At 71.5% G+C, this 57,671-nt stretch carries 41 protein-coding genes, 1 other RNA gene and 3 pseudogenes (1 of these 45 running past the window's edge); 13 read left to right on the plus strand and 32 right to left on the minus strand.

The window, feature by feature from the left end; all coding sequences use genetic code 11:
• A partial coding sequence (locus ACY34J_RS18490) for a nitrilase-related carbon-nitrogen hydrolase (protein ID WP_462727572.1) occupies positions 1-258 on the minus strand: 258 nt, incomplete at its 3' end.
• Between the two features lie 436 nt (positions 259-694).
• On the opposite strand from ACY34J_RS18490, the gene ACY34J_RS18495 reads away from it, so the two are divergent.
• The 4 genes from ACY34J_RS18495 (at position 695) to ACY34J_RS18510 (ending at position 3,235) form a co-directional block, all read left to right on the plus strand.
• Complete coding sequence (locus ACY34J_RS18495) at positions 695-1,909, plus strand: helix-turn-helix domain-containing protein (RefSeq protein ID WP_462727573.1); 1,215 nt, start codon at positions 695-697, stop codon at positions 1,907-1,909.
• A gap of 62 nt (positions 1,910-1,971) precedes the next feature.
• The gene (locus tag ACY34J_RS18500; protein WP_462727574.1) at positions 1,972-2,220 is read left to right on the plus strand and encodes a hypothetical protein; all 249 of its coding nucleotides are present in this window, start codon (positions 1,972-1,974) and stop codon (positions 2,218-2,220) included.
• A 265-nt stretch (positions 2,221-2,485) separates the two neighbouring features.
• Entirely contained in the window at positions 2,486-2,980 is a 495-nt protein-coding gene (locus ACY34J_RS18505; RefSeq protein WP_462727575.1) for a glycine-rich domain-containing protein, read from the plus strand.
• A gap of 9 nt (positions 2,981-2,989) precedes the next feature.
• Positions 2,990-3,235, plus strand: a complete 246-nt coding sequence (locus ACY34J_RS18510) for a hypothetical protein (RefSeq protein WP_462727576.1) — start codon at positions 2,990-2,992, stop codon at positions 3,233-3,235.
• Between the two features lie 277 nt (positions 3,236-3,512).
• Here the strand turns inward: ACY34J_RS18510 and ACY34J_RS18515 are convergent, their stop codons facing one another.
• The 7 genes and pseudogenes from ACY34J_RS18515 to ACY34J_RS18545 all read right to left on the minus strand — a co-directional run bounded on the left by ACY34J_RS18515 (position 3,513) and on the right by ACY34J_RS18545 (position 11,569).
• Positions 3,513-4,115 (minus strand): GNAT family N-acetyltransferase, encoded by a 603-nt coding sequence (locus ACY34J_RS18515; RefSeq protein WP_462727577.1) that lies wholly within the window; start codon positions 4,113-4,115, stop codon positions 3,513-3,515.
• A gap of 151 nt (positions 4,116-4,266) precedes the next feature.
• Entirely contained in the window at positions 4,267-6,573 is a 2,307-nt protein-coding gene (locus ACY34J_RS18520) for a xanthine dehydrogenase family protein molybdopterin-binding subunit (RefSeq protein WP_462727578.1), read from the minus strand.
• 100 nt (positions 6,574-6,673) lie between these two features.
• Positions 6,674-8,737 carry a (2Fe-2S)-binding protein gene (locus ACY34J_RS18525; protein WP_462727579.1) on the minus strand — a complete coding sequence of 688 codons (2,064 nt, stop codon included), beginning with the start codon at positions 8,735-8,737 and terminating at the stop codon, positions 6,674-6,676.
• Positions 8,734-9,630 carry an FAD binding domain-containing protein gene (locus ACY34J_RS18530; RefSeq protein ID WP_462727580.1) on the minus strand — a complete coding sequence of 299 codons (897 nt, stop codon included), beginning with the start codon at positions 9,628-9,630 and terminating at the stop codon, positions 8,734-8,736. Before ACY34J_RS18530 ends, ACY34J_RS18525 begins: the two co-directional genes overlap by 4 nt.
• A gap of 270 nt (positions 9,631-9,900) precedes the next feature.
• Positions 9,901-10,596, minus strand: a pseudogene (locus tag ACY34J_RS18535) (family 20 glycosylhydrolase); the annotation flags it as partial.
• A gap of 49 nt (positions 10,597-10,645) precedes the next feature.
• Positions 10,646-10,927 carry a DUF3039 domain-containing protein gene (locus ACY34J_RS18540; RefSeq protein ID WP_462727581.1) on the minus strand — a complete coding sequence of 94 codons (282 nt, stop codon included), beginning with the start codon at positions 10,925-10,927 and terminating at the stop codon, positions 10,646-10,648.
• 63 nt (positions 10,928-10,990) lie between these two features.
• Entirely contained in the window at positions 10,991-11,569 is a 579-nt protein-coding gene (locus ACY34J_RS18545; protein ID WP_462727582.1) for a YqgE/AlgH family protein, read from the minus strand.
• A gap of 250 nt (positions 11,570-11,819) precedes the next feature.
• On the opposite strand from ACY34J_RS18545, the gene murA reads away from it, so the two are divergent.
• Positions 11,820-13,157 carry a UDP-N-acetylglucosamine 1-carboxyvinyltransferase gene (gene murA, locus ACY34J_RS18550; protein WP_462727583.1) on the plus strand — a complete coding sequence of 446 codons (1,338 nt, stop codon included), beginning with the start codon at positions 11,820-11,822 and terminating at the stop codon, positions 13,155-13,157.
• Between the two features lie 103 nt (positions 13,158-13,260).
• Here murA and ACY34J_RS18555 read toward each other — a convergent pair whose 3' ends face one another.
• The 7 genes from ACY34J_RS18555 to ACY34J_RS18585 all read right to left on the minus strand — a co-directional run bounded on the left by ACY34J_RS18555 (position 13,261) and on the right by ACY34J_RS18585 (position 22,954).
• Positions 13,261-13,542 (minus strand): HU family DNA-binding protein, encoded by a 282-nt coding sequence (locus ACY34J_RS18555; RefSeq protein WP_462727584.1) that lies wholly within the window; start codon positions 13,540-13,542, stop codon positions 13,261-13,263.
• A gap of 353 nt (positions 13,543-13,895) precedes the next feature.
• The gene (locus ACY34J_RS18560) at positions 13,896-15,329 is read right to left on the minus strand and encodes a malic enzyme-like NAD(P)-binding protein (RefSeq protein ID WP_462727585.1); all 1,434 of its coding nucleotides are present in this window, start codon (positions 15,327-15,329) and stop codon (positions 13,896-13,898) included.
• A 460-nt stretch (positions 15,330-15,789) separates the two neighbouring features.
• Entirely contained in the window at positions 15,790-18,171 is a 2,382-nt protein-coding gene (locus ACY34J_RS18565; RefSeq protein ID WP_462727586.1) for a HelD family protein, read from the minus strand.
• Between the two features lie 221 nt (positions 18,172-18,392).
• Entirely contained in the window at positions 18,393-19,172 is a 780-nt protein-coding gene (locus tag ACY34J_RS18570; RefSeq protein WP_462727587.1) for a zf-HC2 domain-containing protein, read from the minus strand.
• Positions 19,169-19,759 carry a sigma-70 family RNA polymerase sigma factor gene (locus ACY34J_RS18575; RefSeq protein ID WP_462727588.1) on the minus strand — a complete coding sequence of 197 codons (591 nt, stop codon included), beginning with the start codon at positions 19,757-19,759 and terminating at the stop codon, positions 19,169-19,171. Before ACY34J_RS18575 ends, ACY34J_RS18570 begins: the two co-directional genes overlap by 4 nt.
• Before the next feature lie 331 nt (positions 19,760-20,090).
• Positions 20,091-21,299, minus strand: coding sequence for a uroporphyrinogen-III synthase (locus ACY34J_RS18580; protein ID WP_462727589.1), 1,209 nt, complete (start codon positions 21,297-21,299; stop codon positions 20,091-20,093).
• Positions 21,300-21,568: 269 nt separating this feature from the next.
• Entirely contained in the window at positions 21,569-22,954 is a 1,386-nt protein-coding gene (locus ACY34J_RS18585) for a nitrate/nitrite transporter (RefSeq protein ID WP_462727590.1), read from the minus strand.
• Between the two features lie 358 nt (positions 22,955-23,312).
• Between ACY34J_RS18585 and ACY34J_RS18590 the strand changes: the two genes are divergently transcribed.
• Positions 23,313-24,638, plus strand: coding sequence for an MFS transporter (locus tag ACY34J_RS18590; protein ID WP_462727591.1), 1,326 nt, complete (start codon positions 23,313-23,315; stop codon positions 24,636-24,638).
• A 146-nt stretch (positions 24,639-24,784) separates the two neighbouring features.
• Here the strand turns inward: ACY34J_RS18590 and ssrA are convergent.
• From ssrA to ftsE, 5 genes are all read right to left on the minus strand, one after another.
• Positions 24,785-25,164, minus strand: a transfer-messenger RNA (tmRNA) gene (gene ssrA, locus ACY34J_RS18595).
• 127 nt (positions 25,165-25,291) lie between these two features.
• Positions 25,292-25,771, minus strand: a complete 480-nt coding sequence (smpB, locus tag ACY34J_RS18600; RefSeq protein ID WP_462727592.1) for an SsrA-binding protein SmpB — start codon at positions 25,769-25,771, stop codon at positions 25,292-25,294.
• 18 nt (positions 25,772-25,789) lie between these two features.
• A complete protein-coding gene (locus ACY34J_RS18605; RefSeq protein ID WP_462727593.1) occupies positions 25,790-26,986 on the minus strand; it encodes a S41 family peptidase in 1,197 nt (398 codons plus the stop codon).
• A gap of 68 nt (positions 26,987-27,054) precedes the next feature.
• Positions 27,055-27,972 carry a permease-like cell division protein FtsX gene (gene ftsX, locus ACY34J_RS18610; RefSeq protein ID WP_462727594.1) on the minus strand — a complete coding sequence of 306 codons (918 nt, stop codon included), beginning with the start codon at positions 27,970-27,972 and terminating at the stop codon, positions 27,055-27,057.
• A gap of 44 nt (positions 27,973-28,016) precedes the next feature.
• Positions 28,017-28,706, minus strand: a complete 690-nt coding sequence (gene ftsE, locus ACY34J_RS18615; RefSeq protein ID WP_462727595.1) for a cell division ATP-binding protein FtsE — start codon at positions 28,704-28,706, stop codon at positions 28,017-28,019.
• 283 nt (positions 28,707-28,989) lie between these two features.
• On the opposite strand from ftsE, the gene ACY34J_RS18620 reads away from it, so the two are divergent.
• Positions 28,990-29,190 (plus strand): hypothetical protein, encoded by a 201-nt coding sequence (locus tag ACY34J_RS18620; RefSeq protein ID WP_462727596.1) that lies wholly within the window; start codon positions 28,990-28,992, stop codon positions 29,188-29,190.
• Between the two features lie 159 nt (positions 29,191-29,349).
• Here the strand turns inward: ACY34J_RS18620 and ACY34J_RS18625 are convergent, their stop codons facing one another.
• Both ACY34J_RS18625 and prfB read right to left on the minus strand, forming a co-directional pair.
• On the minus strand, positions 29,350-30,003 hold the full coding sequence (locus ACY34J_RS18625) for a hypothetical protein (protein WP_462727597.1): 654 nt from the start codon (positions 30,001-30,003) through the stop codon (positions 29,350-29,352).
• Between the two features lie 305 nt (positions 30,004-30,308).
• Positions 30,309-31,415 carry a peptide chain release factor 2 gene (gene prfB / locus ACY34J_RS18630; protein ID WP_462727598.1) on the minus strand — a complete coding sequence of 369 codons (1,107 nt, stop codon included), beginning with the start codon at positions 31,413-31,415 and terminating at the stop codon, positions 30,309-30,311.
• A 162-nt stretch (positions 31,416-31,577) separates the two neighbouring features.
• Here prfB and ACY34J_RS18635 point away from each other — a divergent pair, with 162 nt between their 5' ends.
• Positions 31,578-31,775, plus strand: a complete 198-nt coding sequence (locus tag ACY34J_RS18635) for a hypothetical protein (protein ID WP_462727599.1) — start codon at positions 31,578-31,580, stop codon at positions 31,773-31,775.
• Positions 31,776-31,909: 134 nt separating this feature from the next.
• Here ACY34J_RS18635 and ACY34J_RS18640 read toward each other — a convergent pair whose 3' ends face one another.
• Complete coding sequence (locus tag ACY34J_RS18640) at positions 31,910-33,196, minus strand: serine/threonine-protein kinase (protein ID WP_462727600.1); 1,287 nt, start codon at positions 33,194-33,196, stop codon at positions 31,910-31,912.
• Positions 33,197-33,394: 198 nt separating this feature from the next.
• Entirely contained in the window at positions 33,395-35,089 is a 1,695-nt protein-coding gene (locus tag ACY34J_RS18645) for a serine/threonine-protein kinase (protein ID WP_462727601.1), read from the minus strand.
• A 533-nt stretch (positions 35,090-35,622) separates the two neighbouring features.
• Between ACY34J_RS18645 and ACY34J_RS18650 the strand changes: the two genes are divergently transcribed.
• From ACY34J_RS18650 to ACY34J_RS18665, 4 genes are all read left to right on the plus strand, one after another.
• Entirely contained in the window at positions 35,623-39,585 is a 3,963-nt protein-coding gene (locus ACY34J_RS18650) for an FHA domain-containing protein (protein WP_462727629.1), read from the plus strand.
• 347 nt (positions 39,586-39,932) lie between these two features.
• Positions 39,933-41,294 (plus strand): ABC transporter substrate-binding protein, encoded by a 1,362-nt coding sequence (locus ACY34J_RS18655; RefSeq protein ID WP_462727602.1) that lies wholly within the window; start codon positions 39,933-39,935, stop codon positions 41,292-41,294.
• A gap of 15 nt (positions 41,295-41,309) precedes the next feature.
• Positions 41,310-42,689, plus strand: coding sequence for a carbohydrate ABC transporter permease (locus ACY34J_RS18660; RefSeq protein ID WP_462727603.1), 1,380 nt, complete (start codon positions 41,310-41,312; stop codon positions 42,687-42,689).
• A complete protein-coding gene (locus ACY34J_RS18665; protein WP_462727604.1) occupies positions 42,686-43,597 on the plus strand; it encodes a carbohydrate ABC transporter permease in 912 nt (303 codons plus the stop codon). The genes ACY34J_RS18660 and ACY34J_RS18665 overlap by 4 nt, the downstream gene beginning before the upstream one ends.
• A 99-nt stretch (positions 43,598-43,696) precedes the next feature.
• Here the strand turns inward: ACY34J_RS18665 and ACY34J_RS18670 are convergent, their stop codons facing one another.
• Entirely contained in the window at positions 43,697-45,280 is a 1,584-nt protein-coding gene (locus tag ACY34J_RS18670) for a glycosyltransferase family 39 protein (RefSeq protein ID WP_462727605.1), read from the minus strand.
• Between the two features lie 275 nt (positions 45,281-45,555).
• Between ACY34J_RS18670 and ACY34J_RS18675 the strand changes: the two genes are divergently transcribed.
• Positions 45,556-47,214 carry a glycosyltransferase family 2 protein gene (locus ACY34J_RS18675; RefSeq protein WP_462727606.1) on the plus strand — a complete coding sequence of 553 codons (1,659 nt, stop codon included), beginning with the start codon at positions 45,556-45,558 and terminating at the stop codon, positions 47,212-47,214.
• A 92-nt stretch (positions 47,215-47,306) separates the two neighbouring features.
• Here the strand turns inward: ACY34J_RS18675 and ACY34J_RS18680 are convergent.
• The 7 genes and pseudogenes from ACY34J_RS18680 to ACY34J_RS18710 all read right to left on the minus strand — a co-directional run.
• A pseudogene (locus ACY34J_RS18680) lies at positions 47,307-47,756 on the minus strand (DUF6415 family natural product biosynthesis protein); the annotation flags it as partial.
• A pseudogene (locus ACY34J_RS18685) lies at positions 47,713-48,877 on the minus strand (helix-turn-helix domain-containing protein). The pseudogenes ACY34J_RS18680 and ACY34J_RS18685, both read right to left, overlap by 44 nt.
• Positions 48,878-49,157: 280 nt before the next feature.
• Positions 49,158-50,324 (minus strand): glycosyltransferase, encoded by a 1,167-nt coding sequence (locus tag ACY34J_RS18690; RefSeq protein ID WP_462727607.1) that lies wholly within the window; start codon positions 50,322-50,324, stop codon positions 49,158-49,160.
• A complete protein-coding gene (locus ACY34J_RS18695; RefSeq protein WP_462727608.1) occupies positions 50,321-53,149 on the minus strand; it encodes a bifunctional glycosyltransferase/CDP-glycerol:glycerophosphate glycerophosphotransferase in 2,829 nt (942 codons plus the stop codon). Before ACY34J_RS18695 ends, ACY34J_RS18690 begins: the two co-directional genes overlap by 4 nt.
• The gene (locus ACY34J_RS18700; protein ID WP_462727609.1) at positions 53,139-54,335 is read right to left on the minus strand and encodes a glycosyltransferase 87 family protein; all 1,197 of its coding nucleotides are present in this window, start codon (positions 54,333-54,335) and stop codon (positions 53,139-53,141) included. The genes ACY34J_RS18695 and ACY34J_RS18700 overlap by 11 nt, the downstream gene beginning before the upstream one ends.
• Positions 54,332-55,939, minus strand: a complete 1,608-nt coding sequence (locus tag ACY34J_RS18705) for a hypothetical protein (RefSeq protein WP_462727610.1) — start codon at positions 55,937-55,939, stop codon at positions 54,332-54,334. Before ACY34J_RS18705 ends, ACY34J_RS18700 begins: the two co-directional genes overlap by 4 nt.
• Positions 55,940-56,186: 247 nt before the next feature.
• Positions 56,187-57,671, minus strand: partial view of an NAD-glutamate dehydrogenase gene (locus tag ACY34J_RS18710; protein WP_462727611.1) — the end only. Its footprint extends 3,477 nt past the window's final position; the window shows 1,485 of its 4,962 coding nt (coding positions 3,478-4,962); its start codon lies off the right edge, out of view — the gene reads right to left on this strand; it ends in the stop codon at positions 56,187-56,189.

Genomic DNA, 57,671 nt, shown 5'->3' on the forward strand with positions numbered 1-57,671 from the left:
CGCATCGCTTTCCACGGGGGCGCCCACAAGCGCCAAGGACCGTGCCTCGGCGCAGGCTTCAACGATAGGCGTCAGGCGCGGATCCTCGACCGTGATCGCTGGGGCATCGAGCTCGTATCCCGTCAGGGAGAGTTCGGGGAAGACCACCACCCGGGCGTCCGCAGAGCGAACCATCCCCGCGTGCGTCGCCGCGTTCGCCGCAACGTCATAAGGCACGCACGGCGGCTGGGCAGCTGCGATAACAAGCGGCTCACGCATGCGGACCCCCGGCTGTATGGCCGGAGCCTTCGAGAGGTGGCGGCGTCCACTGCAGCCCAGCTCTGTCCAGGCTGACCGTGATCCATTCTCGTCCGGCTGGACCGGCCACATTCCAGGTCCAGTGGAAGGGGCTCTTGCGCTTGCGCCAGGGAGGCCAACGAGGCGGTCGCCTGACACCCGCGATGTTGTGCACAAGATCGGCAAGCCACGCGATGCAGGCCACGTAGTCGTCATCGGGCCAGGTACTCAGAGGCTTACGGCGCCTGGCCATGTATCGAATCTCGACGACAGCCCAATACGTCAGATAGGCGGCTGCCGCGTGATCGTCGACGTGTCGCTTCGTGTCACCCACCGTGCCCCCTCCTGCCTGCATACACAGACGCCGCACCATAGCTCTGTGTCCTCTCCCGGCACAGGTGCCGGTACCTTCGACGGTATGGCGACCGAGCATCTGGGCGAACGAGTTGCGCGCCTTCGGCGACTGGCTGACCTCACTCAGGAGGGGCTGGCGGAGCGCTCCAACGTGTCCGTGGACGTGGTCCGCAAGCTGGAGCAGAAGCGGAAGCACAGCGCGCGGCTGCCCACCCTGCACGCGCTGGCCAAGGGGCTGGGAGTCGAGCTGACCAGCCTCCTCGGCGACCCGCCCGGCGTGCCGTCCAACGGGGAGGCGGAGCCACCGCAGTTGGTCGCTGTGCGCCGAGCCATCATGCCTCCGCTGTTCGCTCCGCCCCCCGAGCCAGGAGGGCCTGAACACCTGTCGATGGCACTGCTGCGAGCCGAGATTGCCGAAGGATGGACGCTCTATCACGACGCCGAGTTCGGCCGTCTCATGGAAACGCTCCCCGGCATCATCGCCGACGCTCGCTTTGCGGCTGCGGTCGGTAACGCTGACCAGCGTTCGGCAGGCCAGGCCGCACTGGGCAAGGCCCTTCAGCTTGGCGGGCATCTCGCGATCCGTTTAGGCAAGACGGACCTCGCCCTGTCGAGCCTTGAGCGCGCGATGGTGGCTGCCGGACATTCATCGAACCCGCTTCTAGCTCCGATGATCAGCAACTCCGTCGCCTGGGCGTACCAGCGGCAGAACCGCCTGGACGACGCGCAGAACCTCGCTGTCTACGCGGCCGACGGTGTGGAGCGCGAGCACGTCGGCTCCCCGGAGGGCGTACGGGTCTGGGGCGGCCTGCTGATGTCGGCGGCGACCAGCTACGCCCGCAGCGGCGACTACGACCAGGCCAGCGACATGATGCTCACGGCTGAACAGGCCACCGAGCGGCTGGCCAAGATGCCTCCACCTGCGGACGGCAAGATGCTGAGCATCTTCAACAAGTCCTCCGTGCGTATCGAGAGGGTACGTCTGGCGGTGCAGCACGCTCGCCCCGAGGAGGCGCTGTCCCTGGCTCGCGGAATGCGGCTGTCGAGCGACACACCCGCGTCGTGGCGGACGTGGCTGCTCCTCGATGTGGCACGGGCCTACACCGATGTCGGGAACGCCGAGGGAGCTGTGAAGGCCCTTGAGAGGCTGCGACGGGTGGCACCGTCGTGGATGCGGCACCATACCTTGGCCGTGGCCATCGTGACGGACCTGTGGTCCGGTCCTTCACACCCTCCCGGGCTGCGCAAGCTGGCCGAGTTCCTGGGCGTCGCCAACTAAGCGGTCAGAACTAGGACGTTACGTCCCTGTAGTTGCTCGCTCGCCCGCGGAAGCCTTATCTCATGGTCACCGACAGCGTGCGGAAGATGACGATCGGCGAAGAACCCAAGGCAGGTGAGCTGGCGAAGGACACCCGTACCGGCCGGGTCGGCATCGTCATGGCTGCGGAGGGCGGCAGGTTACAGCTCCGGCCACTGGGCGGCGGGCGCGAATGGGACGTGGAGCCAAGCGAAGTACGACGCCTCACGGCACGCGAGGAGTTGAGCGTTCGGCTCCAAGCTCGCAACCATGCCCACAGGTGGGGCAAGTGATCCGCGTTCCTGCCGGTTCGCCGAGGTCCTGATCATCGTGGCAGTCAGTGCTGCCTGCGGACTCGTGATCGGCCTCTCAGTCGTGGGTGATCCCACGTAAACCCGCCCTGGTGATGCCGGCCGATGACTCACCTGATCGTCGGCTGTGGATCCCGCGTCCCGTCACCAGGGCCGGCTTCCAAGCCCCCGCTCCGGCCACATCCGAGCCCTCGACAGGTGGCGCGGCCGGAGCGGGGCAACCTCACTCACAGAATGGAGATCAGGCATGAGTATCCCCGGAACGGACCCGTCTCCGATCCCCGACGCCAACCCGCGCACGTTACTCACAGAGGAGCAGTTCGCTAGCGTTCGCGGCACTGTCCTCGACGGCAACCCGGGCATGTCAGAGGACGTGGCTGGCCGCATCGTGGAGGAGGGCATCAAGTTCGTTGTGACCTGTGCGACGTTCCCCGGCGTGGCCCTGGCGCCCTCGCGAATCGTGGACGAGGGCTGGCACGCCCTGCTGCTTCACTCGAAGCTGTACTCCGACCTGTGCGCTCGCTTCGGCGAGTTCGTCCACCACTACCCGGGGTACGCCCCGACCAATTACGACCCGCCTATCCTCGACCGCACACGCGCCATGGTCGGCGAACTTGGTTACACGGCGGATGAGGAGCTGTGGGGACCGCCGGAGAAGGGCCTGCTCGTATCGGTCGCGGCCAAGTGCCAACATGCCCCGCAGTGCACGATCCGGCCCATGCCGAAGCCAGAGTGGCCCTAGCCTGACAGCATGACCGAAGACGAAGCACGGCACGTCGAGCACATGCTTCGGCTGTGCGGCATGCCCGGGGTCGCCGCTCCGGTGGATCCAGTCGGCTCCTCCGGAGAGTGGCGGATCTATGACCGGGCGGAACCGGACAACCGCAGGGACATCACGGCTGAGTCCAGGCAGGCTCTGTACGCCGCCGCCCGGTCGGGCGGCCCCTCGCGCCCAGAGTCCAGGGCGATCCGAGGGTTCATCGTTCCAGGTAGCTGAGTGCCTGCATGCGCAGACACATGCCCCGCCCATACCCACGCCACGGTGGCGCCGGTTGGGCGGGGCCGCTGGCTGCTCAAAGCTGGTGGCGGTGGCCGTGCGCAGACAGGCTCGGCGCCTGTCCCGGGCACCGCACGGTGCCCTGTCCATCCCACCTGGTACGCGCAATAGGTGACAGCGGGGGCGACCCACAGGGGTGCAGTACTGGGGGTCGAGGCCGTCGCGGGCTTCGAGCGGCCGCGTCGGCTGCGCCGGGGCGCGGGCCGACGGGCGGCCCTCAGTCGAGGTAGAGGCGGGACAGCACGCGATCTCTGGCCCTCGGCCATTCCGGGGCGAGGACGGCGTAGATCATCGTGTCGCGCCAGGTCCCGTCGAGCCGTCTGACATGGCGGCGCAGCCGGCCCTCGAGCAGGCCGCCCACATGGGACACGGCGTCATGGGACCGCTGGTCCAAGTGATCGATCTGCCATTGGACGCGGCCGTACCCGAGAACCTCGAACGCCTGGCGCATCATCAGCAGGTGCATCTCCACCTCGGCAAAGGTGTCCCACAGTCGGCGCGCGAGCCAGTACCAGCCGATGCCCACACGCTCGTCCATGGGAGAAATGTCCACGTAGGCGATCCAGCCCACCGCCTGGTTCGCTCCAGGGTCGACCACGGCGAACAGCACGGCCTCACTGGCCGCCTGCTGGGCCAGCCGCTGCTCCACGATCATGCGCATCCCGTACTCGGAGCCGGGGGTGAGCGCGGGCAGCCATTTCCATACCTCGTCGTCGGCCCCTCCGGTGCGCTGCAGGTCCGGGACGTGCACGAGGGCGAGCGGCTCCAGCCGGATGGATTGCCCCTGTATGACCACAGGGGAGGGGACACGTGCCGCCATATCGACACGCTAACGGCCGTCTGCGTCCGTGTCCCGGCTTCGCGTGCATCGGTGCCCGCCCTGGTACAAGCACAGACGCGGGCCGCGGGGGTACATCCCACCCGCGTTCCTGCTTACGTAACGGCTCCGAACTGCCGCAACGCCGCCGCGGCTACCGTGGGATCGCCACCGCCGCCTGGGGCCGGATGGGGAGGCGGTTCACCGGGCGGCCCGTCGCCGCGCGGACCGCCGCCGCGACCGCCGCCGGTGAGGTCACGACCGGCACGGCGCTTGCGGCCTTCGCCCCGAAGGGCGCGACCACGTCGCGCTCCTCGACCAGCTTCACAATCCGGATGTCGGGCGCGTCCAGCGCCGTCGGCAGCGCGTAGCCGGTGAGGTCCGGCCGCCGGATCACGCCGCGCGACGTCCGCAGGTTCTCCGTGAGCGCCGCGCCCACCCCCTGCGTCACGCCCGCCTCGATCCGGGCCGCGAGCTGCCGCGGGTTGAGCACCCGGCCGACGTCCTGGGCCACCGCCATCTCCACGACCCGCACCGAGCCCAGCTCGATGTCGACATCGACAACGGCCCGGATCGCACAGAACGCCAGCCCCACGAACGCGTCGCCCTGACCCGACTCGTCCAGCGGCTCGGTCGGGTGCGGTCGGCACTGCGCGGTCGCCCACAGCTCCTTGCCGTCCAGCGTCTCGTCCACCGTCGTGCTGAGCACCCCGTCGTACGAGGTGATCTTCCCGTCCGCGATCGTCAGCAGCTCGGTGGACATGCCGAACTTGTGCGCCAGCGGCTGCAATAGCTGCGTACGGACCATCTTGGCAGCCCGCTCCACCGCTCCGCCCGAGACCCAGGTGTGGCGGCCGTGGCAGGCCGGCCCGGCCGGGGGCTGGTCGGTGTCGACGGAGGCGACATGCACCTCCTCCACCCCCAGCGTCTCCTGCACGATCTGCCGGGCGAGGGTGGCGAAGCCCTGACCGGTCTCGACGGCGGCGCAGATGACCGTCGCCACCCCACCGTTGACCCTGACCGTGGCCGTGGAGACCTCGTCGGCGCCCTCCGCGCCCAGCATGTGCACCATGCCCAGGGCGTAGCCCACGCCGCGCCGCACCGCCCCGGGCTCGCCCGCGCCCTCGGGGCCGCCGGGCAGCAGCCACTCCTCCTCGGGGTCGTCCTTGGGCAGCGGGGGCAGCGGCGCGTCCCGCACCGCCTGCAGCAGCTCGGCGACCGGCGCCGGGCAGGTGACGGTCTGGCCGGTCGGCAGCAGATCGCCGGTCGCCATCACATTGCGCATCCGCAGTTCGACCGGGTCCAGCCCCAGCTTCGCGGCGAGCTTGTCCATCTGGCCCTCGTACGCGGCGCACACCTGCATCGCGCCCTCACCGCGGACGTGGCCGGACGGCGGGTTGTTGGTGCGTACGGCCCAGCCTTCGACGAAGACGTGCGGGACGACGTACGGGCCCGCGGCGAACGCCACCGCGGCGGCGAGGGAGTCCGAGGAGGCGTCGGCGTACGCGCCCGCGTCCATCAGGATCTGCGCCTCGACCTTGACCAGGCGGCCCTCGGCGTCGGCGTGGTGGCGGTAGCGCAGCAGGGTCGGGTGGCGGTGGGCGTGGCCGAGGAAGGACTCCTCGCGGGTCGCGGCGAGCTTCACCGGGCAGCCGGTCTTCAGGGCGAGCAGGCCGAGCGGCAGCTGGATGCCCGGGTCCTCGCGGTCGCCCAGCGCGCCCGGCACGCCGGTGACGACGACCTTGACGCGCTCGGGGTCGAGGCCGAAGCAGGCGGCGGCGAGGTCGCGGTCGGCGTGCGGGTCGGTGGAGGCGGTGTAGATCTCGACGCCGCCGTCGGGCCGGGGCACGGCGAGCCCGGCCTCCGCGCCGATGGGCGCCGGGTCCTGGCGGCCGACCCGGTACAGGCCCTCGACCACGACCTCGCCGACCATGTCCGGGTCGCCGAAGGAGAGCGGGATGTGGCGGATGAGGTTGCCGTCGGGGTGCAGCGGCTCGGCGTGGAAGGCCTTCTCCGGATCGGTGACGGGCTCGAGGATCTCGTACTCGACGGCGATGGCGGCGGCCGCGAGGCGCGCGGTGTCGGGGTGGTCGGCGGCGACGGCGGCGATCGGCTCGCCGTGGTGCCGGACCAGGTCTTTGACGAAGACCGGGCGGTCGGCGACCTTCCGGCCGTGGCAGGCGTCGCCGGGTACGTCCTCGTGTGTGATGACGGCCCGTACGCCCTGCATCTCGGCGGCGGCCGAGGTGTCGATGGAGACGATGCGGGCGTGCGGGTGCGGGGAGCGCAGCACGGCGGCCCACAGCAGGCCCTCGGCCCACAGGTCGGAGGCGTACGGGAAGGTCCCCTCGGTCTTGGCGAGCGCGTCGGCCGGCGGCAGGGACGCCCCGAGTCCGTGGGGGGCCGACTCGACGGGGGTGCCCGCGGCCGGTGTTGCGGTGGCCGCGTCCGGACCAGTCATCGCGCTGCCTTTCCGCTACCGCTGAGGGTGTGGGGGGTACGGGGCCGGCGCCCGGCGGCGGCCGGGCGGCCGGGGGCTTGCCGGGGGGCGACTGCGGGGGTCACACGTGGCCTCCCGTCGAGGGGTCGCCGTACGGGCCCGCCTGGTGTGGAATCCGCGGGGCGGGGTCGGGAGCGGGGTGCGGCGCCTCCGGCTCGGCGGCTTCGGCCGCCTCAGGGACCTCGGCCGCCTCCGCACGGCGCGCCACGACCTCGCGGACGGCCTCGAGGACCCCGCGATAGCCCGAGCACCGGCACAGATTGCCGCAGATCGCCTGCCGGGTCTCGAGCTCGGTCGGCGCGTGGTTGCCTTCGAGCAGGTCGTGCACGGTCATGGCCAGTCCGGGCACACAGAAGCCGCACTGGACCGCGCCGCTGGCCGCCAGGGCCTGTTGTACGTCGGACGGTGCGCCATCGGCCGCCAGCCCCTCGACCGTTCGGACCTCGCTGCCGGCCGTGGTGGCCGCCGGGACCAGGCAGGAAGCGACGAGCCGCCCGTCGACCTGGACGGAGCACGCCCCGCACACGCCCTGCGAGCAGCCGTCCTTGGCCCCGGCGAGGCCGAGGCGCTCGCGCAGCACGTAGAGCAGGGACTCGCCGATCCAGGCGTCGGTGACGGGGCGGTCGGTGCCGTTGACGGTCAGGACGTACGAGGCACCGGGGTGTTCGATGTGCGCGCCCGGTTCGGGCTCGTCGGCCGGGCCGGCCGCGGCCGCCTCCTCCGGTGCCGCGGGCTGGGGTACGGCGCCGGTGCCGACTTCGGGGTGCCCGAAGGCACCGTCGCGCACACCGCCGTCGCCTGCCGCCGCGTCCGCGCTCTCGGCAGCCGGCTCCTGGTCGTGGCCGGGGCCCGCCGAGGCGGTGTTGCCGCTATGGATCGCGGCTGCGGGTTCCTGACCGCCGGAGACCGCTGCGGCGCCGCCGGCGGAGTCGGCAGCGTCGTGGTCGGCGCCGGTGTACGCCGAAGGCACGCCGGCCGCCGGGCCGGACTGCCAGTGGCCCTGAACGGTCTCCTCCGGCTCGGCGTGAGAATTCGCGGTCGCGGCGTCGCCGGGGACGTGCCCCAGCCCGGTCGCAGCGTCGCCGGGGACGTGCCCCAGCCCCGTCGCGCGGCCAGCCGGAGCGGACCACTCGCCGCTGCTGTCGTCCGGCGCGTTGCCGTACGGGGCAGCGTCCGCGCCGTCGGGAGCCGGCCGCTGCACGCCGCGGCCCAGGGGGCGCCGGACGGCGGTCCCCTCGGCGCCCTCGCGGCGCTGCGCACCATCGCTGAAGCCGCCCTGGCCGCCTGCGGTCTGAGGTCCGCCGGTGGCCGGCCAGTGGCCGGATGTCTCGGGATGCGCCGGGGCGGTCTGCTCCGGCGCTGCGGGTGTGGACCAGTGGTCCGTGGACCCGGGCTGTTCGGCCCACCCGCCGTCGGCCCCGGCACCGCCTGCCGTGGCGGCGGCGCCGGGCGTGTGCTCGTCGGCCGGAGGGAACGTCCACTGGCCGGTCAGCCCGGTGCTGTCGGTTCCTTGGGCCGAGCCCCACTGCTCGCCACTGACGGCGGCGCCAGGCTCCGTCCACGCGCCGGTCTGGTCGCCCTCCGCGGGCGCAGCGGTGCTTCCGTGCGCCCCCGAGCCGCCGTACGCGCCGCCGCCGTACCCGCCGGGGCCGCCGTACTGAGTGGCCGGCCCATTGCCGACCACGTACTCGCCGGACTCCTCCAGGGCGTCGTCCGCCGTCGTCGGGATCGTCCACTGCCCCTGGGCGGCCTGCTCGCTCCAGCCGCTGCCGTCGGCGGGCATGCCGTCCTGGCCGCCCGCCTGCCACTGGCCGCCGGGGGTGTATGCCGCGCCCTGCGCGGAAGCCGTACCCGCATCGGCGAACGGCATGGTCCACTGGCCCCCGTGCCCCGGGTCGGCGGGGGCCTGCGGGCTCGTGGGCGTGATGGCAGGCGGTACGTATCCCTGGCCGGGCGCGGCCAACGGGTCCGCCCCGGCCGGCATCGCGGACGGCGCGAGGAACCCGTCGGGCAGTTGCACGAACGCCGTGGCGTCGGCGTCGTACTCACCGCCCTGCGGCAGCTGCTGCCAGCCGCCCGCCGGCTCGGGCTGCTGCGGCCTTTGCGGCGGCTGTTCGGAAGTCATGCGAGCGCCCTCCCCAGTGCTCGGCGGGCCAGTGCCGCTACCGTACGCCGCAGATGCAGTACGGCGGGTGGCAGGGCGGGGACTTCTCCGCCGTCCTGCGGGGGCTCCGGGTCGGGGATGCAGGCGGCGGCGACGTACTCGCCGAACGCGGCCAGCGCTTCCGGTGCCAGCGCGCGCTCGCCGTCCCAGTCGATGAGTCCGGCCACCCAGCGCTCGGCCTCCAGCGGCCGCAGCGGCATCGGGGCGATCGCGCCGACCGCGCAACGCACCCCGCGCCGCGCCGGATCCAGGACGACGGCGACCGAGGCGACGGCCCGGCCCGGGCCCGTACGCCCGGTGGCCTTGAGGAACGTCTGCGGTGCGTGCAGCAGCGGAACCCGTACGAATGCGACGAGTTCGCCGGGTCGCAGCATCTCCATCCCGGCGAGCAGATGGCTGACCGGGATCTCCCGGCGCGCGCCCCCCGGGCCCGCGATGACCAGCGTGGCCTCGAGCGCGGCGAGCACGGGCAGCGAGTCGCCGGTCGGGGCGGCGCTGACGATGTTGCCGCCAAGGGTGCCCGCGTTGCGGATCTGGGGTGGGCCTGCGGCGCGCGCGGCCGCGGCGAGCGCCGGGATGAGCGCCGCGAAGTCGGGGCGCCCCATACGGGCGTGGGTGAGGCCGGCACCGAGGAGGGCGTGCCCGTCCTGGTACTGCCAGCCGCGGATCTCGCTGATGCGGCCGAGGCCGACCAGCCCGGCGGGCCGCAGCAGGCCGGAGTTGACGGCGGCCATCAGGTCGGTGCCCCCCGCGACGGGCACGGCTGCGGGCATGGCGGCCAACGCCGCGACAGCCTCGTCCAGCGAGGCCGGCAACGTCACCGTCTGCGCCCCCTGCGGTGCGTGCGTGGTCAACCCAGCTGCCCCTTCCCGGTGTCCCGCCTGTGCGCCGTACGGTACGTGCTCACAGCCTGGACGTGGCAACTCTGGCACATCTTCCCGGCCCGCCGACGCGAGGGTCCGCCAAGGATGCTTCTGTCCCTGACCTGGGCCATGGTCCGCTTTCTCCGGCTGTCACCCCTGAGTACGGATTGCCACTCTCCAGGGAGCATGTACGACTTATGCCTCGTGTAGGGATCCACGCTTCCAGGCACGGGCGCACGCGGGCGCGCCTTCGCCGGCGGCTCACACGATCGGGGGCGGCCCCTCGATCGGGCGTCCGAGTACGCCGGGGCGGCGCTGCCAGGGGCGGGGACCCGCGGGCGGGCGGAAGTCGACGCCGAGGGCGTCAAGTCGTGCGCAGTGGACGGCCATCCGGGACTCGAAGGCGGCGAAGTCGCGCTCGGCCGGGGGCGGGAGGTGGGACCAGGCGACCTCGGCGAACGCGGCGAGCCGCGGGAAGGTCTGGTAGTCGACGCGCTGGGCGTTCTCCAGCACCTCGGTCCAGACGTTGGCCTGGGTGCCCAGTACCCGGTCGGCCTGACGGGGCGTCAGCTGGGCGGTACGGGCTCGAACTGCCTGCGCGGCCGGGGATGCCTGCCACTGCTCCTTGGGGCACTCATCGCCGCCGAGGTGCACCACGGTGGCGGGAAACAGCTCCAGGACCTCGTCGAGGACACCTTCGTAGAACCGGAGGGTGTTGTCAGTGGGGGCGAGAACATTCGGATCGATGCCCCAGGTCGTCCGGACTCCGAGGGAACTGGTGTCGATGACATCGCGGTTGCCCAGTTCCGGATACGCGGCGATGGCGGCCAGCGAGTGCCCGGGAATGTCGATCTCCGGGACGACGGTGATATGCCGCTCGGCGGCGTAGGCGACGATCTCGCGGATGTCATCCTGGGTGTGGACAGCACGCCCGGCCGTCTCCCATCGGGAGGCAGCCGGGCGCGTCACAGCCTGGGCCTGGCGGGCCGCACAGCAGAGGCGGGGCTTACTTCTTGTCGCCGCCCTTGTCCTCGCCGCCGGCGCCCATCGACTCGTAAATCTCCTTGCACAGCGGGCAGACCGGGTACTTCTTCGGGTCGCGCCCCGGAACCCAGACCTTGCCGCACAGCGCGACGACGGGCGTGCCGTCGAGCGCGCTCGCCATGATCTTGTCCTTCTGAACGTAATGGGCGAAGCGCTCGTGGTCGCCGTCGCCGTGCGACACCTGCGGCGTCGGCTCTACGAGGGTGCCGGTCCCTGCCCCGCGCTCGGGCTCAAGAGTGCTCATACCGGCAAGGGTACTCAAGCGGTCCGCGGTCGGGCCGTCCCCGACGCCGCGGCCCTCCCCCGCTCAGTTCAGGCTCGGGTCGTCCGGGTAGGTGGCCACCATCGCCAGCTCGTTGCGCTGCCGCCGCAGCACGGCGCGCCACAGCTGCTCGGGGTCCGGCGAGGACACATCCCCGGGCTCGGACTCCACCACATACCAGGCGCCCTCGACCAGCTCGTCCTCCAGCTGGCCGGGCCCCCAGCCCGCGTACCCGGCGAAGATCCGGAGGGACCCCACGGCCGCCGCCAGCAGCTCCGGCGGCGCCTCCAGGTCGACCAGCCCGATCGCCCCGTACACCCGGCGCCAGCCCAGCGGCCCCTCCCCCACGGCCGCCCCGGATTCGCCGGGCACCACGGCGACGCCCAGCGCCGAGTCCAGCGAGACCGGACCGCCCTGGAAGACGACCCCCGGCTCCCCGGCCAGCCCCGCCCAGGACTCAAGAATGTCGCCGACCCCCACGGGGGTCGGCCGGTTCAGCACAACACCCAGTGAGCCCTCCTCGTCGTGGTCGAGGAGCAGCACCACCGCGCGGTCGAAATTCGGGTCGGCCAGCGCCGGTGTCGCGACAAGCAGCCGTCCTGTGAGCTCGGACACCTCGGTCATGACGACATGATCCCGCACCTTCGGCAGGTACGGGGGATCGATGGCGTGAGAAGGCCGAGAGCAGACGGGGCGTACGGCGGCAGCAGGGGCGCGCCACGCCGCATCGGTGACCGTATGCGGCAGAGGCGGAACGGTACATGTTATTACCCGGACATAACGTGCGGTTAAGGCACTTGGCCTTACGGACGGGGGCCAGAAGGCCCTTAACATTTCAGTTCGGCCCCTGCCCAACTCCAGGAACGCGAGATCCATGACCGACGACGTCCTGCTTGTCCACGGCGGCACACCGCTCGAGGGCGAGATCCGTGTCCGCGGCGCGAAGAACCTCGTACCGAAGGCCATGGTCGCCGCCCTGCTCGGCAGCGAGCCCAGCCGTCTGCGCAATGTCCCGGACATCCGCGACGTGCGCGTCGTCCGCGGGCTGCTGCAGCTGCACGGTGTGACCGTCCACCCAGGCGAGGGGACAGGGGAGCTGATCCTCGACCCGTCGAGGGTCGAGAGCGCCAATGTCGCCGACATCGACGCCCACGCCGGGTCGTCCCGGATCCCGATCCTGTTCTGCGGCCCGCTGCTGCACCGGCTGGGCCACGCCTTCATCCCGGGCCTCGGCGGCTGCGACATCGGCGGCCGCCCGATCGACTTCCACTTCGACGTGCTGCGCCAGTTCGGCGCGACGATCGAGAAGCGCCCGGAGGGCCAGTACCTCGAGGCCCCGCACCGGCTGCGCGGCACCAAGATCCGGCTGCCGTACCCGTCGGTCGGCACGACCGAGCAGGTGCTGCTGACGGCCGTGCTGGCCGAGGGTGTGACCGAGCTCTCCAACGCGGCGGTCGAGCCGGAGATCGAGGACCTGATCTGCGTCCTGCAGAAGATGGGCGCGATCATTTCCATGGACACCGACCGGACCATCCGGATCACCGGTGTCGACAAGCTCGGCGGCTACAACCACGGCGCGCTGCCGGACCGCCTGGAGGCGGCGTCCTGGGCGTGCGCGGCACTCGCGACCGAGGGCAGCGTGTACGTCCGCGGTGCCAGCCAGCGCGAGATGATGACCTTCCTCAACACCTACCGCAAGGTCGGCGGCGCCTTCGAGATCGACGACCACGGGATCCGGTTCTGGCACCCGGGCGGCCCGCTGAACGCGATCGCGCTGGAGACGGACGTCCACCCCGGTTTCCAGACCGACTGGCAGCAGCCGCTGGTGGTGGCGCTGACGCAGGCGTCGGGCCTGTCGATCGTGCACGAGACGGTGTACGAGTCCCGGCTCGGCTTCACCAGCGCGCTCAACCAGATGGGGGCGCACATCCAGCTGTACCGCGAGTGCCTCGGCGGCTCCGCCTGCCGCTTCGGCCAGCGAAACTTCCTGCACTCGGCTGTCGTGTCCGGGCCGACCAAGCTCCAGGGCGCCGATCTGGTCATCCCGGACCTGCGCGGCGGCTTCTCGTACCTGATCGCGGCGCTGGCGGCCCAGGGCACCTCCCGGGTCCACGGCATCGACCTGATCAACCGCGGCTACGAGAACTTCATGGACAAGCTCATCGCGCTCGGCGGCAAGGTCGAGCTGCCGAACGGTTCAGACGAGGTCTGAGCGGCCCGTAGGCGCCCGATCAGCAGCACGAAGAAGGGCGGCCACCCTCCCGGGGCGGCCGCCCTTGACGTAGGCGCTCGGCGGCGGTGCCGCAGGGCTGTCCTTACTTGCCCTTCGCGGCTTCCTTGAGCTTGGAGCCCGCGGAGACCTTCACGCTGTAGCCCGCCGGGATCTCGATCGGCTCGCCGGTCTGCGGGTTGCGGGCGGTACGAGCGGCACGGTGGGTGCGCTCGAAGGTCAGGAAGCCCGGGATGGTGACCTTCTCGTCGCCCTTGGCGACGACCTCACCGACGATCTCGGCGAAGGCGGCCAGAACGGCGTCGGCGTCCTTGCGGGTCACCTCGGCGCGGTCGGCCAGAGCGGCCACCAGCTCACTGCGGTTCATAATCGTGTACTCCCGTGTTCTTCTTGCCAATGAGGCGTGAGATCGAAGCCGATGCTGCCAGGGCCCTCGGACAGTCCCCGGACCCGGGTCTGGTGCCAGACCCTCGCGCCCGATTACGCATCCTGCCCCCACCTGCGGCGGGAAAGCCAATCCGGCACCCTGAAGAGTCACACGAAAAGCACGAGTGCCTCGTCGCGGTGACGCGGTGGTGACGCTCCGTCCGCTTCCGGCAGCGCACCGCAGGGCTCTCCGCCAGGGGTCGCGGCCAAGATGTGCCGGTCAGCGTAGGGGCCTGTACGGCCCCCGGGAGCGGCGACGCGCCGCTCCCGGGAGCCGAGGGGCGAAAATTCGCTCTAGACGGTGCTGTTGCTCGTCACAGCGGCACCCGCGGCCCGCGCGGCGTCGCGGACGGCACCGGCGACCGCGCCCGCGACCTTGTCGTTGAAGACACTCGGAATGATGTAGTTCGGGTTGAGCTCGTCCTCGGTAACGACGTCCGCGATGGCACTCGCGGCCGCCAGCATCATCTCGGTGTTGACCGTACGGGACTGCGCGTCCAGCAGACCGCGGAAGACTCCCGGGAAGACCAGCACATTGTTGATCTGGTTGGGAAAGTCGCTGCGGCCGGTGGCGACGACGGCGGCGGTCTGCCGGGCGACGGCCGGATCCACCTCCGGGTCCGGGTTCGCGAGCGCGAACACGATCGCACCGTCCGCCATGGCGGCCACATCCTCCGCACCGAGGACGTTGGGCGCCGAGACGCCGATGAAGACGTCCGCGCCGCGCACGGCCTCCTTGAGGGTGCCCGTGACGCCCTCGGGGTTGGTGTTGTCGGCGATCCAGCGCAGCGGCGACCCGGGGTCGGCATCGACCAGGTCCTCGCGGCCGGCGTGCACGACGCCGTGGATGTCGGCGACGACCGCGTGCTTGACGCCGGCGGCGGTCAGCAGCTTGAGGATGGCCGTGCCGGCCGCGCCCGCGCCGGACATGACCAGCCGCAGGTCGCCGATGTTCTTGTTCACCACGCGCAGGGCGTTGGTCAGGGCGGCCAGGACGACGATGGCGGTGCCGTGCTGGTCGTCGTGGAAGACCGGGATGTCCAGGGCCTCGCGCAGCCGCGCCTCGATCTCGAAGCAGCGCGGCGCGGAGATGTCCTCGAGGTTGATGCCGGCGAAGCCGGGGGCGATGGCCTTGACGATCTCGACGATGGCGTCGGTGTCCTGGGTGTCCAGGCACAGCGGCCAGGCGTCGATGCCGGCGAAGCGCTTGAAGAGGGCCGCCTTGCCCTCCATCACCGGGAGCGCGGCCTTGGGCCCGATGTTGCCCAGGCCCAGCACCGCGGAACCGTCGGTGACGACGGCCACACTGTTGCGCTTGATGGTGAGGCGGCGGGCGTCCTCGGGGTTCTCGGCGATGGCCATGCACACCCGGGCGACGCCCGGGGTGTAGACCATGGACAGATCGTCGCGGTTGCGGATGGGGTGTTTGGACGCCATCTCGATCTTGCCGCCGAGGTGCATCAGGAACGTACGGTCGGAGACCTTGCCGAGCGTGACGCCCTCGATGCCGCGCAGCTTCTCGACGATCTCGTCGGAGTGGGTGGTGGAGGTGGCGGCGATGGTGACGTCGATGCGCAGCTTGTCGTGACCCGAGGCGGTGACGTCGAGGCCGGTGACGGATCCGCCGGACGACTCCACGGCCGTGGTGAGCTGGCTGACCGCGGTCCCGCTGGCGGGTACCTCCAGTCGAACCGTCATCGAATACGAGACGCTGGGCGCCGTTGCCATCGACTTCCTCTGCTTTCCCTGTTCGCGTTGCGCGTGTGCACGGGGTCGCCGGTGCCACGCCGTCCGATCGTCCCACCTACCAGCCGGTAGACGGTAACCAGCCGACCATTTCGGAAGAATTTATCCACAGTACGAGAGGGAGCTCCCGCGGTAGGAACCTCTGCTTCCGCATGAGCATCAGCAACCATCGCGAAAGCGACGACGGGCGCCCCTCCGCGTGGAGGAGCGCCCGCCGGACGTTCCAATGGCACCGACCCGCCATGCTCGCCTCGCGGCAAGTGGTCGCTCGTAGCGACAATGGTTGGGCCCGGGGGCTTGGATCGGGCCGGTGCCACATCACAGGCTAACAAAGGCGCCCGGGAAGTCATTCCCTGTGCGGCAGTTGACGCCAAAAGCGCCCCGATCGGCCGCGCCGGACCGGTCCCGCGCCCCCTTGGCCGGTCGGCGCCGTGCCGAGCGGTCAGTCCCTGAGCAGGTCCGGGACCCCTTCCGCGTCCGGTGCGTCCCGGTCGGTCGAGAGCACCGTCAGGCGCTGCGTGGCCCGGGTCAGCGCCACGTACAGCACGCGCAGCCCCGCCGGGGACACTCCCCCGGAGACTTCGTCCTGGGTGCGGGTTCCCCCAGCGGTAGCTGGGGGAATGCCCCCAGCGATCTCGGCGGGTGAGACCACGATGGTCGCGTCGTACTCCAGCCCCTTCGCCTCCAGGCTGCCCAGCGCCACCACCCGCTCGCCAAGCCCCGCCAGCCAGTGCCGGGCCTGCTCGCGGCGCTCCATGGCCACGACCACGCCGACGGTGCCGTCCACCTCGTCCAGGAGCCGCTGCGCCTCTTCCCGTACGGAAGTGGCCAGGTCGCCCTGGGCGACGGCGAAGCGGGGTGCCTGGCCGGTGGAGCGTACGGCCTCCGGCGAGCGCATGCCGGGCATGGCGCGGGCCAGCACTCTGGCGGCGACCTCGGCGATCTCCGCCGGGTTCCGATAGTTCACGTTCAGCGTGAACTGGCGCCGGGGCCGGCTCCCGAGGGCCTCGTCCCGGGCATGGGCCGCCTCCTCGGGGTCGGACCAGGAGCTCTGCGCCGGGTCGCCGACGATCGTCCAGGTGGCGTGCCGGCCACGGCGGCCGACCATCCGCCACTGCATGGGGGTGAGGTCCTGCGCCTCGTCCACGATGACGTGCGCGTAGTCCGTCCGCTCCTCCTCCAGCCTCTCGGCACGGGCACGGCCGGCCGCCGCCCGGTCGGCGAAGGTGGTGAGCTCCTCCAGGCCGGTGAGCTGGTCCAGCGGACTGAAATCGCGCTTGCGGGGGCGGGCCGGAGCGCCGAGCAGTACGTGCAGCTCGTCCAGCAGGGCCACGTCGTGGACGGACAGCGGGCCGTGGCCTCCGGCGTCCAGCCGCTGGAGCGAGCGGGCCAGCCGCCGCACTTCCCCGGGGCGCAGCACGCTCGCACCGCGGTGGGAGCCCCCGGCCCACCGGCTGAGCCGCCGCGCGTCGGCGAGCGCGGCGAGGACTCGGCGCGGGGTGAGCTCGGGCCACCAGGCGTCGAGGAAGTCGGTGAAGGACGGCTCGGTGGAGATGTCCTCGTCAAAGCCCTGCCGGGCTTCGGCGGCCAGCTCCGGGTCGGTGTAGCGCCTGCCCGCGCCGGACTTGGCCCACAGCGCGTCCAGCAGCAGCCGCCGGGCGCGCGGCCGCAGCAGATTGATGGGCGCGGTGCCGGCCAGTGCCGAGTGGCGGATGCGCTTCAGCTCCGCGGCGTCGAGCTCGACGCGCGCGCCGAACGCCACGACGCGCAGGCTCGTGGGCGGATCCGACAGCTCCAGCGTGCCCCGGGCCGCCTTGCGCAGCACCTTCACCATCCGGCTGGAGCCCTTGATCCGGGCGACGGCCGGTTCGTCGTAGGCCGTGGCCTTGGCACCCTCCACCAGGGAGCCGACCGCACGGATCGCCACCTGCCCCTCCTCGCCCAGCGAGGGCAGTACGCCCTCGGTGTACGCGACGAGCAGCGGGGTCGGGCTGACGACGAGGATGCCCCCGGCGTAGCGTCTGCGGTCCTGGTAGAGCAGGTACGCGGCGCGGTGCAGGGCGACCGCCGTCTTGCCGGTGCCCGGGCCGCCGCCGACCTCGGTGACGGACGCGGCCGGGGCCCGGATCACCAGGTCCTGCTCGGCCTGGATGGAGGCGACGATGTCACGCATGGCGTGGGTACGGGCCCGGCCGAGCGCCGCCATGAGCGCGCCGTCACCGACGACGGGCAGCTCGGCGCCGTTCAGGGTGGCCGTCAGCTCGGGCCGCAGCAGGTCGTCCTCGACGCCCAGGACCTTGCGGCCCTTGCTGCGGATGACGCGGCGGCGTACGACGCGGCCGGGGTCCTTGGGGGTCCCCCGGTAGAACGGCGCGGCGGCGGGCGCCCGCCAGTCGATGACCAGCGGGGAGTAGTCGGCGTCCAGGACCCCGAGCCGGCCGATGTGCAGGGTCTCGGCGATGTCGGCGTAGCTGCCGCTGTCGTCGGTGCGGATCGCGTCGTCGGCGGGCTCGACGGAGGTGTACGCACCGTCCGGGCCGCGGGCGCCGTCCTTGCCGCGCAGCAGGTCGATCCGGCCGAAGAGGAAGTCCTCGAATTCGCTGTTGAGGCGGTTGAGGTGGACTCCGGCGCGGAAGACCTGCGCATCCCGCTCGGCGAGCGCGCCGGGTGTGCCGACCTGGCCGCGACGGGCGGCGTCGTTCATCAGGAACTCGGCCTCGTGGATCTTCTCCTCGAGACGCCGGTACACCTGATCAAGGTGACTCTGTTCGACACTGATCTCCCGGTCCCGAACGGAATCGACTGCGGCATCCTGCGCGGCCACCCCACGGCCCCCTTCTGCTGTGCTGGGAGCCGTCAACCGTACGCGAACCGGTCGTACGGTGCACCTGGGCAGCCTCTGAACGTCTGTTCGACCCCGCGCCTCGCGCCGACGGGCGAGGGTCGCGCGACCCGGCTCCCCGCCCATTCACCTCTTTTCGGACGCGAATGGGCGGGGAACCCCGCTGCGCAGCGCGGCAGCGCCGATGCCTCGCCGGGGAGGCGTTACGCGCCGACCGAGACCAGCCGCTGTCCGTCGAAGGTGCGGACCTCGAAGTGGTCGATCTGGTCGCGGTTCATGGCGGCACCGCCGTGGACGTACAGCGGCTTCTTCGCCATTTCGTTACTGCTGTCGGGAATGCCGTAGCCCCACTTCGGGACCGCCCAGGTGGTGATGATCTGCTTCTCGCCGTCCTTGCCGACCGCGACCAGGCTGCACTTGAGCGGGCCCTTGACGTTCTTCAGCTCCAGAACGGCGTGGGTGCCCCAGGCCTTGGGCTCGGTGCCCACGGTGGCGGTGACCTTGGTCTGCGGGTCCGTGGCCTCGACCTTGTCCTGCATCTGGTTGAAGAAGGCGTCCTCGGCGGGGCTGGTGGGGTGGTCGTGCGGGGGCTTCGCGACGATGCCGGGGTCGGAGCCCTTCGGGGCGTCGGTGGCCATGGAGGTCACGACGGGGCCGCCGACGATCAGGGCGACCGCGGCCGCGACCAGATACAGGCCGCGCCGCTGCCGCTTGCGGCGGGCGACGGCGACCTCGTCGACCAGCCGGTCGAGCAGCGGTGCGCTGGGCTGCGCATGCAGAATGCCGGGGTCTCCGAGGGCCGTGGGGGTCTCGGCCAGCGTGGCGAGCAGGGGCTCCAGCCCCATGAACCCGTCCAGCTGTTCCTGGCAGTACCCGCAGCCGGCCAGATGGGTCTCGAAGTGCGCCGCGTCGGCCGGGTCGAGGACGCCGAGCGCGTACGCGCCGACGGCCTCGTGCTCGCTGTGCCGCTCGGGCGTTGTCATGCCCTTACTCCTCGTTCCTCGAGCGCGAGCTTCATCGAGCGCAGCGCGTAGAAGACACGGGATCTCACTGTCCCGCTGGGTATACCGAGCCGCTCGGCGGCCTCATTGACCGTACGGCCTTTGAAGTAGGTCTCGATGAGCACCTCGCGGTGCGCGTCGCTGAGGTCGCCCAGGGCGTCGGAAAGCGTCATGAGCCAAAGCGCTTTGTCGATCTCGTCCTCCGCGGGCATGACTTCCAGGGGCGATGGGTCGACCTCCTGGGGGCGAGCCTGGCGGCTGCGATGGGCGTCGATGACGATGCGCCTGGCTACTGTCACCAGCCAGGGTCGTATCGAGCCGGTGGCCCGGCCCAGCCGGCCCACATTGCGCCAGGCACGCACCAGCGTCTCCTGGACAACGTCCTCCGCACGGTGCCGGTCGCCTGCGACCAGCCTCAGCACGTAGGCGAACAGCGGTCCCGCGTGTTCGGTATAGATGGCTCGCATCAGCTCCTCGTCCGGCATGGGGGCGCTGCTGGACGGGGGCTGTACGGCCCGGTGTCGGGTCCTTGACGGACGATGCTCGGCCACGGCCGCATCTTTGCGCACCCGAACCTCCCGGTCGAGAGCCTTCTGTGAACCAATGTTTCATACAACTACGGGACAGAACCGATGAGTCGGGCGGTGGCCCGCAGCCCTCGTCTGCTGCGGGCCCCGCCCGATCCTCAGGCCACCGATGTGGGGGAAGGCTCAGCGGCTCGAGGATTTCCCTTGATTACGAGGGGGGCCGGTGAACGTCTCAACCGACCGCGAGAAATTTTCCGGGAGTTGGGGTTCGGTCGTCGTCATGGTCGATGGTCAGTGGCTCGGTGTAGGCTCCTGACCTGGAGCAACCCTCCAGGAATGGCGGCGAGTCGGCACGACCGGCACAGGCCGGTGGCTATGCACCGGCGCCGTACTTGGACTCGGCCGACGGGTCGAGGGCCAGGCGGTAGCCGCGCTTGACCACCGTCTGGATGAGCTTCGGCGTGCCCAGGGCCGTACGGAGGCGGGCCACCGCCGTCTCCACCGCGTGCTCGTCCCGGCCCGCGCCGGGCAGCGCACGCAGCAGCTCCGCGCGCGAGACCACCCATCCCGGGCGCCGGGCCATGACCCGCAGCAGACCCATGCCCGCGGGCGGTACGTAGCGCAGCTCGCCATCCACCAGCACCGCGTGCCCGCGGATCTCGACCCGGTGGCCGGCGACCGGCAACGGCTGGACCCGGCCGGGCAGTTCGACGCACAGCAGCTGCACCAGCGGTCCGAGCCGGAAGCGCTCCGGCTGCGCCGTGTCGATGTCGTGCGCCTTCAGCGGCAGCGCGGTCACCGGCCCGACGCACGCGGGCAGCACATTGTGCCGCAGCGCGTCCAGCACCTCGTCCTGTATGCCGCGCTGCTCCGCCCGCTCGAGCAGGGAAGCGGCGGCGGGCGCGCTGGTGAAGGTCACCGCGTCCAGCGAGCACGCGACGATGGCGTCCAACAGCCGGTCCACGGGCCCGAGGTCCTCCGGGGGCATCCAGCGGTAGACCGGCACGCCCACCACCTCGGCGCCCGCGGCCCGCAGTGACTCCACGAACCCGGGCAGCGGCTCGCCGTGCAGCTGGACGGCGAGCCGGCGGCCCGCGACGCCCTCCTCCAGCAGCCGGTCGAGCACCTCGGCCATGGACTCGGAGGCGGGCGACCACTGTTCGGTCAGCCCCGCGGCCCGGATCGCCCCGCGCACCTTGGGCCCGCGGGCCAGCAGTTCCGCACCACGCAGCCGCTGCAGCAGCGCCTCGCCGAGGCCCCAGCCGTCGGCGGCCTCGACCCAGCCGCGGAAGCCGATCGCGGTGGTGGCGACCACGACGTCCGGGGTGTGGTCGATCAATACCTTCGTAGCAGCGAGGAGTTCGGTGTCATCCGGCAGCGGAACGATCCGCAGCGCGGGCGCGTGCTGCACAGCCGCGCCCCGGCGCTGCAGCAGCGCGCCGAGCTCGTCGGCACGGCGCGCGGCGGTGACGCCTACGGTGAATCCGGCCAGGGGCTGCGGCTTTGCCGCCGCCGGGCCGGTGGCGGCCCGCCCCACTTCGTTGGTGGCGCCGTCAGCCGACGTGGTGTGCTCTCCGTGCATGGCTCTCGTCCCGCTTCGCAGTCGTGTGCGCCTGCGCCGTTCAGCGCAGCCGGGCCGTCCCGGGCCCGTGCACCTTCGGGGGTGGCATGGATGCTGCCAAGACGCCGTGACGGACACGGTTCGCCCGTATTTCCCCGTTGTTACGATCACGTACGGCGCCCGTCGGCCCCCGCGGGGTCGCGGTGCCGGCCTCGGGAGTCACGGCCTTCCGCCCGCCGATCCCGAGGAGGGGACGGACGGGCGGAAGGCTACCCGGATGTCCGACGGTCTCAGACCTCCGCGTACGCGGGCGCCGGGCGCACCTGCTCGCCACTCTCCGCGGTGGCCGCCGTGCCCGCCGCCGGCTTGCGCAGGTATACCGCCCAGGTGACCGCGAAGCACAGCGCATAGCAGGCGAGGAAGGAGACGAAGGCCGGGGTGCCGGTCTGCGCGGTCATGAAGGACTGCCGGAAGGCGAGGTTGATACCGAGCCCGCCGAGCGCGCCGATGGCGCCGATCAGACCCATCGCGGCACCGGACAGCCGCCGCCCGTACGCCGCGGCCTCCTCCCCCGCCATCCCCTTGGTCACCGCCTGCGCCTGGAAGATGCCCGGGATCATCTTGTACGTGGAGCCGTTGCCGAGGCCGCTCAGCACGAACAGGGCGATGAAGCCGACCAGGAAGATGGGCAGCGACTTCTCCATGGAGGCGTAGACGACCACGAGCGTCGCGACCGCCATCGCGGCGAAGTTCCCCAGGGTGATCCGCGCCCCGCCGAAACGGTCCGCGAGCCGCCCGCCCACCGGACGGATCAGCGATCCGAGCAGCGGGCCGATGAAGGTCAGCGAGGCGGCCTGCAGCGGCGTACGTCCGAACTGCGTCTGCAGCACGAGGCCGAAGGCGAAGCTGTAGCCGATGAACGACCCGAACGTGCCGATGTAGAGCAGCGACATGATCCAGGTGTGCGGATCCCGGACCGCGTCCTTGGCGGCCCCGGTGTCGTTCTTCACCGGCGCAAGGTTGTCCATGTACAGCGCCGCACAGACGGCCGCGACCACGATGAGCGGGATGTAGATCCCGAGCACCAGCCGGGGGTGGGTGGCCCCTGCCGTGCTGATGACCAGCAGACCGACCAGTTGCACCACCGGAACACCGATGTTGCCGCCACCCGCGTTGAGCCCCAGCGCCCAGCCCTTCCTGCGCAGCGGGAAGAAGGCGTTGATGTTGGTCATGGAGGAGGCGAAGTTGCCGCCGCCCACACCCGTGAGCACCGCGACCAGCATGAAGGTGGTGTACGAGGTGCCGGGCTTCATCACGACCGCCGCGGCGATCGTGGGCAGGAGCAGCAGCAGCGCGCTGAAGATCGTCCAGTTCCGGCCACCGAACCGGGCCACCGCGAAGGTGTAGGGGACGCGGAGCACGGCACCCACCGCGGTCGCTATCGCGACCAGGAAGAACTTCCCGGCCGGATCGATCCCGTACTCAGGGCCCATGAACAGCACCATCACCGACCACAAGGTCCAGACGGAGAACCCGATGTGCTCGGAGAGGATGGAGAAGATCAGGTTCCGGTTGGCGGTCTTCTTACCGCCGTTCTCCCAGAACTGCTCGTTCTCCGGGTCCCACTGCTCGATCCAGCGGCCCCCTTTGCGCAATGTGGTCGTCGGGGCATTCATCGCGCCTCCAGGCAGGGAGTCAGGGTGTTGATGCCTGATGCTAGGCATGGCGCGTTTCAGGGCCGTGGCCGAAGATGACGCGTACGAAACCTTGCACTCACCTGCGCGCCACCGCAGCGGTGAGCGGCCAGATGCCCAGGCGCGACGGCTCGGGCACTCCCCGTCGAATGGTGCCGTCATCGCCCGCTGGCGCGGTTCACGCCTCCCGGATACCGAGGTCCCGGCTCACCGCATGGCCAACTTGGGTGTTCTGGTCACGAATACAGGCAGGACACCGGATCGTCTCCTGCGCGCCTTGGTACGGGACCGCGGCCAAATTGGTTGGACCAGCGCCGGCGCGGTCCGTGAGAGTTCGTGCATGCCACCTGCGACCGACTCGCCGCTGCTGACCGTGACCGGCGACCGACTGATCTTCGCGGAGCGCGGCCCCCGTCCCGCACGCGGACTCCGGGCCGGGCCGCTCGCCCCGTACCGGCGGCTTTTCGCCACGCCCGGCGCGCGGGCCTTCACGATCGGCAATCTCATCGCCCGCCTGCCCATGGGCATGTTCAGCGTCAGCGCCGTGATCATGATCGCCGGCTCCCGCGGCTCGTACGCCCTGGCGGGAGCCGTAACAGCGACAGGCCTGGCGGCGACGGCCGTGGTCGGGCCGTGGACGGCACGGCTGGTCGACCGGTACGGACAGGCCCGGATCGCCGTACCCGCCACCGCGATCGCCGCCGCCGCCTCGATCGCCCTGCTGCTGTGCGTGCACTACGACGCGCCCGCCTGGACGCTCTTCGCCGCCTACGCCGCCACGGCGACCACCCCGAACACCGGTGGCATGTCCCGCGCCCGCTGGGCGCACCTGCACCGCGACGACCCCTCGGCGCTGCACACCGCGAACTCCTTCGAACAGGCCGCGGACGAGCTGTGCTTCATGGTCGGCCCGGCGCTGGCCACCTTCCTGTGCGTCTGCCTCTTCGCGGAGGCCGGCACGCTCACCGGCGCCGTGCTGCTGCTCGTCGGCGTTCTGATCTTCGCCGCCCAGCGCGCCACGGAGCCCCCGGTGGCGGCGCGCACGGCCGCTGGGGCCAGATCCCCGATCCGGCTGCCCGGCATGGCCGCCCTGCTGGCCACCTTCGTCGCCACTGGCGCGATCTTCGGCTCGATGGAGGTGGTGACCATCGCCTTCGCCGACGCCCAGGGGCACACGTCGGCCGCGGGAGGTGTCCTCGCGCTCCAGGCGGCCGGGTCCTGCGCGGCGGGACTGCTGTACGGGCTGCTGCGCCCGGCAGGGTCGGTCGCCTTCCGCTTTCTGGTCTGCGTCGGGGCCATGGCGGGGCTGATGTGCCTGCCGCTGCTGGCCTCGGGGACCGGCAGCCTGGCAGCTGTCGCCGTGTCCCTGCTGCTCGCGGGCGCGGCGACGGCCCCGACCATGGTCACGAGCATGGCCCTGGTCCAGGACCTCACTCCGGCCGGTCAGCTCAACGAGGGCATGACACTGGCCGTCACCGGTCTTCTCGGCGGCATCGCCTGCGGCTCGGCGGCGGGCGGCTGGGCGGTGGAACACGTGGGAGCGGCCGCCGCGTACGCGACCCCGCCCACGGCCGCCGCCCTCGCCCTCCTCACCGCGGCCAACGGCACCGTCCGGCTCCGGGCTCTCGCCCGCGCCGGGCACAAAAACGAGGACGGCCCCGCCTAGGCGGGGCCGTCCTTCTACGTGGGCCGGCGGTGCGGATGGCGGAGACCCCGCCACCCGCGGAGACCCCGCCCGCGCGGCGAAGCCACGCAGAGACGACGAAGGCGACGCGGTCCGCGCTTACCGCGGACGCACGTCGCCTGTCGCGTTCGTGGAGATGGCGGGAATCGAACCCGCGTCCAGCGAAGTGGAGTCAGGGCTTCTCCGAGCGCAGTTCGCTGTGCTTTTCTCGGCCCCGGAGATCACGCGAACAAGTCTCCGACGGGCTCAGCCACTGTTTGGTTTTCCACTAGCCCCCGTGGCCGGGACTAGTGGTGGAGTTCCCTAGCTGATGCCAGGCTCCGGGTCGGGAACAGCCCCGGGCTGACACTTCGCAAAGTCGCTGTCTGTTAGATCAGGCAGCGAGGGCGAAGGAATCGCGCTTGGTGTTGGCGATTATTTTTTTGCGGCACGTGGTTTACGAGATCATTGCCGCTTCCTCGGCTCGCTTCCCCTGGCTCGACGTCCGCTGTCGAAACCGATCATCCCCATGTGGTGTTTTCAAGGTGCGCACCCCGTGAGGTGCACGTGCCATCGTACGGGATCAACGCATGCCTATGCCAGCGTATTCCCGCCGGTCAGGGCAGATCTCCAGGCGCGGCGCACGCCGCCGGGCGTCACGCCCGCTGCCGCCGCCGCGCCGCGGACATCGCCCGCTCCGCCTCGCGCCGGTCCTGCTTCTCCCGCAGCGCCTGCCGCTTGTCGTAGTCCTTCTTACCCTTGGCCAGCGCGATCTCGACCTTGGCCCGGCCGTCCTTGAAGTACAGCTGCAGCGGAACGAGCGTATGACCGGTCTCCTGCGTCTTGCCGATGAGCTTGTCGATCTCCGCCCGGTGCAGCAGCAGCTTCCGCTTCCGCCGAGCCGCGTGATTGGTCCACGTCCCCTGGCTGTACTCGGGGATGTGCACGTTGTACAGCCATGCCTCGCCGCCGTCGACCTGAGCGAATCCGTCCACCAGCGAGGCCCGGCCCTGGCGCAGCGACTTCACCTCGGTGCCGGTCAGCACCAGACCGGCCTCGTAGGTGTCGAGGATGGTGTAGTCGTGCCGCGCCTTCTTGTTCTGCGCGATCAGCTTGCGACCCGTCTCTTTAGCCATAGCGCGGCCATTGTCGCACTACGTGGCGTCTCCGAGGCCACTCAATACTGTACGGGCCCGCTTTTCGGCCCCCCGGCGTACGGCCAGGTCGGGCGTGATGCCGGAACCGTCCACGCTGCGACCGGCCGGAGTGCGGTAGTGACCCACGGTGAGCTCGGCGACCGACCCGTCCGGCAGCGTGCTCGGCATCTGCACCGAGCCCTTGCCGAAGGTTCTGGTGCCGACGACGACCGCGCGCCCGCGGTCCTGGAGCGCGCCGGTCAGCAGCTCGGCGGCGCTCATGGTGCCGCCGTCGACGAGGACGACGAGCGGCGTCTCGCGGTCGCCACCGGGCCTGGCGTACAAGGCCCGCTGGTCGCCCTGTACGTCGTACGTGGCCACCAGCCCGCCGTCGAGGAAGGCGGAGGCGGCGGTGACGGCCTCGGTGACCAGGCCACCGGAGTTGCCGCGCAGGTCGAGCAGGATGCCGTCGCCGTCGGGCGCCTCGCGCACCGCGCGCCGCACCTGCTCGCCGGCCCCCTTGGTGAAGGACTCGACCTTGATCCGGGTGGTGCGGGACTGAGCGGAGCGGTCGGAGGTCACGGTCTCGGTCGCCAGCTGGGTGCGCCGGATGGTCTCCTGCCAGCTGCGGCCATCGCGCTGCAGGCCGAGCACGACGAGCGTCCCGGGAGCCGCGCCCCCCTGGCCTCCGCGCAGCCGGGAGACCACCTCGGTGACGGGCTCGCCGCCGACCGGGGCACCGTCGATCGTACGGAGCTGGTCACCGGCGGTGATCCCCGCTTGGTCGGCGGGGCTGCCGGGCTGCACCCGCGCCACCTCGATGCGGCCGTCCGCGGTGCGGCTGACCCAGAGGCCCACGCCGACGTATGTCCCGTCGAGGGCTTGCCGGACGTCCTCGTACTCACGGGCGCTGTAGACGGCACTCCAGCGGTCGCCGCTGCGGCTTACCGCCTCTTCGGCGGCTTCGGAACCGGACTCGCCGTCGGACAACGCCGCGGCGGCCGCCGCGCTCACGGCGGCGCGGTCGGTGGTGGCGGCAACCGTGTCGTACGCCCGCCCGCCGGATCTTCGGGCCGCCTCGCCCCAGCTGCCGGTGGCGGCGCCGGCCGCGAGAACGCAACCGAAGACGAGCGTCAGGGCCGCCCCGCGGCGGATGCGCTGGGGGATCCCGCCACCAGAGGTAGGGGATTGGACGAACATCCACTTGCCCGACATGCGGGTGAGTCTAGGACAGCGAAGGGCGCCGTACGGCGGATTGACCGTACGGCGCCCCGGGGCGTTCGTCACACCTTGAGGTACTTGCGCAAGGCGAAGAGGGCCGCAAGCGCGGGCATCAGCACTCCGATGGCGAGAACCAGCGGCAGCTTCGCCAACACCGCTTCCCAGCCGATGAAGTTGATCAGTTGCATCTTCTCGGCCAGCGCCAGGCCGTGGTCGATGAGGAAGTAACGGCCTATCACGAGCATGGCGCAGGCACCCATCGCGCCGAGCAGCCCCGCGAACGCGGCCTCGAGGATGAACGGCATCTGGATGTAGAAGCTGGACGCGCCGACCAGCCGCATGATGCCGGTCTCACGCCGGCGGCTGAACGCCGAGACGCGCACGGTGTTGACGATCAGCATCAGCGCGACGACGAGCATCAGCGCCATGACGCCGAGCGCGGCGTAGTTCATGCCGTTGAGGAGGTTGAACAGGTTCTCCAGGAGCCCCCGTTGGTCCTGGACCTCCTGGACACCGGGCCGGCTGGAGAAGGCGCTGGAGATGACCTGGTACTTCTCCGGATCCTTCAGCTTGATCCGGTACGACTCCTGCATCTGGTCCGGAGTCAGGGAGCTGGCCAGCGGAGAGTCGCCGAACTGCTCCTTGTAGTGCTTGTACGCCTGGTCGCTGGTCTCGAACTGCACCTTCTCGACGACCGGCATCTTGTCGAGGTCCGAGCGGATCTCCCGCTTCTGGTCCTCGGTGACCGCGCCCTTGGCGCAGTTGGGGTCACTCTCCGCGTCGTTCTTGTTGCACAGGAAGATCGAGACGTTGACCTTGTCGTACCAGTAGCCCTTCATCGTGGCCACCTGGTCCCGCATCAGCAGGGAACCGCCGAAGAGCGCGAGCGAGAGGGCGACGGAGACGATGACCGCGAAGGTCATCGTGAGATTTCGGCGGAGACCGACGCTGATCTCCGACAGGACGAACTGAGCGCGCATGATGTCCTTTCAAAAAGTGGCAGTTCGGCTACGGAGCGTGGTGATCAGTGCTGGTAGCCGTACACACCGCGCGACTGGTCACGTACCAGTCGGCCCTTTTCGAGTTCGATGACGCGCCTGCGCATCTGGTCCACGATCTGCTGGTCGTGGGTGGCCATGACCACGGTGGTGCCGGTCCGGTTGATGCGGTCCAGCAGCTTCATGATGCCGACCGACGTCTGCGGGTCGAGGTTTCCGGTCGGCTCGTCCGCGATCAGCAGCATCGGGCGATTGACGAACGCCCGGGCGATCGCGACGCGCTGCTGCTCACCGCCGGACAGCTCGCCCGGCATACGGTTGTCCTTGCCGCCCAGGCCGACCAGCTCGAGGACCTCGGGCACGGTCTTGCGGATCTGCCCGCGCGGCTTGCCGATGACTTCGAGCGCGAAGGCGACGTTCTCCCCCACAGTCTTGTTGGGGAGGAGCCGGAAGTCCTGGAAGACGGTGCCCAGCTGGCGGCGCATCTGCGGCACCTTCCAGTTGGACAGCCGGCCCAGGTTCTTGCCCAGCACATGCACCTGGCCGTGCGTGGCCCGCTCCTCGCGCAGCAGCAGCCGCAGGAAGGTGGACTTGCCGGAACCCGAGGAGCCGACGAGGAAGACGAACTCGCCCCTCTCGATCTCGAGCGAGACGTCCCGGAGGGCCGGACGGTTCTGCTTCGGATAGGTCTTGGAGACGTTGTCGAATCGGATCACGGATGCACCACGGTCGACCTGTAGGGGGCACGGGAAGCCGTACTACGGATCCCGTCGGTGAGCGTGACCATACGCGAAGCAGCAGCGAGCGTGCAGTCGCCGGTCGCGGTTTAGCGTTCATTAATGGCACCTTCAGGAACAAACCAGGCACTGATCGGTGGTTCATCACCCCGGTTCAGGTGGGAATACGCATGGGGCGCGCCGAAACGGCCCGAAGCTGGCAGAGTGGTGGGGGGAACCAATCCGGCTCTCCACGCGTTGGCCACAGTGAGGAGGAGATCGCATGACATGCGACCGACTGGTGTGCGCCAACTGCGCGGGCCCCGTCACTGAGGGCCGCTGCCCGGTGTGCCGGGCCAGCAGGGAGCGGCTGCAGCATCAGGAAGGCTTCATCGCCGGGCTGTCCCCGGCGGCGCTGCTGGCGCTGCTGGTGGCGTTGATCACAGTGGCCGCGCTCGCGCGTGCGGCCGCGTCGGCTGCGTAGGTCCGTCCCCCGCCGCCCAGGCCCGTCCGGGGGACGTACGCCCGCGGACAGGCCGCCGGAGCCCTTCGCTGAGGTCGTAGCCCCATGAATGCCCCGAGGGGCCGGAGCGCGCTACGCTCCGGCCCCTCGGTGTCCTGTGGGTGATCCCACGCTCGCGGATCAGGCCGCGGCGCCGCCACCACGGTTGACCAGGCGCGGCAGCATGCGGAAGCCGATGCCACCCGCGATCATCGTCGCGGCGCCGATCAGCAGGTAGGCGGTGGTGTCGCCGGCACCGGTCTCGGCCAGCTCCTGCTTGGCCTCGCCCTGCTGCACCGGCTGGGAGCCGACGCTGTCGGTGTCCGTGCCGATGTCGTCGCCCGCGTTGTTGCCGTCGGGGCCCGGGTTGTTGCCCGTGTTGCCACCGGTGCCGTTGCCGTTGTCACCGCCGTGGTCGCCGCCACCGCCGTTGCCGCCACCGTTGCCGTTGCCGCCACCGTTGCCGTTGCCGCCGTTGCCGTCCGTGGGCTCCGTGGTGGGCTGGGTGGGCTCACCGGTCGGAATGTCCGTCGGAATGTCCGTCGGAATGTCCGTCGGGATGTCCGTCGGGATGTCCGTCGGCTCCGTCGGGAGGTCCGTGGGCTCGTCAGTGGCCTGGAGGCCCAGACCCACGTCGACGCCGCTCTTGTCGGCGTTGGCGTGCGCGTTCAGTCCGCCGAGCTCGACATCGATCCCGGCGGCCGAAGCCGCACCGGCCGCCGTCAGCGACGCGCCGGCCGCGATCACTGCGCCGGCTGCTATCCGCGCGACGCGCAGCCGCATCTTCTTCGTCATAAAGCTGCTACCCCCAGTAGCTGTTTCGATCAGTGGGGCAGCCATGTATCTGGGCAGCGGCCGCATGGAGGACACGAAACCGACAGGACACCCGTCCCGCCCGCCCCCGTTCGCACGCGCCGCAGTCATGGGCATGCCGCGCGTCAGCTTTCCCAGTTTTCACATCAACGTCAAGGTCATTCCGAACGCTATGTCCGCTTTACTTGCATTTGACCCGCGCATAGTCGAAGAACTGTAACGAAAAAAACAAGAGCAACTGCCACTCCGGGAGCGGCAGTTGCTTTGTCGGTTTCGGTCGGGTCCCGTTACTTCTCGCCCTGCTTGCGCCAGCGGATACCGGCCTCCAGGAAGCCGTCGATGTCACCGTCGAGGACAGCCTGCGGGTTGCCCACCTCGTGCTCCGTACGAAGGTCCTTGACCATCTGATAGGGGTGCAGGACGTACGAACGCATCTGATTGCCCCAGGAGTTGCCGCCGTCGCCCTTGAGCGCGTCCAGCTTCGCCTGCTCCTCCTGGCGGCGCCGCTCGAGCAGCTTCGCCTGGAGAACGTTCATCGCGGTCGCCTTGTTCTGGATCTGCGACCGCTCGTTCTGGCAGGAAACGACAATGCCGGTCGGGATGTGGGTGATCCGCACCGCCGAGTCGGTGGTGTTGACGCCCTGGCCGCCGGGACCGGAGGAGCGGTAGACGTCGATGCGCAGGTCGGACTCGTCGATCTCGACGTGGTCGCTCTGCTCGACGACCGGAAGCACCTCGACACCCGCGAACGAGGTCTGGCGCCGGCCCTGGTTGTCGAACGGCGAGATCCGCACCAGGCGGTGGGTGCCCTGCTCGACGGAGAGGGTGCCGTACGCGTAAGGGCACTGGACGGCGAAGGTGGTCGACTTGATGCCGGCCTCCTCCGCGTACGAGGTCTCGTACACCTCGGTCTTGTACCCGTGCCGCTCGGCCCAGCGCAGATACATCCGCTGCAACTGCTCGGCGAAGTCGGCGGCGTCGACACCGCCCGCCTCGGCGCGGATGTTGACCAGGGCCTCGCGGGCGTCGTACTCACCGTCGAGGAGGGTGCGGACCTCCATCTCCTCGACAGCCTTGCGCACCTCGGCCAGCTCGGACTCGGCCTCGGCGCGGGTGTCCGCGTCACCCTCGGCCTCGGCGAGCTCGAAGAGCACCTCGAGGTCGTCGATACGGCCGCGCAGCTCCTCGACCCTGCGCAGCTGCCCCTGGAGGTAGGAGAGCCGGCTGGTCACTTTCTGTGCGTTCTCGGGGTCGTCCCAGAGGGAGGGGGCCGCCGCCTGCTCCTCGAGCACGGCGATGTCGGCCCGCATCCTGTCGAGGTCCAGGACGGCCTCGATCGACCCCATGGTCGAGGAGAGGGACTTCAGCTCTTCGGATACATCGACGACTGCCACGGCTCCAGCGTAACGGCTGTGTGCGCGGACCCCGGCCGCCGTCATTCCGGGCCGGGGGCCGTAACCGACCCTTTCAGGGGGGATTAGTCCCACAATGGGTGGGTACAGGACGCATCAGCTCCTCGGCAGGACCCGTACAGAAACGAAAAGAGGAGGGTCGCCGTGAAGGACAGGATTGAGGACGAGCAGTCCGGCGGAACCGGGAAGCCCCCGGTGCTGCGGACCGGTAGCGAGCAGCCGGTCGACCCGGAGGACCTGGTGAAGCTCGCCGGGCGTGATGTGACACCCGAGCGGATCGACTGGGCAAGGCACCTCCTGGAGGAGAAGGGACCCGTGGCGGTCGAGCTGTACCTCCCCTGATTGATCTCCCGAACACCCTGGGAAGAGCTGGGCTGACCGCCTCCGGACCCGCTCCCACGGCGCGCACCCGCCCTCTTCTTCAGCCCCGGCCGGTGCCTCGCCGGCCTTCGGGCTCCCGAAGGCCGGCGAGGCACTCAGGGGGCCGAGGGGGCACCGGCGTCCCCGGACTGTTCCACCGCGGGCGATGTGCTCCCACCGTCGTCGTCGGACAGGGCCAGCCAGCCGCCCAGCCCGGCCGCGACGGCCACGGCCGCCGCGGTCACACCCAGCCTGATCCGTCGGCGCCGGGCGGCTTCGGCGCGGTGCCGGGCCGATCCCGGACGGCGCTCCCCGGTCGCGCGGGGCACGCGCGCCGTGCCGCGTGCGCCGCCCGCGAGCTCGTCCGGGCCGGGTACGCGCATGCTCGTGTGCGTATCCCGCCCCGAGTCCGGGGCCGAGCCGTGCACCAGGGGCACGGCGCCACGGCGTGTTCGGGCGCCCCCGGCGGACCCGGGCGGAAGGTTCCCAGCCGCGGTGTCCTCGTACGCCGGGTCGTCGTACGGGCTGTCGTCGCCGCCGGGCTCGGGACCCGGCTCGTCCACGTCCAGCGGCGGCATCCCCACCAGGTCCGGCAGCAGCTCGCGCAGCCGTCCGGCCAGCTCGGCGGCGCGCAGCCGTGAGGCGGGCGACTTGGCGAGGCACTGGATGAGCAGCTGCCACAGCTCGTCCGGGATGCCGGGCAGCGGGGCCACGGTCTCGGTCACATGACGGCGCAGGATCGCGCCCGGGTGACCGCCGCCGAACGGGGTGAAGCCCGCCAGCAGCTCGTACAGGACGGTCGCGAGGGCGTAGATGTCGACGGCGGCGCGGGGCGGCAGGCCCTCGACGATCTCGGGGGCGAGGTAGTCCGGCGTGCCGATGATCTTCGTGGCCCGGGTCCGGCTCGGGGCGTCGACGAGGCGGGCGATGCCGAAGTCGGTGAGCAGCGCCGGGTGCGCGCCGCCGGGGCCGACCGGGCCCTGCATGTCCAGCAGGACGTTCTCGGGCTTCACATCGCGGTGCACGATGCCGGCGGCGTGCGCGGCAGCCAGGCCGTCCGCGACATCGGCGGCGATGGCGACGGCGGCGGCCGGGGCGAGGCGCCGCTCGCGGTCGAGCCGCGTGCGCAGGTCCGTACCGCGGACGAGGTCCATCACGAGCGCGAGGTCGTTGCCGTCCACGACGAGGTCGTGGACGCCGACCACACGCGGGTGGTCGAGGCTGAGGAGCGCGGTGCGCTCCTGCACGAACCGCCCCACGAGCTCCTGGTCGGCGGCGAGGTCCTCACGCAGCAGCTTGATGGCGACCGGGCCCTGGGGGCCCTCTCCGAGCCACACCGTGCCGACGGACCCGCGCCCCAGTACCTGATGGGCGGTGTACCGGCTGCCGATCTTCCGTGCCAAGACTGCTCCGACGTGTCGTGCTCCCAGAGCCCTTGAGCCTCTCGGGAGCTGGCGTTGGCGACAAAGCTACGCGGATTGTGGGGGGTTGCGTGGCTCGCATTGCGCCAACTGTCACTTCTGTGGGGGAAATCCCTGACCAGAAGTCGACAAATCTCCACACTGGCCCACTCGTTGACGCGGGCGCGGAGACCGTACGGATCACTGCGACGGGCTGTACCCCGAGCCGCCGCCCGAGTCCGGTCCGCCGAGCTGCGAGATCCAGTCCTGTACAGAGCGGAACCAGTCGGCGGTGGCGTGCCAGAAGCTCTTGCCGTCGGCGATCCACTGCTGGAGCGGGGTGAGCTCCCAGATGAGCCATCCCGCCACAAACAGAATCACGATCATGAAGAGGCAGCCCTTGAGGCAGCCCAGCCCCGGGATCCGCATCGGGGCACTGCGGCGCGGCTCCCGGCGCGGTGGGGGCTCGGGGGCCGGCCGGCGCGGCGGCGCGTACCGCTGCGGCTGTGGCTGGTGCCGGCGCGGCGGCTGCTGGGGCTGGCGCGGCGGGGCGTAGGCGGCCGGAGCGGGCGCCGGACGGCGCTGGGGCCGGCGGCGCAGCGGGTCCTCGCTCGGGTCGAGGTACTGGACCTGGGTCTGCTCGTTGCGGTCGCGGGCGGCGCGCAGCTGGTTCTGCCAGGGGTGCTCGCCGTCCTGCCCGGGCGGGCCGTCGGGGGCCGGGGGCATCGCGCGTGTGGGGTCCGCTCCGCCGGGGCCGCTGCCATGGGGCAGGACCTGGGTGGCGTCGGAGTTCGGGCGGTCGTTCAGGCCGCTGGACGACAGCACGCTGGTCGCGGCGTTCGGGTCGTACGAGCCCGAGCCGGACGGCAGCACCTGCGTGGGGTCGGCGTTCCCCGCGGCCCCCGCGGCTGCGTACCCGGCCCCCGTGCCGGGTACGGGCGCGGGCGCCGGGTCGGGCATGAGCAGCGCGGCGACGCCCAGCGCGGCCTCGGCCTCCGCCGGGGAGGCGTGCACGCCGATGCCCGAGGCGACGACGCGCAGCCCGCGGGCGAGGTTCTGGGCGCTGGGCCGCTCGTCCGGGTTCTTGCGCAGGCAGCGCTCCATCACCGTCCACAGCGGTTCGGGGACGGTCGTGGGGCGGCGCGGCTCCTCGCTCAGGTGCCGGTGCAGCACCTCCAGCGCCGTGGCGCCGGCGAACGGCGGGCGCCCGGTGACCAGCTCGTACAGCAGGATGCCGGCGCCGTAGATGTCGACAGCGGAGGTCTGGGGGCGGCCCTCGGCGGACTCCGGCGCGACGTACGTGGGCGTGCCGACGAACTCCTGGGTCTGGGTGAGGCCGGGCGAATCCGCCAGCCGGGCGATGCCGAAGTCGGTCAGCATCGGGCGCATCGGCACGCCGTCCTGGGTACCCGTGAGAAGCACGTTGGCGGGCTTGAGGTCGCGGTGCACCACGCCGTCGGCGTGGCTGGCGGCCAGCGCGTCGGCGATCTGGGCGGTGAGGAGAGCGGCCGCGACGGGGCTGAACGGGCCGTTCTCGCGCAGGTAGCGGTGCAGGTCCGGGCCGTCGACCAGGTCCATGACGAGCGCGAGCAGGTCGCCCTCGACGACGAGGTCACGGGTGCGGACGATGTTGGGGTGGGTGAGCCGCAGCAGTACGGACCGCTCGCGCAGAAAGCGCATCACGATGTCGGGGTCGCTCGCCAGCTCTTCCCTGAGGACCTTGATCGCGACGGTCTCGCCCGGCTGGTCGAGGGCGGTTGTCTCGGCACCCGCCGTCTCGCTCGCGCTGAGGCCTGACGGCCGAGGGGGGACCCCCACGCGGGCACGCCAGACGGTGCCCGTGGCTCCGCGTCCCAGCGGCTCCTCGAGCAGGTACTTGCTGCCTACCGGCCGCACGTCATGTGCTCCCTGATCGCCATGGATGTAACTGGACGGGGACCGGGCGGTCCCACCGACCGGTCCCGCTTCCCGAGCGAGGCCGCCCACTCCGGGGCGGCCCGTCTGGCCTCCGGCGCGCGGGACGCGGCCGTCCGATCCACTGTAGTGGCATCGCACGCGCTATCGGCTGTTCAAGACCACCCGGGCTTGCCAGGAAGACGCGCGGCCGTGGCGGATGGTTGCCACTCCGCCCCGGGCTCCTGCGGCACTCTCCGCAAATGGCCGACATCCGGACGAGAGTGCACCGGAACCGGTCCCGAACAGGCACTTTCACACAGGCCACCGATCCGCCAAGATCACTTCGTTGGCTGTCGCCGGGCGGAATGTCGGTGGCAGGTGCGAGGATGCACCCAGCACGGAAGCGGTGGGGAGCGGGGGCTCCCCGCGACGTGGTGACCTGTACGTGCCATGCGCCCGTGCACGGTGGGGGGAGCTGGCCGCCGACCGGAACCCCTTGTCGCGCATCAGGGCAGAAGGGACCGTTGACGGCGATGCACATCCGGCTGACCGTCCTCGGGCCGCGCGGCGGCCGTTCCGCGCGCGCCTGCGACGTGCTCGTCACGGCGCCGGCCGGGACCGCGCTCGCGGCAGTGGCGGGCGGGCTCGCGGCGGCCGTCGCCGCGTCCTCCGGTTCCGACGCCCCGGCCGCCGGATCCTCCGGATCGGTCGTCCTGTACGCGGGCACCGAGCGGCTCGACCCGCAGCGCTGTGCGCTGGGCGAGCCGCCGCTCACGGACGGGGCGGTGCTGTCGCTGAACGCCCCGGCCGAGCCCGGCCGGCACCCCGGTGTACCGCAGGAGGCGCCGTCGGACGCCTCGGCCCACCTGCATGTGGTGGCGGGGCCCGACGCGGGCGGCGTCCATCTGCTGCACGACGGCAGGATCCGTATCGGCCGGTCGGGGGAGGCGGACGTGCCGCTCGACGACCCTGATGTCTCGCGGCTGCACTGCGAAGTCACCGTCGGTGACGACGGCCGCATGACCGTGGCCGACCTCGGCTCGACGAACGGCACGACGCTGGACGGCACCCCTGTCGGCCCGCGCCCCGCTCCGCTCCGGCCGGGCGCGCTGCTGCGCATCGGCGAGTCCGCGCTGCGAGTGGGCCGCGCGGGGCCTGACGCCCCGCTGCCGGGCGCGCTCCCCTCCACCCCGGATGGCGAGGGGCACCTGCGGGTCGCCCTGGGAGCGCCTGTGGACTCGGCTGGCGCGGGGGTGCGCGGGCCCGCTGCCGGGACACCGGCGGCAGGCACAGACACGGCCGGCGAACAGGCCGGAGTAGCGGCGACTGACGCCCGGACGGCTGTCGGGGCGTCCGGCTACGGCCGGGACGAGAGCCACCACGGTTACGGGGCGAGCCTGTCCGGGCCGGAGGCCACAAGTGGCCATCCTGCCCCGGACGCCCCCGCACACCGGCCCACCATTCCAGGTGCGCGCTCCGGCGCCGAGGGCCGCCACACCGCACCGACCGGCGCCCACGCCGCCGCGCCCCGGCCGGACAGCTCGTATCCGGCGACCGCCGGAGACCACTCCGACCAGCCCTGGACCGGAACGACGCGCCCCACCACCGCGGGTACGGGCGTCTCCCCCATCGGCGAACCCTCGGACAGCCATGGCAGGGACCGGCCGGACGACCGGCCCGGTCGCACACGCCCCACCACCGCCGGAACGGGCGTCTCCCCCGTTGGCACACCGGCCGACAGCCACAGCGCGAACCGGCCGGAGAACCGGCCCGGACCCACGCGCCCCACCACGGCCGGAACGGGCGTCTCCGCCATCGGCACACCAGCGGACCGCCACAGCGCGAACCCACCGGGCAGTCAGCCCGCGGCGGCTGACACCGGCTCCCGAAGGCCGTATCGCGAGGGATCCTCCGACGCCGGCACCGCAACCCCACGCACATCGGGAAGCGGCGCGTTCAGCGAGCTGCACACGACTGCCCCAGCGGACAGTCCCCAGACCACCTCACGCGGTTACAGGCCCACGCCCGGGACCGCACCCGGCGGTGCGAGCGCGTACGACGCCGTAGGCTCCGCCCGCGCTCGGGGCGCCGAGGTGCCCGCCCCCTACGGCGTGGGAGCGGTCGGCAGGATCTACGAGACACATGCCGGGCGGCCGCGCGCGGCGGATGCCGACGAGGCGCCGCGCCGGACCGCGTGGCTCGGGCGCGGGATCGGCGCATTGGCCAGGCGGCTGGGCGGCGGGCGCGCCACGCAGGAGTACGCGCCTGGCGCAGACGCCCGCACACCCCACGGCAGCAGGGCCGAGCAGACCGCTATCGACGACGCCGCGACGAACACCCGGTGGCCGGACCCGGCCGACGTGCTGCTGACGGCTCTCGGCCCCGGCCCCCGCCTGTGGGAGCGCGGCCCCGGGCACCCGGACGCGATGGCTGTCCGCCTCGGCACCACCGACCGGCCCGGCGCCCCCGCCACCCCCGTCACCATCGGTCTGCGGCAGGTCGGCTCCTTCGGGCTGGCCGGGCCCAGGGCGCGGCTCGCGGGGCTGGCCCGTTCTGTGGTAGCGCAGCTGGCCGCCCTGCACTCCCCCGCCATGCTCGACATCGTCCTCATCAGTACGGACCGTGAGCGCGGCACTGCCGAGCGTGTGGACGAATGGGCCTGGCTGGGCTGGCTGCCCCACGTGAGGCCGCGGCATGGCCAGGACTGCCGGCTGCTGCTCGCCTACGACCGGGAGCAGGCCACGGCCCGTGCCGCCGAGTTGACCCGGCGGCTGGGCGGCGGGTCGCTGGGCCCGAGCTGGGTCACCGCCGACCGGGCGACGGTCGCGGCCGAAGCGCAGCGGTACGAGGGCCCGTACACCCTGGTGATCGTCGACGGCGACCCGGGCTCGTCCGCGCTGCGCGGAACGATCGCGCGGCTGGCGGCCGGCGGACCGGTCGCCGGTGTCCACGTCCTGTGCCTGGCCGAAACACCCGCGGCCTCCCCCATCTCCCCGCTCTCCGCGACCTTCGACGCCGCGTGCACCACCTCGCCCGCGTTCTCCGAGTGCGGGGCGGCCGCGCTGCTCAGCGGTGATGTGGCGACGGCGGTGCGCGTCCTGCCGCTGGGGCCCGGTGGGCCGCTGGACAATGGCGTGGTGGCGACCGTGGACGCCGTATCGGCCGCCTGGGCCGAGCGGTTCGCGCGGGCGCTGGCGCCGCTGCGGGCGGCCGGCGGCGGCGCAGGGGCCGGGAGCGGTGCGGGCGTCGCGGGCGGGCTCCGCGCGGTGGCCGCGGCGCTGCCGCGTACATCCCGGCTGCTGGACGAGTTGGGGCTGGCGCGGGCCACCCCGGCCTCGCTGACGGCCCTTTGGGCCGAGGCGGAGGACGCGGTCGGCGGCCGGGCCCATACGGTGCTGGGCGCCGGACCGTACGGCCCGCTCACGGTGGACCTGGCTGCTGAAGGCCCTCACCTGCTCGTCGAGGGCGGGCCGGGCACCGGCAAGACGGAGTTGCTGCGCTCGCTGGCCGCGTCCCTGGCCGCCGCCGACCGGCCTGACCGGATGTCCCTGGTCCTCGTGGACGGCGACGGCGTGGGCGGCGAGGAGGACGGCGGCGGACTGCGCGTGTGCACCGAACTGCCGCACGTCTCGACGCATCTGGCAGCCTCGGATCCGGTCCGGATGCGGGAGTTCGCGCAGGCGCTCAGCTCGGAGCTCAAGCGGCGCTCGGAGCTGCTGGGCGGCGTGGACTTCGCCACCTGGCGCACACAGCGGGCGGTGGCGGCGCGTCTGGTCGGGCCGCGGCGTCCGGGCCAGTATCGGGTCGCGGACCGGCGTGGGGATGCGGAGCCCGTGCCCCAGGCGCGGCAAGGCGGTGCCGGGGACGGGCCGTTGAGGCTGCGGGCCGGTGGCGGCGGGTCGGCGGGCGAGGGCCCGGACCGGAGGACGGACGAGCCCGCGGCGGCCGTTCCGGCCCTGCCCCGGCTGGTGGTGCTGGTCGACGACTACGACGCGCTGGTGGCACCGGCCCTGGGCAGTACGGGGCGACCGGCGGCAGGCTCCGTGGTGCGCGCGCTGGAGGCGGTCGCCCGCGAAGGGGCGCGGCTGGGCGTCCATCTCATCGCCGCGACGGGCCGGCCGGACCGTACGGCTCAGACCGCGGCCGCCGAGCAGGCAGGGCTCCGGATCGTCCTGGACGCCCAGTCGGCGGGGGCGGACAGGGGCTCGGAGGGCGAAGGCGATCCGGGTGAACTGCCCGTGGGCCGCGGCCGGTTGCTGCGCGCGGATGGCTCTCAGCTGCCGTTCCAAGCGGGCCGGGTGTCGGGGCGCATTCCGCGTACGGCGACGCTCCGGCCGACGGTGGTGCCGCTGGACTGGGAGCGCATGGGCGATCCGCCGACGCGCCGGCCCGTACGGGAGCTGGGGAACGGGCCGACGGACCTGGCGCTGCTCGCGAGCGCCCTGCAGCGTGCGGCCCAGTCCGCGAACGCGACCTCGCCCCCATCGCTGATCTGACCGCGTCCGGCACCGGACCCCTGCCGTGTTCCCCCTGCCCGCCCCAGCCGGCGGCCGGGCGGCGGCCCGATTCCGTGGCTGCCTGCTCACGCCTGTGCCGGCAGATCGCCTGAGGCGCAATCCAGGCGCACAGCGCCGACCGGCCGGGTTTCAGAGCCGAATTGAGCGCATATCACAGACCCGTCACGATCAGCCAGTTGAGCACGAAGGCGGTATTGCGACAGATCACGGTCCGGCGTAGGACTGACGCTGCGGGACGTACGGATCACGTTGCGCGGCCGTCTGGGCGAGCCGCGCGACAACAGCGGGGGTTCCCCATGGCGGAGCCCTGGGGAGGACGGCAACGTATGCGTACACCACGGGCAACTCGAGCCGCACTGACCATCGTCACGGCGGGAGCGCTCGCTCTCACCGCCGCCGGCTGTGGCAGCGGTGGCGACAACGGCAAGGGCGAGGCGGACGGCGGCGGGCAGAGCGCGCACACCGTCCACCTGCCCAAGCTGAACGGACAGAAGCTGCAGGTCGCGGCCGTGTGGACCGGTGCCGAGCAGAAGAACTTCACTGCGGTTCTGGACGAGTTCGAGAAGCGCACCGGCGCCCAGGTCAGCCTGGTGCCGACCGGCGACAGCATCTCGACCTTCCTCGGTACCAAGATCGAGGGCGGTCAGCCGCCGGATGTCGCGATGCTGCCCCAGGTGGGCGCGCTCAAGCAGTTCGCCGCGAAGGGCTGGCTCAAACCCGTCAGCAGTGAGGTCCAGGCCCAGCTCGACAAGAACTACTCCCAGGGCTGGCGGGGTCTCGGCGCCGACAACGGCAAGCAGTACGGCGTCTATTTCAAGGCCGCCAACAAGTCCCTGGTCTGGTACAACACCAAGGCCTTCGAGAACGCGGGCGTCTCCGAGCCCAAGAGCTGGAAGGACTTCCTGGAGGGCGCCCGGACGATCTCCGCCTCCGGCATCCCGCCGGTCTCCGTCGGCGGCGCGGACGGCTGGACCCTCACCGACTGGTTCGAGAACATCTACCTCTCCCAGGCCGGCCCGGAGAAGTACGACCAGCTCGCCCAGCACAAGATCAAGTGGACGGATCCCTCGGTCAAGCAGGCGCTGACGACCCTCGGCCAGCTCTTCGGCGACAAGACGCTGATCGCCGGCGGCCAGAGCGGCGCGCTGCAGACCGAGTTCCCCAAGTCCGTCACCCAGACGTTCACGGGCGGCGACACTCCCGGAGCCGCGATGGTGTTCGAGGGGGACTTCGTCTCCATCAACATCGCCACCGACACCAAGGCGAAGATCGGTACGGACGCCAAGGTCTTCCCGTTCCCGGCCGTGGGCGATCAGGCCCCGGTGGTCAGCGCCGGCGACGCGGCCGTGGCCCTGAAGGACAGCAAGGGCGCGCAGGCCCTGCTCACCTTCCTCGCCTCGACCGACGCCGCCGAGATCTGGGCGAAGGCGGGCGGCTTCATCTCGCCGAACAAGGCACTCGACCTGAAGGCCTACCCCAATGACGTCCAGCGCGACATCGCCAAGGCGCTGATCACGGCAGGCGACGACTTCCGGTTCGACATGTCGGACCAGGCTCCGGCGTCCTTCGGCGGCACCAAGGGCGAGGGCGAGTGGAAGGGCCTCCAGGACTTCCTGAAGAACCCCAAGGACGTGGCCGGCGCTCAGCGGAAGCTGGAGGCCGACGCCGCCAAGGCATACCAGAGCTGACAGGTCGTCACCACCATGGCGACAGCGACCGCGGGGGGCGCGGCCGCGCCCGGCACGCCGCCCCCCGCCCAGGGACGTCAGGGACCTCGGGAACAGCCGCGCAAGGGCGTGCTGGGCACCCGGCCGTGGGTGGCGGCCTCCTTCCTGCTGCCCGCGCTGGTGCTGCTCGGCGCGCTCGTGGTCTACCCGATCGCGTACTCCGTCTCCCGAAGCCTCTTCGACGCCACCGGCTCCGGGTTCGTCGGCCTGGACAACTACGTCCAGGTCTTCACCGATGACGACATCCTCACCGCGGTCAAGAACAACCTCGTCTGGGTGATCGTCGCACCGTCCGTCTCCACCGCTCTCGGCCTGATCTACGCCGTGCTGACCGAACGGGTGCGCTGGGGCACGGCCTTCAAGCTGATCGTCTTCATGCCCATGGCGATCTCGATGCTCGCGGCGGGCATCATCTTCCGCCTGGTGTACGAGCAGGACCCGGACCGCGGGGTCGCCAACGCCGTATGGGTGGGGGTGCACGACACCTTCGCGGAGGCCTCCGCCTACCCGGGCGCCCGGCCCGGTCCGCTGGCCGGAATCGCACCGTCCGGCGGCGGCTCCTTCACCACGAAGTCGCCCGTGCGAGCCGCAGTGCCCGCCAAGCTGCCGCTGGTCGGCGTGCCGGCCGCGAAGCTGCCCGCGGACGCCGAGGACGCCAAGCCGGCCGCGCCCGCCGACGGGAAGATCACCGGCACGGTGTGGCTGGACTTCACCAAGGGCGGCGGCGGCAAGCCCCATGTGATCGACAAGGGTGAGAAGGCGCTCGCCGGGATCACGATCGAAGCCGTCAAGAACGGAAAGACCGTCGCCACGGCCACCGCCGGCAAGGACGGCACGTACAGCCTCCCCGCGGACAAGGCCGAGGGAGCGAAGCTGCGGCTGCCCGCCGGCAACTTCGCGGAGCAGTACAACGGCGTGGACTGGCTCGGACCGTCGCTCGTCACCCCGGCCATCATCGGCAGTTACGTCTGGATGTGGGCGGGCTTCGCGATGGTGCTGATCGCGGCGGGCCTGGCCGGGGTGCCGCGCGAGCTGCTGGAGGCGGCGCGCGTCGACGGCGCCAATGAGTGGCAGGTCTTCCGGAGGGTGACGGTGCCGCTGCTGGCGCCGGTGCTGGCGGTGGTCCTGGTCACGCTGATGATCAACGTGCTGAAGATCTTCGACCTCGTCTACATCATCGCGCCGGGCGCGACGCAGAAGGATGCGAATGTGCTGGCACTGCAGCTGTATCTGTCGTCCTTCGGGACGGACGCCAACCAGGGCGTCGGCAGCGCGATCGCGGTGCTCCTGCTGCTGCTCGTGGTGCCGGTGATGGTCCTGAATATCCGCCGGATCCGGAGGGAGGGCCGACGATGACCCCGTCGACGGATGCGGTGCCCGTACCCGCCACGCCGGTGGCGGAGCGGAAGGCCGGCCCCTCCCTCGCCTCGCGCCTCGCGGCCCGTACGAGCGGCGGTCTGGTGCAGGCCTTCCTGATCGTGGTCGCCCTCTTCTGGCTGATGCCCACCGTCGGCCTGCTGCTCTCCTCACTGCGCGACTCGACCGACATCGCCACCAGCGGCTGGTGGGAGGTCTTCACCGCACCCGCCCAACTGACCAGCGGCAACTACGCCGACCTGCTCGGCAATGACACCATCACCGGCTCACTGCTGACGACCGTGCTGATCACGGTTCCGTCCACGGTCCTGGTCGTGGTCATCGGATCGCTGGCCGCATACGCCTTCGCCTGGCTGGAGTTCCCCGGCCGGGACTGGTGGTTCCTGCTGGTGGTCGGGCTGTTGGTGGTGCCGGTTCAGGTGGCGCTGATCCCGGTCGCCAAACTCTTCGACAGCATCGGGATCTTCGAGACGACCGTCGGCGTGGTCGTCTTCCACACCGCCTTCGGGCTGCCCTTCGCCATCTTTCTGCTGCGCAACTTCTTCGCGGAGATCCCGCGCGAGCTGCTGGAGGCGGCGCGGCTGGACGGGGCGGGTGAGGTCCGGCTGTTCACCCAGGTGGTCATGCCGCTGGGCGGTCCCGCGATCGCCTCGCTCGGGATCTTCCAGTTCCTGTGGGTCTGGAACGACATGCTGGTTGCCCTCATCTTCGCCGACGGCGGCTCGCCACCCATCACGGTCGCCCTGCAGCAGCAGGTGCGCCAGTTCGGCAACAACATCGACGTCCTGGCGCCCGGTGCCTTTGTGTCGATGGTGATTCCACTGGCCGTCTTCTTCGCCTTCCAGCGGCAGTTCGTCTCAGGTGTGATGGCGGGCGCCGTGAAGTAGCCATGAGAGACAACGAAGCCCGGTGAGTGCGGCCAGGATCCGAAGCCGCCCTCACCGGGCTTCCAGTGCCGCGTCAGCCACCGATACGGGATACGGCCGTCACTTCCGCTCGTACAGGGAAGCCGTACCGTTGTGCGCCCGCTCGGTGAACACCCGCCTGAAGTCCTGGCGCAGCACGGCGAGTTTGGCCTGTTCCCGGGCATCCGCGCGGAACGACCTCCGCTTCTCGGCACCTGGCAGCGCCACCACCCAGACCCGCTCCGCCCGTGCCAGCCGTGCGCGCACCACCCGGGGCTCCGCCTCCCTGCCGTTGAGGGTTCCCGACACCACGACCGGCTCCCGCAGGGCCACGTCCCGCAGCCCGGTGAAGTCCCCCGGGTACGCGAGCGCGATGCTCCGCTGGTACCACGGGAGAAACAGCAGCGCGTCGCCCGGCCGGGTCCGGCCGTGCAGCAAGGCGGCAACAGCCGCGAAGTCGTCCGGACGGCTGGTGCGTTGGCGGTCCCGCTCGTGGACCGGCAGCTGCCACAGAAAGGCAGCGGCGATGGCGGCCACCCCGGCCAGCGTCACGGGCCGCAGCCGACGCGCGCCGGAGAAGGTTCGTACGAGCCATGGCCGGACATGCCGCACCAGCACTTCGGCGCCCGTGGCGGCGAGCAGCGGCACCCCGGCGAGCGCGAAGAGCACATAGCGGTTCACGTACAGCGGCTGCCACTGGGATGCGCCGAGCAGCAGTACGGGCGGCACGGCGGCGAGCGGGAGGGCCACGGCGACCGGTCCGAGCGGTCCGGTGCGGCGAAGCGGGCGGAGCAGGGCGGCGGCCATGAGCGCGAGATTGGCGGCGAGGACCAGCCTGCGGGGTCCGGCGAAGTGGTATACCAGAGCCCGCACCGCCCGGCGGCCCGGGGTGTTGATCCAGGCAACCTGGGCCTCCTGGCCGCGGGAGATGAGGATCAGCGGGACGAGCACGGCAGTTGCCGCAGCCGCCGCGACAGCCCATTGGCGCAGGATCCGCAGCGGCGTGCGCGAAACCAGCAGGGTGAGCGTGTGTGCGGCCAGGAGCAGCAGCGCGAACTCGTGCAGAAGCGCGGTTACGGCGACCACCGCGCCGTACGCCGTCCAACGCCGGGCGGAAGGCCGCTCAACCGCGCGCAGCAGGCACAGGGTGGCGAGCGCGGCGCCCGCCGCGACCAGGGCGTAGGAGCGGCCTTCCTGGGCGTAATGGCCCACGAAGGGCGTGCCGGCGTAGAGCAGCCCGGCCCACAGGCCGACTCGGGGCCCGGCCAGGCGACAGCCCAGGGCGCCGACGAGCCCGGCGGTGCAGCTCGCGGCGAGCAGGGACGGCAGCCGGAGCGCGACCTCGTCGGCGCGGATGGCCAGCACGGCGTGCATGAGCAGGTAGTACAGGCCGTGCACGGCATCGAGGTTGCCGAGCAGGTGCCACAACTGGGGCAGCGTGCGCCGCGCGACCTGGAACGTGGCGGCTTCGTCCCGCCATACGGTGCCGCGGTTCACGCCCCACAGCCCGGCGCAGAGCATGACGGCAGCGGGGAGGAGTGAGGCTGCGGCCCGTGCCGCCCTGCCGTTCGTTCCGCCGACCGTCCCCTGGCCACTGCCACCGGTCCGCGGAGCCGTCGGCAGCGGCGGGTCCGGCCGCGGGGGCGGGCTGATCACCGTGCGCACGGCCCGATTTTCCAGGCTTCGCACCTCAAATCCGGCCATTGACAGCACCCAGGACTCGTTGACGCGGCGGATGGGTTCGATCCCGGTCCGGAACAGCCCCCGCTGACTGCTGTCCGGCAGTCCCCGCTGCCTGCCCAACCGTCAGAAGGCATTCGTCTTCTTTTACGAGACCGGCTTGGAAGGTGTTCACACCTCGCTGAGCGCCGCCTCAAAACCCTCGGGTCAACCATGGCCCGAAATGCGGAATTCACTCTGAACATGCACGCTTGTCACATATGACAGCACACGCATCACCGACACCGTCCGCGGCGGCGGCGCAGGTCAGCGTCATCGTGATCGGCTTCAACGACGCCGGGCACATCGCAGACGCGGTGCTGTCCGCCCTGGGCCAGGGCCCGGCCGTGGCGGAGGTTGTCGTGGTCGACGACGCCTCCACCGACGGGACGGCGGACGTGCTGCGGACGCTGGCCGACCACTGCCCGCGAGTCCGCGTGGTGCTCCGTACGGCCAACAGCGGCGGCTGCGGCACGCCGCGCAACGACGGCCTGCGGCACGCGACCGCGCGCTATGTGATGTTCCTGGACAGCGACGACGTGCTGCCGCCGGGCGCCGTGACGGCGCTGCTCACCGCCGCCGAACGGCACGCCGTCCCCGTCGTGGCGGGCGCCTGCGTACGGCGCGAGCTGCCGGGAGGGCCCGAGGTGCGCTGGCAGCGCGCGCTGTTCCGGCGGGAGGCGGTGTACGACAGCCCCGCCGAACGACCACGCCTGGTGCGCGACACCCTGTGCGTCAACAAGCTCTACGCACGCTCCTTCCTGGCCGAGCACGGCATCGGCTTCCCCGAAGGCGCCGTCCGCTACGAGGACTTCGTCTTCACCGCGCGCGTGCTCGCCGCCGAACCCCGGATCGCGGTCATCCCCGACCCCGTCTACCACTGGCATGTCCGCCGCTCCGCCAACAGGCCCTCGCTCTCTTTGGACCGCGGCGGCATCGACAACTGGCGCCGCCGCCTGGACGCCCACCGCCGCGCCGTCGAGATCTTCGAGGAGGCCGGGCAGAAGAAGCTGGCCTTCGCTGCCCAGGTGAAGTTCCTCGACAACGACCTGCGGATGTACGTACGGGAGCTGGGCACCCACGGCACCGGCTATCGCGCCGCCTGGTGGCAGCTGACCCGCGGCCACCTCGCCACCCTCGACGAGGCCGAGCTGCGCGCCGCCCGCGCCCCCGCCCGCTGGATCGCCGGCGTCATCTGCGCCGCCGACGGCCCGCGCGACCTGGAGCGGCTGGCCGCGCTTGCCGGCCGCCCGGCCCGGCTGCTACCGCCCTACGCGCGCGTGAACGGCCGGCCGGTATGGGCCGAGGACCTGTCCGCAGTGCCGCTGGACGGGCTCGACAGCGGCCCGCTGTACCGGCTGCCGGTCAGCGTCGACGCCGATCCGCTCATCGGCAAGCGGTCCCGGCTGCGGATCCGGGTGCACGAGATATACGGGCGGCTCGCGGCGGCGGGGCCGCTGGCTGTCGACGTCGAGCTGTGTGCCCGGGAGGACGGCCGCGTGGGTCAGACCCGCAGCGCCGTACTCAACCAGCAGCAGCCGCACGGGGCCGAGCCCGCGTCCTGGACCGCCGAGCTGACGTTCGACCTGGATGCCCTGGCCGCCGCCGACGGCACCAAGAGCACCGGCCTGGGCGTGTGGGACGTCCGGGCCCGGCTGCGCTGCGCGGACGGCGGCTGCCACGCCACCGCAGTGCGCGCCCTCGGCCCCGGCCTGCGCCGGACCGCCGTCCCGAGCCGCCTGCACGGGCTGCTGCTGGTCCACCCGTACGCGACGGCCGGCGGCTCGCTCGCGCTGCGCATCGCGCCCGGGCCGCGCTCGGCGGCCCGGGTCGCCGCCCGCAGGCTACGGCGCGTGGCGACCCGTACCCGCCGCCGCTGAGCGCCCTCGCGCCGCGACGGCCGCCCTGGATGACTGCCACAAAGATCCGATTCATTCATCCAGTCGCCCGGGGCAAAGAGGGCCCCGGCCGCCGCCTGCAAGCCGTCCCCCATGCCCTCGGTGACCAGACCCCGGACGCTGTCCAGAGTGGCCTGGCGCTGTTCCCACGCTGCGCTTCCCCGGTCCATGCCGTTGGTGTATTCCTGCACGATCGGCAGGAGGAGCTGGATGTGTCCACGGAGCAGCTGCTCCAAGTCCGCCAGTTCCTCGTACGGCGGCAGGGCGCGCCGATCCGCCGTCGCCTGGTCGATCGTCAGGCCGATGCGGTCCACGTCGATCGCGGATTCCTCGCCCGCTGTTCTCGCTTGCTCAGGCGCGTCAGCCTCGGCGCTGATGTTGGTGGTGCTCACGGCAGCCCCAGTGGTCGTCGGTGATCGCTCAGTCACTGACGGTAGGACCGCTGGGAGTTGAGAAGGGGCACAGTTTGTGCCCCCTCGATTACGCGGCCAGCAAGCCCAGTTTGACGGCGAGGTCCGACGCACGGCGCCGCCGGTCCGGCCGCTTCGACTCGGCCTCCTCGAGTACGATCCGCTTCGCGTAGCCGTTGTATCGGATCGTCTCTGGCGCGGCCTCGTGGGCCTTCTCCAGCGTCGCCAGCGCGACATCGGGCTGCCCGTCCAGCTGGTATCCGCGGGCCTCCTCGATGCGGTGCCGGGCCCGCCGCGGCCGGGACGGGATGGAGAGGGCATCGGCAGCCGCGGCCTGCCGTACAGACTCCCCGCCGGCATGCAGCTCCACAGCGACCGTGACGGCATGGGCGCCCATGATGGCGCGGGAGAAGGACGTCACCGGGTGGTAGTAGTCGGCGGGCAGGCGATCGGCCATGGCGCGCGCCTGGTCCCAGTAGCGCCACGCTGTACCCGTTTTGCCTCGGGGGCGGCGGTGTACCCGGCTTCGAAGGTGAGGGCACCGGCGATGGCAAGCACGTGGTCTTCTGCGTCCGGCAGGAGCGGTTCGAGGTATGCGAGTGTTTGGAGGTTCACCGCGTCTGCGGCATCGAAGTGCGAGGGGCCCGAGTCGCGGTGGGCCTGGGCCATGAGCCAGGCGGCGACGCCGATGGCGTGCGGGTCCTCGCTTTCCTGTGCGGCGATGAGCCCTCGCTCGGCGACGCGCCACAGTAGTGCGGCGTCGGGCTGGTAGGCGATGAAGAACTGGGCGAGCGAGTAGACCTGGGCAAGTACAGCTTGGGCCGCCCGGCAGCCCGCTGTGGTGTCGGCCTGGCGCACCGCGAGTTGAGCGTCCGGATCAGGTCGGGAAGCAAGGCCCCGATGACATCCCGGTGGTTGGGTGCGGAGTGGCGCGCGGCCCACGCGCGGGCCAGGCGAGCCACCAGATGCTCGGTCGGCGGCGCCTCCCGCTCGGTGATGAGCGGGAATGTGTCAACGGCGGCTTTGACTGCGCCGAGCCTTGGGTGGCCGGGGCCGGTGAACAGGCCGACGTGCACGGACTGGTTTCCAGTGAGGTCGGACAGGTCCCGGACGCGCAGCAGCTCGGCGATGCGCAGGATGACCTCTAGTTTCGGGGTCTTGAGCCGGCCGGTCTCGACGGCTTTGACCCAGGACCCGGAACGGCCGAGCAGTCCGCCAAGCTGGTCTCGGGTCATGCCCTTTCGGGTACGGAGGATTTGAAGCCGTTGCCCGAAGACAAGTGGGTCGGCGTATGGGTCCGGAGAAGCATCGGAAGACGACACGGCCTTGCCCCTTCTCTGTGCAGCTCGTCACGCTCAGGGTATGGGGCGGGGCCGGATCTGTGTGAGCTGGAACGCACGAAAGCGCCCCCACCCGCCAGCCGTAAGGCTGGCAGAGGGGGCGCTCTCGCCACCGCTCACGTCAGGATGTGCGGCACATCCCGCAGCGACACCCCACGATCCGGACACCGCTCAGCTAGCGGTCGATCTCGTCGAACAGCGCCTCCCAGCGGTCGAGCACGGCGGGCAGCCGCAGCGAGGCGACATGCCCGCGCGCGGCACGGCCGTACCGCTCGCGCAGCTGTGCGTCCTCGGCCAGCCGCCGCAGCGCGTCAGCGAACGCCGCTGTGTCCCCCGGCGGCACCAGGATGCCCGTACGCCCGTCGTCGACCAGCTCCCGTACTCCCCCGGACAGATCGAAGCTCACACACGGCACACCGCAGGCGGCCGCCTCCGCCAGAGCCATCGGGCGCCCCTCGCGCTCGCTGGTCAGGGCCGCCACGGACAGCTCCCGGTAGGCGGCGGCCATGTCCCCCACATTCCCGCGGAAGTGGACGCGGTCGCTCACCGCCCGGCGGGCGGCGTGCTCGAGCAGAACGGGTTGCAGTGGTCCCTCGCCGAAGATGTGCAGCTCCCAGTCCGGGAGTCCGGCGCAGGCCAGGGCGAACGCGTCGATGAGCCGGTCCAGCCGCTTGCCGGTGTCCAGCCGGCCGACAGCCCCGATGCGCCGGGTGTCCAGCGGCGCCGGCGCTCCGGGCTGAAAGGGCAGCGGGTTCGGCATGACGTCGGCGTTGGGCAGCCGGTGGCGCCGGAACTCGGCCGCGTCCTCCTCGCTGAGGAACAGCGACTTCTCCAGCCGCGGATAGTGACGCAGGATCAGCCGCAGATTGGCTGAGCGGCTGGCCTGGAGATATGACTCGTGGTACTGCCCGATGCCCTTCAGATGCGGCCAGGACAGCGAGGCCAGCCAGTCCGCGGCCCAGGGCGAGCCGATGATGACGTAACCGTCGGGCACGGCGGCGAAGCGGTCCAGCAACCGCGCCCGCGCCCGGTCCCGTTCGGTGCGCCGGGCCCGCTCGCGGCGGATGCGGACCGGGTTGAGGCGCTCGCCGAGCCGCTGGGCCTGCCAGGCCGGGGGCGTGGGACTGCTGTAGAGCGTGGTGTGCCGGTAGGCCGGCGCGGCGTGGTACCGGTACGGCTCCGGGCTCGGCCGGATGCCGATCAGCTCGACACGGTGGCCGCGTTCGGCGAACCCCTGGGCGAGGGTGTGCAGGACCCGCTGCGAGCCGCCCATGGAATCCACATCGATGCCGACGAGGAAGACATGGGACGGGCACCTGCCGGTGTGGGTGTCTCGGCTCATCGGCTGCCGCCTTCGAAGAAGAGGTCGACCACGGTCTTGCTCGCCCGCCCGGTCTCGTAGGAGTTGAACACCGCCTGGAAGCGGGCGTAGCGGTCGGCCCACTCCGCCCGTACCCGGTCGAGGTCGCCCAGTGCCTCCACCAGCTCCTGCGTGGTCGTCAGCATCGGGCCGGGTGCGATCTCGGCGAGGTCGTGGTACATGCCGCGGGCGCTGGCGCGGTAGTACTCGTAGTCGTCGGTGTAGAGCAGGATGGGCCGCCCGAGGTTGGCGTAGTCGAACAGCACCGAGGAGTAGTCCGTCAGCAGCGCGTCGGACGCCAGCAGCAGGTCGTTGATGTCGGCGAACGCGCGCCCGTCGCGCACCGCGTGTTCCACCTCGCGCGGCACGGAGAATCGTTCGTAGTAGTGCGGGCGGACGACCACGGACCACTCATGGCCGCACCCGGCTACGAGCTCCGCCAGATCCACCCGGATCGAGCGGCCGGTGCCGCGCTCCCCGTCCCGGAAGGTGGGCGCGTACAGCAGCACCTTGTGCCCGTCCGGGATCTGCAGCCGGACGCGGGCGGCGGCCGCGCGGTCACGCTGCTCGGGCTCGTTCCACCGCACGAGCACGTCGTTGCGCGGAAGCCCGCACCGCAGCAGCCGGCCGGTGTACTCGTTGGCCCGGACGAAGGTCCGCTCGAATTCGGCGTTGGGTGCGATCAGCGCGTCCCAGCGGGCCACCATGTCGCGGTGCCGCTGCTGCCGCTCGGGGTCGGCGAAGCGCAGTTCGGGCACGTCGAACCCCATGTATTTGACCGGCTGGCCGTGCCAGGTCTGCAGATAGCGGGTCTGCGGCCGCTTGCTGTAGATCGAGGGAAAGCCGTGCGAGTCCACCCAGTAGCCGGCGCGGGCGAGCGTACGCACGTACTCCCAGCTGCCGCGCCGGACCAGGGGCACATCGTCGGGGAAGGAGGAACGGTCGCCGGCGTACGACCACACGGCGTGCAACGGCAGCCCGCGCCGCACGAGTTCCTCGTAGATGTAGCGGGGGCTGTCGGTGTAGCCCCGTCCCTCCAGGGCCTCGAAGAGCACCAGATCCCTGTCCATGGGAAGCCTCAGCAGCTCCTGGTAGGACAGCGCCTTGGCCCGGGGGCCGTTCAGCCTGTCGCGCAGCCGCTGGGCCTTGCGGCGTACGGGCCTCAGGCGGGGTGCGAGACGCTGGGCCTGGGCCAGGGTGCCGGACCGCGACCAGGTGAACTGCAGCCGTCCCGCGCCCCGGCCCTCGCACGCGACCCGTACGTTGTGCCCGTCCAGGGGGCCGTGCAGCGGCAGATGCGCCTGCAGCGAGGGCAGGCTGGGCGGCGCGAGCAGCGTGTCGGTGCGGGCCGTACCGAGCCGCCGGAGTACGACCACGGGATGCCGGCGTCCCGCAAAGCCCTTGGCCCGCAGAGGAATGCGCCTGAGGTCCAGCTCGATCTCGGCGGTGTACACATCCGGCGCTCCGGCAGGGTCGGGCTGATACCGGACCGGAATCTTCAGGGGTGAGCCGGACGCGGCGAGCCACAGCTGTGCGCTCATCTCGCCCGGCGCGGCCAGCAGCCGCGCCGGGTCGTAGGTGCGCAACGTCAGCCGCAGTACAGGGCCCTCCGGGGTCAGGCTCTCCACTTCGTGGCGGAGGGGAGCGGTGGAGAAGGGCTGCTCGTCCAGCCGCCATTCGCTGATGTCGAGTTCGGCGGCGCCGTCCGCGTCCTGGGGCACGGTCTCGCCCCAGTAGGTGCGGCCCTCGTGCCGGGTCACCCGGCGGGGGGCGATTCTGGGGCGGCCGAGGCTGCGGGCGCACGCGATCGCCTCGTCCAGGCGGCCGGAGCGCAGCAGGTACTGGCAGATCCGCTGCTCCCTCGGCAGCCCCCGCACCGCCTCGGTGGTGATCTCCCCCAGGTACGGGGTGACGACGGCGGCGAACCGCTCGGTCCACACCCGGCCGCGGAAGGGCAGGTCGCCGAGGTAGAGCCGCAGGTCGTGGCGCAGGAACTTGTCGTCCTTGGCCGGGCGCAGGTCGGCGTTGCCGCTGTCCTGGAGAAAGCCGTCGATCAGCCGGGCCACGGCGATCCGGTCCGCCACATTGCGGATCCGGTGGCGGCTGGAGGAGATGGACAGGTGGTCCTGGTCGGCCGCCAGCCGCCAGATGTACACGGGCCAGGGGACGACGGCGAAGCTGCCGGCCAGGGCGAAGGCCTTGGCCGTGAACAGCTGGTCCTCGTAGTGGATGCCCTCGGGGAAGCGCAGTTGATGACGGTCGATGAAATCGGCCCGGTAGAGCTTGTTGGTGGAGAGATGGTCGTGGAAGTACTCCGGTGCCCGGCGGATTCCCTCGACGACCCGGACGTCGTCGAAGAGCTGCGGGTACCACAGGCCCGTGGTCCTGGTCTCCTCGAAGATCCGGGTGACCTCACCGGTGACGAAGTCGGCCCCGGTCCGCTCGGCGGTGAGCAGCAGCGATTTGCAGGCGTGCTTGGGCAGTTCGTCATCGCTGTCGAGGAACATCAGATACGGGGCGCGGGCGACCGCCAGCCCCGCATTGCGGGGGGCGCTGCAGCCGCCGCTGTTGCGCTCCAGACGCAGATACCGCACGCGCGGATCGGCGGCCTGGAGCCGCCGGGCCACTGTCGGCGTGGCGTCGGTGGAGCAGTCGTCGGCGATGATCACTTCCAGGTTGCGCAGGGACTGGCCGAGCACCGACCGCGCCGCCCGGACCAGGCGATTGGCGTCGTTGTACACGATGAGGACCACGGAGACATCGGGCACGCGCCCCTCCTGCCACGGGTTCTGCCGGTCAGTTGACATGGGCGGCGCCCTCCTCGGTGTCCCTGGTGTCCTCGGTGGCCGCAGGCGGGGGGCCGGTCCGCGGCGGCCGGGTGCGCAGAGCGTGCCAGGCCAGCACGGCGGTGAGGCCGACGATGCAGGCCGCGTCCTTGAACGCACGGTGGTTCCATGCCTCCAGCTCGGGCCAGTACAGGCCGGTGAGTTCGGGCATGAGGGCGATCAAGAACCACGGGGACCCGGCGACCGAGCCCGCGGCCGGCAGCGACGCGGCCAGCGGCAGCACCACCACCGGCAGGTAGTGCAGGAACGACGGCCGGGAGACCAGGAACGCCGCGAGCATCAGCAGCGCCGCGGTCTCCACCAGCCGCAGCCCCTCGTCTCCCGCCGCCCGCCACCGCCGCCAGGCCAGGGCGACTGTTGCCGCCGCCAGCGCGAGGACCGGCACGGCCGCCACCTCGAGCGGGATGCCGATGCGCGGCAGGATCGTCATCAGCGAGGCGTCGAAGGGGCGGGCGTACGCGTCCTGCCCGTGGAGCAGGAACGGCACGGTCTTGGTGAGAAACAGGCCCGGCCGTGGCATGACGAGCCCGCCCAGCACGGACACCGCGACCGGCAGCCCGCACGCGATCGCCAGTGCCCGCCACTGCCGGGCGAAGACGAACAGCAGCAGGACGGGTACGAGCAGAGGCTTCGTGGCGATCGCCGCGCCGGTCACCGCGGCCGCCGCGCACCAGCGTCCGCGACGGGCCAGCAGGAGGGCGCCGGGCAGGGCGACGACGGACAGCACTGTCCAGTTCCCGAGGTAGATCAGGCTGCGCGTCGGCAGGAAGAAGGTGAGCCCGGCCAGCCCGGCCACAGCCAGCCGGCTGGTCGCGGGCACCTGGAAGATCCGCAGTGAGAGCCACCAGCCGAGGAGAATCAGCAGCGCCACCCCGAGCGGCACCGCGTAGTGCAGCACCCGCTCGCCGAACGGGACTTGGGGCACCGCCGCGAAGACCGCGCCGGGCAGGTAGAGGAAGCGCTGGTCCTCGTACGGCGAGCGGCCGTGGAGCAGGGCCCGCGCCGCGCGCACGACGATGGCGTTGTCCGTGCCCGTCACCGGTCCGCGCAACACCTCGGTCACCCTCAGCCCGAACATGAGCAGCACGGCCGCGCATGCCGGCAGGGACGCACGGCGGCGCAGCGCCTCGGCCGGCCGCCCGGTCATCGCCGGCCGACCTTCAGCAGCACCAGCCCGTTCGGGCCGTGGGCGACTTCCCTGACGGCCGGATCCGCCGGCGGCAGGCCCGGCCCGCGCGCCTTCTGCAGCACCCAGGACGCGCCGTGGTCGCGGAGGATGGCCAGCCGCTCCCGCCGCGAGGTGCCGGGGGCGAAGTAGCGCTCGGTGGCTTTCCAGCGGGCTGCCTGATCGGGGAGGAAGACGTCCGGGTAGGCGGGGGCGACGGTGTACGGGCCGTAGGCCGGGATCGTCCGCAGCGCGTAGTAGTCGTTGGTCATCACCGTCTGGCCCGGCGGCACCGAGCGCGCCAGCCGGGCGAAGGCGGGCCAGGGGGCGATGTGCGGGGCGCCGCGCAGCACGGGCGGGATCGCGTCCTTGCGGAGCACGTACGTCAGCGCCCCGGCCTGCGTCCAGGCGCCGGTCAGCAGGGCTGCCGCCGTCAGGGGCGCGAACACGCGGCGCGCGCCCCGCCCGCCGGCCCCGGAGGCTTCGAGCGCCAGGGCCACCTGCGCGGGGAGCAGCACCGCCGGGAGGGTCCGGCCCCAGGAGTAGTGCCCGGTGAGCCCGCCCAGGGTGAAGACCGAAAGGCCAAGGAGGAAGAAGAGCACCAGCGGGTCGCGCCGGTCCCGCCGAGCGCGCACCGCCAGCGCCGCGACACCGGCCGACAGCAGGCAGAACCGCGCGAACAGATCGCGGTACAGGGACCGGTGGACGTCCTCCAGCCCGCCCGCGGTGAACAGCGAGAAGAACCCGTAGTACGGCCAGAGCGCCAGGACGGTGAGGGCGAGGGCGGCCGCCGCACCGAGGCGGACCCATACCGCCCGCTCCGGCCAGGGCCGCGCGCCCAGCACCATGCCCGCGGCACCGAGGAGGGCGACCGCTCCCGTGAACTGGTGGCTGAGCAGGATGAGCGACAGCAGCAGCCCCAGGGCCAGGAAGGCGGGCAGGCACCGGCTGTCCGCCAGGGCCGTGCGCAGCAGCGCCCACAGGTGGAAGCACAGGCCGAGGGCGAAGGTGCTGGGGTAGGCCAGGGTCAACGACAGGGAGGTGAGGCCCGGAAGGCCGCTCCAGGCGAACAGGTGGACCCCGTAGAGCAGCGTGATGGCCAGCACCGCGAGGGGGATGGCGGTGCGCCGGGCGGTGAAGGTGCGGACGAAGCAGCGGATCCCGGTGAGGAGCAGCACGAGGTCGACCAGGGCCGCCAAGTGCAGTACGTGGAAGGCGGACCAGCCGGCCGCTCGCGCGAGCAGCGCGAGGGCGAGCGTCCACGGCGAGTAGTACGGGCTGGGGGTGTCCGCGTGCACCAGGGGATTGCCGGGGTGCAGCGGATGTGCACGCAGACGCTCGATGACCGCGGCGTGCATCCCCAGGTCCCCGGCCCAGGGCAGCCGGACCGCCATCAGCAGGAGCAGCACCACGACCAGCAGTGCGGCGACGGACACGGCCTGGTGCGGGGTGTCCATACGGGCGCGCAGGAGTGGCCCGTACCGCAGCAGCCGTGGCGGCAGGGCGCGGCCCGCTTCCGGCGGTGCGGCTGCGGTGGGCCGGCTGTCCCGGGCCGTACGCAGCCCGGGGTCGAGGTCGTCGGCCATCAGCGCGGCGGCCTCGCGGCAGCAGTCGTCGTCATCGCGTTTCCCGGCACCCCACACCTCCGGCGACAGAAATAGACATCACCGGAAATACCAGATCATTGATCAGCGAATAACTACAAAAGCATTGAGCCGGGTGGGTGACGGAACGCCGGTTCGGCGAGCACCGCTGGGGGAAAACCCCGAAGGGGCGCCCAGGCTGCGGAGGCAGTCCGGGCGCCCCTTCGTCGCGCAAACCCGCCGGGGAGGGCTACTGGTGCGTACGCAGCAGCGTCCGCATCGTCCGCATCGCAACGGACAGATTGGCCAGATCGAACTGGTCCGACCCCTGGATCTCCTCCAGCGTGGTCCGCGCCCGGCCCAGGATCGCCGCGTTCTTCTTCTCCCACAGCTGGAACCGCTGCTCCGGCGTCGACTCACCGTTGCCCACCGACAGGACGTCCGCGGTGAGCGCCGCGTGCGCGGCGAACAGGTCCTCGCGGATGGCGGCGCGGGCCATCGATTGCCAGCGGTCGGCCCGCGGCAGCTCGATGATCCGGTCCATCAGCTGGGTGATCCCCAGCCGGTCGGCCAGGTCGTAGTAGACCTCGGCGACATCCAGCGGCGCCTTGCCCGTACGGTCGGAGATCGCGACGATGTCGAGCGTCGGGAAGGCAGACGAGAAGCCCGCGACACGCTGCGCCAGCGCCTCCGGCACCCCGGCCTCGGCCAGCTCGTCGAGGACGCGCTGGTACCACTCCAGGTCGTCACCCCTGAGCAGCTTGGGCAGCTCGGACCAGACCTCCTCGACCCGGTCGCCGAAGAACTCGATGGTCTCGGCCAGCTGGAGCGGCTGCGGGCGGTTGTTGAGCAGCCAGCGGGTACCGCGCTCGACGAGCCGCCGCGAGTGCAACCGGATCCGGGTCTGCACATCGGCCGCGACCTTGTTGTCCAGTGCCTCGACCTCGTCCCAGACGGTGCCGAGCGAGAAGATCGTACGAGCCGCGGTCTGGGCGCGGACGACCTCTTCGATGGACGCCCCGGTCTCCTCCCGCAGCCGGTGCAGGAAGGTCGTACCGGCGGTGTTGACCGTGTCGTTGACCAGCAGGGTCGTCACGATCTCGCGGCGCAGCGCGTGGGCGTCGATGTGCTCGGGGAACCGCTCGTTCAGCGCCTTCGGGAAGTACGCGTGCAGCAGCCGCTGCAGATACGGGTCGTCCGGCAGATCGGTCTCGATCAGCTCCTCCGCCACCGTGATCTTGGTGTAGGCGAGCAGCACCGCGATCTCCGGCTGGGTCAGACCACGGCCGGCGTTCAGCCGCTCGCGGATCTGCCGGTCCGACGGCAGGTACTCCAGCGCCCGGTCGAGCCGGCCATCGCGCTCCAGCCTGCGGATGTAGCGGTGGTGGGCGTGCAGCAGGCTGGGTGCCTGGGCGACGGCGCAGGCGAGGGCGATGTTCTGCGCGTAGTTGTTGCGCAGTACGAGCTCGCCCACCTCGTCGGTCATCTCCGCCAGCAGCTGGTTGCGCTGCTTGACGGTCAGGTCGCCGTCCTCCACGACCTTGTTCAGCAGGATCTTGATGTTCACCTCGTGGTCGGAGGTGTCCACACCGGCGCTGTTGTCGATCGCGTCAGTGTTGATCTTGCCGCCGTGCTGGGCGAACTCGATCCGGCCGAGCTGGGTCAGACCCAGGTTGCCGCCCTCACCGACGACCTTGACCCGAAGGTCCTGGCCGTCGACACGGATCGCGTCATT

It is taken from the genome of Streptomyces sp. HSS9-12 (assembly GCF_054963655.1).

What these genes read in the sequence shown, in the direction of transcription:
- ACY34J_RS18495 (WP_462727573.1), top strand. Translation starts at nt 695, where the DNA reads ATGGCGACCGAGCATCTGGGCGAACGAGTTGCGCGCCTTCGGCGACTG.
- ACY34J_RS18500 (WP_462727574.1), top strand. Translation starts at nt 1,972, where the DNA reads ATGGTCACCGACAGCGTGCGGAAGATGACGATCGGCGAAGAACCCAAG.
- ACY34J_RS18505 (WP_462727575.1), top strand. Translation starts at nt 2,486, where the DNA reads ATGAGTATCCCCGGAACGGACCCGTCTCCGATCCCCGACGCCAACCCG.
- ACY34J_RS18510 (WP_462727576.1), top strand. Translation starts at nt 2,990, where the DNA reads ATGACCGAAGACGAAGCACGGCACGTCGAGCACATGCTTCGGCTGTGC.
- ACY34J_RS18515 (WP_462727577.1), bottom strand. Translation starts at nt 4,115, where the DNA reads ATGGCGGCACGTGTCCCCTCCCCTGTGGTCATACAGGGGCAATCCATC.
- ACY34J_RS18520 (WP_462727578.1), bottom strand. Translation starts at nt 6,573, where the DNA reads ATGACTGGTCCGGACGCGGCCACCGCAACACCGGCCGCGGGCACCCCC.
- ACY34J_RS18525 (WP_462727579.1), bottom strand. Translation starts at nt 8,737, where the DNA reads ATGACTTCCGAACAGCCGCCGCAAAGGCCGCAGCAGCCCGAGCCGGCG.
- ACY34J_RS18540 (WP_462727581.1), bottom strand. Translation starts at nt 10,927, where the DNA reads ATGAGCACTCTTGAGCCCGAGCGCGGGGCAGGGACCGGCACCCTCGTA.
- ACY34J_RS18545 (WP_462727582.1), bottom strand. Translation starts at nt 11,569, where the DNA reads ATGACCGAGGTGTCCGAGCTCACAGGACGGCTGCTTGTCGCGACACCG.
- murA (WP_462727583.1), top strand. Translation starts at nt 11,820, where the DNA reads ATGACCGACGACGTCCTGCTTGTCCACGGCGGCACACCGCTCGAGGGC.
- ACY34J_RS18555 (WP_462727584.1), bottom strand. Translation starts at nt 13,542, where the DNA reads ATGAACCGCAGTGAGCTGGTGGCCGCTCTGGCCGACCGCGCCGAGGTG.
- ACY34J_RS18560 (WP_462727585.1), bottom strand. Translation starts at nt 15,329, where the DNA reads ATGGCAACGGCGCCCAGCGTCTCGTATTCGATGACGGTTCGACTGGAG.
- ACY34J_RS18570 (WP_462727587.1), bottom strand. Translation starts at nt 19,172, where the DNA reads ATGACAACGCCCGAGCGGCACAGCGAGCACGAGGCCGTCGGCGCGTAC.
- ACY34J_RS18580 (WP_462727589.1), bottom strand. Translation starts at nt 21,299, where the DNA reads ATGCACGGAGAGCACACCACGTCGGCTGACGGCGCCACCAACGAAGTG.
- ACY34J_RS18585 (WP_462727590.1), bottom strand. Translation starts at nt 22,954, where the DNA reads ATGAATGCCCCGACGACCACATTGCGCAAAGGGGGCCGCTGGATCGAG.
- ACY34J_RS18590 (WP_462727591.1), top strand. Translation starts at nt 23,313, where the DNA reads ATGCCACCTGCGACCGACTCGCCGCTGCTGACCGTGACCGGCGACCGA.
- smpB (WP_462727592.1), bottom strand. Translation starts at nt 25,771, where the DNA reads ATGGCTAAAGAGACGGGTCGCAAGCTGATCGCGCAGAACAAGAAGGCG.
- ACY34J_RS18605 (WP_462727593.1), bottom strand. Translation starts at nt 26,986, where the DNA reads ATGTCGGGCAAGTGGATGTTCGTCCAATCCCCTACCTCTGGTGGCGGG.
- ftsX (WP_462727594.1), bottom strand. Translation starts at nt 27,972, where the DNA reads ATGCGCGCTCAGTTCGTCCTGTCGGAGATCAGCGTCGGTCTCCGCCGA.
- ACY34J_RS18620 (WP_462727596.1), top strand. Translation starts at nt 28,990, where the DNA reads ATGACATGCGACCGACTGGTGTGCGCCAACTGCGCGGGCCCCGTCACT.
- ACY34J_RS18625 (WP_462727597.1), bottom strand. Translation starts at nt 30,003, where the DNA reads ATGACGAAGAAGATGCGGCTGCGCGTCGCGCGGATAGCAGCCGGCGCA.
- ACY34J_RS18650 (WP_462727629.1), top strand. Translation starts at nt 35,623, where the DNA reads ATGCACATCCGGCTGACCGTCCTCGGGCCGCGCGGCGGCCGTTCCGCG.
- ACY34J_RS18655 (WP_462727602.1), top strand. Translation starts at nt 39,933, where the DNA reads ATGCGTACACCACGGGCAACTCGAGCCGCACTGACCATCGTCACGGCG.
- ACY34J_RS18660 (WP_462727603.1), top strand. Translation starts at nt 41,310, where the DNA reads ATGGCGACAGCGACCGCGGGGGGCGCGGCCGCGCCCGGCACGCCGCCC.
- ACY34J_RS18665 (WP_462727604.1), top strand. Translation starts at nt 42,686, where the DNA reads ATGACCCCGTCGACGGATGCGGTGCCCGTACCCGCCACGCCGGTGGCG.
- ACY34J_RS18675 (WP_462727606.1), top strand. Translation starts at nt 45,556, where the DNA reads ATGACAGCACACGCATCACCGACACCGTCCGCGGCGGCGGCGCAGGTC.
- ACY34J_RS18690 (WP_462727607.1), bottom strand. Translation starts at nt 50,324, where the DNA reads ATGAGCCGAGACACCCACACCGGCAGGTGCCCGTCCCATGTCTTCCTC.
- ACY34J_RS18695 (WP_462727608.1), bottom strand. Translation starts at nt 53,149, where the DNA reads ATGTCAACTGACCGGCAGAACCCGTGGCAGGAGGGGCGCGTGCCCGAT.
- ACY34J_RS18700 (WP_462727609.1), bottom strand. Translation starts at nt 54,335, where the DNA reads ATGACCGGGCGGCCGGCCGAGGCGCTGCGCCGCCGTGCGTCCCTGCCG.
- ACY34J_RS18705 (WP_462727610.1), bottom strand. Translation starts at nt 55,939, where the DNA reads ATGGCCGACGACCTCGACCCCGGGCTGCGTACGGCCCGGGACAGCCGG.